This is a genomic window from Nostoc sp., from assembly GCF_036916985.1.
Taxonomy (GTDB): Bacteria; Cyanobacteriota; Cyanobacteriia; order Cyanobacteriales; family Nostocaceae; genus Nostoc.
In genome coordinates, this window is record NZ_JBALFD010000066.1 from 57,672 (window position 1) to 115,342 (window position 57,671).

The following is a 57,671-nucleotide window of genomic DNA, read 5'->3' on the forward strand; positions in this document are numbered from 1 at the left end:
TGCTGACTGTTGCATTGCCAAAAGGGGAACTACTTAAAAATAGCATCCGCTTGCTACAAGGAGTGGGATTAGATTTTAGTGCTTTTTTAGATTCAGGAACTCGCCAACTTCAAATTCCTGACACAAAAGGAATTGCCAAAGCTTTACTGGTTCGCGCGCAGGATGTACCTGTCTATGTGGAATATGGTCAGGCACAACTGGGGATTGTCGGTTACGATGTGCTGCGAGAGAAGCAGCCGCAAGTTGCCCACTTGGTAGATTTGCAGTTTGGTCATTGTCGGATGTCGGTGGCGGTAAAAGCATCCAGTTCTTATACATCGCCTTTAGATTTACCGCCGCATGGTAGAGTTGCTTCAAAATATGTGAATTGCGCTCGTGAATATTTCCATAGTCTCGATTTGCCTGTGGAAATAGTGCCATTGTATGGTTCAGTAGAACTAGGCCCAATTACTGGTATGTCAGAAGCGATCGTGGATTTAGTTTCGACAGGGCGAACTTTGCGCGAAAATGGTTTAATTGAAATCGCTACTCTGTATGAAAGCACAGCGCGATTGATTGCCCATCCTTTGAGTTATCGCCTGAACACGGGTAATCTAAATGATGTGATTGCCAAGCTACGCAAAGAAGTTTTGGTGGAGGTTTAACACCAATTTGTAATGAAGCTTCTACAGACCATTGCGATCGCTAACACTACTAGCGTGGCAAGCTTAAAATAGTGCATTAGACGTAGGTTGGGTGGAGCGGAGCGCAACCCAACATCCTGATATATGTTAGGTTACGCAAAGCCTCCACCCAACCTAAAATTTTTTCTTTAACCCCTCAGCAAATGGAGTCAAAGCATTGGTGAATTACCGCAACTCCTCATCATCCCTTTACACAGCTTTGTGATATCAATATAAACCCTGAAACACTCACCGAAGAATAGTTAGAGCAATTGCGTAAGAATACGCACTCAAAAAATGTCCATTCTTAACAAAATGCTCACAGCAAGGGTCATATATTTTTATCTGTAAAAAGAAATTAAAAAAAGATTACGCCTCTACTTTTGCTAGTAGAGGTTGAATCTGCATTCCCAAGCAAAATCTGGGAATGAGCTTAAACCAAAAAGCATGAGGGTTTATAAAACATGAATAGTTTCTCTAACAAATTATCCATAATACTTAGGGGAAGTATCTGCCTATTTGGGTTAGTGAGTGTAGGAAATTTTTTAGCAGCGCCAGTAAATGCACAACAAGCTACTGCTCGTGGTGCTGTTAGTATTATTAAACCTTCCGGTGCATTTCTCAGTGTCAGTGGCGAGGTAACTTTACCTTCTGGCTCTTACTTTGACGGAGGTGTAAAAATTACACCTACTTATGGAGGGATAATAGGCGGAAATGACGAAACCATAACTACTCTAACTATAACTCCAGGAGTAGTGAAAACTACCACAGTCTCTAGCCCAAACTCGTTTATTGATACGACGGCTAATTTATTAAATAATGGTGCTTCAATTGAAGATATGACAGCTATAATCCGAGCCGGCGCTGGTAATAATGCTTTGGGTGCTTTAGATTAGACAGGACTTACAAATTAAAAGGCTTAGATTACCGACTTATTAAATAAGTCAGTAATATTTTTATTTAATGTTTTAGAGACGTTGGATTGTAACGTCTCTATTTTGGTGAGTTACATTAATACTATTAAAATCGATAACCACCTTGAAGCTTAAGGTCAAAACCATTTTCGCCTGTACCAATTTGAGTTTCTATAAATACACTATTATCTGGGAAATTGTGCCTCAAAATAATTCCATAGTTGAAGCCAGAAACTCGGCTGTTCAAACCAATATTGTTAACACTATAATTTTTTAGATAAACACCAGCAGAAATATTTTTACTAAATCTTTGTAAGCCTTGAAATTCAAAGAAACATTCTTTGCCCATTTCTAGGTTTGTCTTTAGATTTAAACCATGACTAGTACTAAATTCACCATTAAAAAGACCTAAAAATTCACCATTACTATTATTTTCAATAAAAGCTACACCAGGAGCTAAAGAGAAACCGAAATTTCTTTCTTGATGCTGATATAAATAACTTAAATAAGTAGAGAAAGGATTATTTTTATTAGAGGCACTATTCCAATTAAATCTCAAATATGGTACGTGAGTATTAATAGCTACAGGCTTTTTGTCTGAATTTAACAGGACATCAGTTTTAATATAGTTGAGGAGTATATTAGTATAAATACCAAAAGTTGGTTCTTCTATCCCTAAATTATTATTGGAAACGCCTGGTGCTGAGTTGGCATCTACATTAAACCACGTTCCTAAATTGGCACTATAGTTAAAATTTCCAGAAGAACCCGCTGCTAATAACTCAACTGTCGGTAAAGATAGATAACCGTTAAAACTATTAAAACTAACACCTATTTTGTCAACTCTAGTGAGTTCCATATAATCGAATGCTAAATCAGCTGCTCGCACCTGGAGCGGTACTAATGTGGTATCTGCTGAATTAAATTTTTGTACAAATTGTTGCCCTTGGGAGTTTGTCAAAATTACTTCTGCCGCAGAGGATTCATTAATAGGATTGATGGAAGTATCATTTAAAGGAATTGGGATACCAATGTAAGTTAGAGGGCCAAATGTTTTATTAGAAAGCCTGAGATCGGAAAAAAACGTATCACCTTCATTTAAAATAGTGATATTTCTTTCAAGAAACTGAACGGCTCGTTTATAGTTTCCCGTTCTTACTTGCAAGATGCTGGAGTTATTAGGAGTGACTTGACTGGGAAGTGTATAAGTTCCAGATACTTGCTCTAGTCCACTCGATGCATTAGCATAAGATAAAGTACGATTTAGCCTATTATTAATTTGTCTTCTTTGGTCGGCTGTAGCAGGTGTATTTAGAGGAGTAAAACCTTCTCCATTCTTAAATTTCTGTCTAGCTTCTTCTAGACCATGTTGAATATTATCTATTTTAATAGCTTCAAAAACTCCACCTAATAGCAAGCCTAATGTAGAATTGACTGATTGAATAGCATCAATACTAGTATCGCTGAATTTAGCTGTTAGAGATAATCCTGGAGCAGAGAAAACATTTGTATAAGTAGCTTTAATTGCAACTGGGTCATATTGAATTAAGCTACGATTATGAGGATGGCTAACATAAAGTCTGTGCCAATCAGAAGTTTCTTGAGTTTGAGATAGTGTCTGAAATACAGGTTGTCTTCTTCCTAAAGATAGCCATTGTAAAGAGTTGAGATAATGAAAGTCTTTCTCGGATTGAGAGAGAAAAGGATTGACTGCTACATTTAACAAATCAAAGTTATCAAATTTTCCAAGTTGAGCAACCTTAATACCTGGAAAAGAAGAGACAGGAGCAGTAAAACCAAAGCCTTCTCCCGTCAGAATATTTCCCCAGGAGATGCCAGCAGCTTCGAGGGCGCTATTAGGAATAACTTCACCTATTTTAAGTTGGACATTTCCATCATCCAGTAAAGGTTGTATATTCGTTGTTGGAAAGCCTTGCAGAATTTTGGGAGCATTAATAGCATCTAAAGCTTGAAATAAAGCTTGCCCACCACTCACACTTAAAGTAGAGGCAATACCAAGATTTGGAGTAGGATTTTTGAGAACCGTGACATTAGGGTTGTTTGTATCAATCCCACTATTAATAATAACTCTGCCAGCAGGTATACCTTCAGGATTTACCAATTCTCCTGCTATAGAAATTATAGAAAAATTATCAGTACTAACATCTCCAGCTAAATTTTGAAAATCTGTAGGTATGGCGAACAGGGTTTGCAATCCCCAAAATGCCTGCTGGGAGGTCACATTTTGGGTGATATAAGTATTGGTTTGTCTTCCTTGAGAGATAATACCTACTTGGGAACCTTTAGTTTCAACTACTATTCTATTATTATCGAGAACCCAATAAAATTGGTCAGCCTTAGGGAATTTAGCATAAGTAAATTTATTAATAATCTGATTATCTCCAGAAAATCTTACACTTATATCCGTATCTATATAATTTTCATCTTCATTTGGCTTAAATAATTCTGTTGAAAAAGTAAGATTATCTGTTGGGTTAACAATCCAAGGATATTTATTGGCACTAAATGTGAGAGCATCAATAATTATTTGTTTTTGTTTTACTTGTTGTTGTTTTTTGGAACTACGTAGTTTTTCTATTAGTATTTGTTGTGTTGATGTATGTGGTTTAGTTGTATTTGGTTTAGTTTCTTCTTCACCTTCATCAGATGGTTTAGGAGGCTCTACTTTATATTGTTCAATTGGAATAATATCGGCTATAGTAAATTGGGATAACTGTTTAGTTTTATCTACGTTAGAGTTAGGAATCTTTAAAGTTTGTTGTAATGGTGATTGACTTTGTAAACTATCTAATTTATCCGACTTTAGCAAACTATTACTACTATTGGTTGGATTATTGTCTCCAATTAAATCGATTTCAGTAAGTTTGGATAACTCTTTAGTTTTATCTAAGTTAGAATTGGGAGATTTTAAAGTTGGTTTTAATAAGTCTTGAGTTTGCAAACTATCTAATTTATCCGATTTTAGCAAACTCTGATTAATATGAGTTGGATTATTTTCTCCAATTAAATCGATTTCAGTAAGTTTGGATAACTCTTTAGTTTTATCTAAGTTAGAGTTGGAAGCTTTTAAAGTTGGTTTTAATAAGTCTTGACTTTGTAAACTGTCTAATTTGTCGAGGAGAACAGGAGGCAGATAGCGCAGCGTTAGCGAGTCCGCGAGCGTCGGGCAGGAGGTAAGGGAACTCGCTAATTCTGTGTTATTTGTCTCCTGCTGCGACCAGAGAAGGCAAGGGTTTAAGACCCCCACTGGACTCTCTTTCAGGACTGCCAAATCATCCGGGATCGAATCCCCAGATGATTTGCTCCTCATGTCTCCTTCAACCGATTTCAGGAAACTCTTATTAGTAGCAGCTGCATTATTTTCCCTAATTAAATCAATTCTGGTAAATTTGGATAGCTCTTTAGTTTTATATAAATTAGAGTTAGGATTTTTTAAAGTTTGTTTTAATAGAGATTGACTTTGATCCTTATCTAATTTTTCAAATTTTAAAGAATTATCATCAATAGTATTTGGCTTATTTTTTACAGTCAATGCAATCTTATTTTGACCATCAATCTCTAAGGCGATCGCAGAAAATTGTACTAGGATGATTTTGAACAAAATTGTTGAAGACAAAAAGCAAGTTGCAATTAGTCTTAGATTTTTACTCAATCTCTTTACAGAGATTCTTAGAACCCTTGAGGTTGATGTTTTACGAATTATCACCATATCAATATACTGCTTGATAGATCAACAATAAAAATTGGAATGAATTCAAATTAATGAACAGCACCCCATAGTTTTCTTAACTACAAAAATAAGCTTGTAATTATTAGAAACTAGTAATAATTTAATTTTTTAAACTTAGATTGTTGTTGATTTGTTTAAATTTATTCAACAATCATTTCGGCTAATTCGCTATAAATAGCCTAAGAAAACCAATTTTTTATCCTGTCTGTAAAGAATAAAAGAGGATTAAGCAAATTTACTGCAACAAGAGTGTAATTCTTTAACAAAAATTACACCTCAGCAAAATCACCAGAACGATAAAAGTGAGCTATTTTTTAGCCGTATAAACACGTAATGTAGATATTCAGTCAAAAAATTAGGTGAAAAATATGTTTCAGGCTACTCGCCGCCGTCTTGCAATTTGGTACACTGCTGTTACTGCTGTATTACTATTACTGTTTGCTAGCGGTGTTTATTTATACGTTCGCAGTACATTGATTGAGCGGATTGATGATACCCTTAATCATGTAGTAGAAATAGTGGAGCGTTGTCTTACAACTAGCCGTTGTGCGTCTACGTTGATATTTGAGCCAATTGATGCTGATGCAGATAAGTTTCGGATTAATGTAGAAGCCAGTCTTCGTGACAATACTGATACCGTAGAAGATGACCACATCGACCTAGAATGGTTTAGTCCTACTGGTAAATTACTTTGGTCAACGCTATCTGAACCCCTAAATATTCCCATTCGTGCTAACCGTACTGGTGAAACTGTGCGTGTATTCAAGGGAGGGAATGAAAATTCCAAATTGTTAACTTCCCACTCCCCACTCTTATTACGACAAGTCACACAACGGGTGGAAGTGAGACGGCAAGTATTAGGATATCTGCGTGTTAGTCATCCCTGGTTTGAAGTCACTAAACCCAGTCGTCAGTTAATTTTTGATTTGGCGCTAGGTATTGGGTTAATGGTGCTTTCGGTAGGTGCAAGTGGTTGGTTTCTTTCGGGTAAAGCGATGGAACCTGTCGGCGAGTCTTATCAACGCCTCAAACAATTTACTGCTGATGCTTCCCACGAACTTAGAAGTCCTATTACTTTGATTCAAACTAATGTGCAAGTTGCTCTTGCTGACTTGGATTTAGCAGAGATAGAAACGACTACTTCTTTGCTGTATCGGCAACAGTTAAAGGTGGTGGAACGGTTAACGCAGCGTTTGGGTAAGCTAGTCAATGACTTACTCTTCCTAGCACGGCAGGATAGTGGTATTAGCAAAGATACTTTTTCACCTTCTCCGCTGGATGCTTTGCTGATGGAGGTGGTTGAAGAACAACAATTGTTAGTCCCTGAAAAAGAAATCGCCCTTTCTCTAGACTTAGTTGATCCTCCTGCCTCTGAAACTAGTCCAGAATTACTGGAAAATTGGTTTACCCTTGTGGGCAATTGGGATCAATTGGTGCGGCTGTTCACAAATTTAATTGCTAACGCCTTGCATTACACTCCAGCAGGTGGACGGGTGAAAGTGGAATTGGCGCGGATAGAAGGAATAAATCGCGTTTCTGGACTACGTAATACTAGTGCCCAGTTGCAAGTTAAGGTGAGTGATACCGGAGTTGGAATTCCAGCGGAAGCACTACCACGGTTATTTGACCGTTTTTATCGAGTAGATCCGGCACGTACTCATCGGACTGGGAATACAGCTACAGCTAGCGCTACTGGTTCAGGATTGGGATTAGCGATCGCTCAAGCTATTGTCGAACATCACCAGGGTCATATTCAAGTTGAAAGTACCCAAGGTATTGGCACTACCTTTACTATCACTTTACCAATAACTCTTGAGTCTTAATTTGATCAGAAATTTCTGTTTCCTGTGATAGATGTAGAAAAGTAAATAAATTTAATACTGTACATAAAACAGTTGCAAAATTTAGCCATTTATTTAATTGCTACAGTTTGATATTTCTACTCTTCTTTATTTGCTGGCGTAGTTATACATACTGCTACTTTATTTTGGCAAATATGCATCTATGAAGAATACTTTAGGGGTTTAAATGGCAACTTCTTCCAGCGATATAAAAGAAAAAGATATACCATTTTTGGAAAAAGTCAAGGCTGAAAGTGGTTTGCCAGACATTTACGATGCTAGGGACATCACCGAAGTAGTATTTCGGGTGATGCGCGATCTGATGACTACAGAAGCAGCTGATCGAGTTGAAGGTGAACTGCAAAAACCGGCCGAAATAACCGATGATAAATCGCTGCAAATTGATATTTCAGACCTGTGGCACGATACAAATCCAATTGTCGGATTTTTAAGTCGGGTACGTCCACCTTGGCAAGGCCCTGGTATCTTTAAAATTAATAGCGATCGCTTCTTATTTAGAGTGGCAAATGAAGGGGGAATGCCACCCAATGTAGAACGCGAGCAGGTAGTTAAGGCAGTGTTTTCTGCTACTAAAGACGAATTATCGTCAGAACGAATTCAGGAAATTGCTAGCTGGCTGCCTGATAAAGTTCGCCAGATTTGGGAAGAAGCTTAAAGCTATTAAACTATTATAGCTAAAATTCTTGGATATGAGTTATGAATTGTTTTAAATTCATAACTCCTTATTTTTTGGTTACTTGCATAATTTCTCACTAATGATTGAGAATTTTCACTCTTATGAATGAAAAATTATATCGAAGCTTAGATAATTTTCATGTCTACAGTTAGATACAAAAAATAGAATCACTTATTAGAATGATCTTGAACACGAACACAAAGACAGCTTAAATATAATAATTTAAGTATGCTGTTTGGCAAATATTAAAAAAGATAATTTGGATGTTTTTCTAGGAGTCAATGATGAATATGAAGTCTCAAAATTTTCGCAAGTCCGCTGAGTTATTTGGTGCTATTTGTGGAGGATTACTGATGAGTCTGCCAGCAATTCCTCAAGTATTAGCACAAGAATCTATTCCCAAAATTAACCCTTGTCCTCGTATTTTTTACGAAGAACCACACAATAATCAGGTTGTAGTACCACAGGGATGTCCTCCCAACGCGCTAACAGAAAGACTAGCCGCTCAAGGGCTTCTTCGTGTGCCTGCTACCTCATCACAAGAGCAAACAAGATTGGGTGTGGGCACTCCAGAACCAGGTGTCAGGCTACCACGCCCAAACCCTGGCGATCAAACTCAACAGCTTTCACCAGGGGCGATTTCTACCGATCAACAACTACAACCACGACAAACCCCTAGTGCGACGATCGCACTCACTAATGGTATGGTTAATGTCAGGTTGGTAAATGAGACTGCGGCTAATGTAACTTTCCAAGTGATTGGCGATACAGCACCGCGATCGCTACAAGGTAAGTCAGATGTAACGCTGCAAAATCTTAAAGCACCAGTAACAGTGACATTTGAACGAGAAGATGGCGGACAGTTAATAGTGACTCCACAAGGTTCTTCAGAACCAGGAAGCTTGGAAGTGACATTTAAGGAAGCCACCAATGCCACACAGGGTAGAAGTGCGATGAGAATTGAACGAAACGGCTCAGTGTTCTTGAATTAGTAGGAGCAATGCGTAGGTTAAATTACGCAAAAAAGTAGGGGCAATTCATGTAGACGCGGAGCGGCTTCCCGCAACGTGAGTTCGATGAACCTCTCCCTCCCAACCTCCCTCTCCGAAACGGAAAGGGAGGAGCAACGAAAAATTAAGCTTTTTGCTCCCCTCTCCGTGTCGGAGAGGGGCTGGGGGAGAGGTCAAATAAGACTTGTCGAACTCACGTACCGCAGGGTATTGCCCTTACTTCCAACGATGCAAAAGATTTCCGGTGTCGTACCGCTATTTCTGCTGAAGCATTTTAGTTAGCTGATCCTGCAATTGTACTTCTTGCCTGCTGTCTTCCAATGTCCGTGCCAGTGTAATCGCCCTTTCGTAAAAATTACGGGCAGTTAAGTAATTGCCTTGTTGCTTATACAACTGAGCATAAGATTCAAAAGATTTTAATTCTTCTCGCAAATTTTGCAATTCTTTAGCAAGTGCTAAACGTTGCTCTAGTAAGTCAAAGGCGCGTTCGTAACGTCCGACAGCAGTGTGAGCCGTAACTAAACCGTCAATTGCTCGTAATTCATTAGTGCGATCGCGGTTAGTTTTAGCTATCCGCATTGCTTCACCATAAGTAGCAATAGTATCTTGATAATTTCCCGATGCTAAATAGGCATCACCTAAATTATTCAGGGTATTTGCTTCACCGATGGCATCACCAGTTTGACGGCGGAAAGTTAAAGCATTTTCGTAAAGCTTAATCGCCTTGTTGTAATCTCCCAACCTGGCAGTTACCAAACCCAAATTACTCAAAGATAGTCCTTCACCTTCAATATTTTTCACACTATGAGCAATTGCGAGTGCATCTTCAACTGTTTTACCAGCAGTAGCAGATTCGCCTTGTTGCAGCAGAAATGTACCGATATTATTCAGCGCAAAAATTTGAGCCTGGAAGTCTTTAGTATCACGAGCGATCGCTAATCCTCTTCTTAAAGCATCTTCAGCCTCTTTTGAACTACCAAGCTGGATATAAGCCTTGGCAAGCAAATTGTACGTCAGACCTTGTGCTTTCAGATCGCCAATTGAGTGATATAGTTCTAGTGCCCGCAAACAAGAAGCAACTGTTTTGTCGGCATATCCTGAAGTGTATTGTTGTTTACCGATACGTAGCAAACTATCTGCTTCATCTCTTGATTGTCGCCCAACAGAACTATTTAAAGGTCGATGGAGTTGTTGCGTAATATCAACCACACTCGCAGCTACAGGACTCAGCAAAAAAGTAAACAGTAAAAAGCTGTGTAAAAGTACCTGGGGACGAGAAACAGTATCTACACAAATTAAGCCTACCTTTTGCCAGGAAAATACAAGCTGTTGTTTCATAAAAATTGCCCGTAAATTTCGGGTTTAAGTAGAAGGTCTAAGAAGAAGTTTTAAGTTTTTAAATTGAAGACATTCAGTATACGCATTTATACTTAAGCTATGATTAAGCGAAATCTTCCCCAAAGTAGATAGCGCGGATATCTGCGGGTAATTTGTCCTCTAGCATACGATAGCCTTCCTGAAGAAAATTGGCTACAACACTAGGAGCGATCGCTTCTCCTTCGGCTTGGAGATAGGCAGCGATTCTAGTTTCGCTCCAGTGGAAAGTTTGAGACATTAACACGATTAATCGTAAAATAGGTGGTAGTTGGTCTAACGCCTGTTCTACATAGCACCATAGCGGTGGCGAAGTCGCTTGCAGAGAATAATGAATTGCTTCTGTGGGTGGTAATTTAATCTCGTTAATACAGAAAGCTGTCATATTAATTAACCAATTTTGCATGGTTAAGGCTTCCTCGCCAGATTCAGAGTCAGTTAATTTGAGTCCACCGAGTTCGTAATAGATATGTCGCCAGGTGAGGGCAAACAGATAATCTGCTTGCACAGGCGATCGCGCCGAATGCCGAATTAAGGTATAGACTATGGGACTATAGCGACAAAAAATTACCGTAAAGTACTTTCCGGCATCTGGATAGCGCTGAAACAGAGTCAGTAGTTCATGGTCACTGTGATGGAATAGCGACTTCACTAGCGGGTGATTAGCTTCCGTAAAATGAGGAATTTGCATGAGCCTTGCGATTGATAATTGTTAAAATAGTTTTGGGAATTGCACTCCCCTAGTTAATCGCATAATATCTTGGTGTCGTTCAGTTTTTAGATGAGACTCAGACTACTTGAGTATTGATAAACTAGAAACAAGGACTTAATTTTAGTCTTAATTGACAGTCATAAAATCAACTACCTTATAGAATCCTTATTTGTTCATGGTTATAGCAGCTAGTGTGATATCGTTCCTGGTCAGTCCCCTTACTTTAGGCTCCTTTCTGCCTTCCCTGCCCTTGGATAGCCTATTTTCCACCCAAGGCATTATGGTAATGCTGCTAGCAGCTTACGCTGGAGCCATGTGGATGTTTCTCACCAGTGCGCCAAAAGTACATACTGTAATGGTGTCAGATTTGGAAATTGCCCGACAGTTGTATGAAGGGCTGCTAGATTTACCGGCAGCTGAAGTGCCATTGCACTACTACTACAACTACGAACAAACTATAGGCGCAACTGGCATTGATCCGCTATATATGTCTACTGGGCCGAGCTTGTCTGGTAAAATGATGAATAACGCCAACGATGGGCTGTGGTATCAATTGAAGAAAAACACCCAGCTACACGTTATTACTGGCGCAAGCTTAGGTAGCAAAAACCAGCAACGCCACGTTTGTTTTGACCACGACTGCCTGGAAATGATTTTAATGCGAGTCGAAACGCGCGGTTTGAAATTGAAGATTCGTAACCAGAAACCCCTGAACTTTTTAGTCAAGGACTATGAAGGGCGGGTTATAGAGGTGGCTGAGGTAGCGAATTAGTTCTGAGATTTTAGATTATTTGAGGTTGGGTTTGGCGTAGCTTGCCGCCGTAGGCATCGCTCCACCCAATCTTTTTTTATATAACAGGTCACTCAATTTTAGATTTTAGATTGACCTTAAATTCTGAATTCCTACCAAATCTAAATCAGGTTGATGAGCAAAACTAGTAGTACTCTCACCGATCACCTGTAACATTGTTATCACCGTAACCCGTTGCAAATAAAAGCAGCCCAGAAATGAGGATCTGAAAAAGGAAATTGCTGAGTAGAGTTTTCAATTTCTTTAATTCGTCTGTTCAATTTAGTATACATATTATATTCAAGCTTCCATTGTTGATATTCGATAGAATCTGAAGGATATTTTTTTCTATTTACTATCAGTGCTTTTTCCCTTACTTCTACTTCCTGAAATATTTTATTTAGGTCTACTTTTGTAAATTCTCGTAGCTGAATTTGCGCTTTATGTAATGCTTCAGGACGGTTTCTACCTTCTTGTCGCTGCTGATAATAAAAGATGGAAAATAATGCTGTGGCTAAATCATTGACTGACCATAAAGTACTAACAACGCTTCTAGCACCAGCACATAAAAAGCCTGTGGAGAGAGTAAGAATATCGTCAGTTAAGGAAGGAGTACCCAAATTAGTTTCGCAGCAAGACAGAAACACTTCTACAAGTTGAGGTAAACGCCAGCTTGGTGTCATCAACTGCCCCAAGGTGATGCTACCATCAGCTAATTTTAACTGTGATTCTAAAGGATTATCGAGGCGAGATTGGGCATGGTGGCAGGAATGAAGTACTTGCACTTTTTGTGCTAATTGTCGATAGTTTTTGGAGGTAGCTTGACTACTGCCAATTAATCTATTTTCTGGTGGAATGTTATACATTTTGGCGAGTTGTTCGCCTTCAAATCTTGCACAGGGAAGGTTATCTTCCGCATCTTCCACAGTTCCATATTGTAGAGATATTTCATTAAATGTCCCTACAATATCACGTTGTTGACAAAATTCTAAAATTTGGCAGCTTGGGGTATAACGAATGAGAAATTTATCTCCTAAATATTCCTGATATTCTCCTGTAGGCAAAGCAGCAAAGGGAATCTGATGTAGTAACAGGTGAGGGACTAAAATTAATTCTTCTATTCCTTGAAGATGTTTCGATATGAGTTCAGATATTTGCAGGCGTTCAGCTAATTCGCGGAGAATACTATTAATTTGAGTTTCCCATTTTTTGGGTTCATCCCTATAAGGCAATAACCAATTCTGCTCAATCCATCCTTGCAATGTATTTAAGCCTTGTCCTGTGCAGGTGTGGAGAGTAATCTGGTTTTGCTGGACGACAAAAATATAGGTGTCGCTGTTGGTAGTGTAGAAACTGAGGATAGCTGTATTGGGTTGGTCAATTAGCTTTTGAATTTCTGACAAGCTGAGGGGGTTAACTTGAATTTCGTCAGCTAATACGGGATCTTCGCGTCTGAGATTTTCCCAAACTTGTTGTTTTTGGGCTTCTAGAGTGGCGATCGCTTCATTATAAGCTTCCCAAGCAGCGCGTGTTTCACTACGGTTATTTTCAGATTTATGGCTTTGGCGTTCTTGGTCAATTTGCCGTTGCAGTTCTTCATACTGCTGCAATAATTCTTGAACTTTTGGGGGAATTTCTTCGCCTTGAGACAGGTTGTAGCTTGCCATTAAATCTACCAGGCGTTTGGAACGCGATCGCTCTGAATATTCAAAAGCTTTTTCTATTTGTCCAGCGTTGATGCAAGCTTGCACCATTTTTTGATAAACATCAATAGCTTCTTCTAAAATCTCTTGACGGCGTGATTCAGATTTTGCCCAGGTACGACTGATTTCGACTGCTTCAATGGCTAGACTATATCCTTCGATAGCTTCTAACCAACGCTTTGCATTTGTAGCAATTTCACCTAGTTGGTTAGAAGCTGTTAAGCACTGTGAAGGAAAGGCTGTAGCTGTAAAGATTTCTAGGGCAAACCGACAACAAGCGATCGCTTTATCAATCTTTCCTAAATGTGTGTAGGCAATGGCCAGATTACTTTGGTTTTTTGCCCAATATTCGGGAAAACTATCACGGGTAAAAACTTGGAAGGCTGCTTCATAATATTTTATTGCTCTATCCAAATTTTCTGCTTTGTTACCTATTAACCTTTGGCTGTAAACAATACCCAAATTTTTTTGAGCCATTGCCCAATCCATAGGAAACGTCTCTTGACTGTAGATTTGCAAAGCTGATTCAAAAGCTGCGATCGCTCTTTCCTGATTTTCCCGATAGTAGATGTATGGTGGCTTTAAATATGCTATTCCCAAATTGTTTTGGGTCATAGCCCATTCACTAGGAAATGTCTCTTTTGTATAAACCTGCAAAGCATCTGTGTAAGTTTTAATAGTTATTTCCAAATTGAAAATTTGGTTTACTTCAATTTTTTCACGGTAGGCGTTTGCTAGATTCATTGTTGTCTGCGCCCAATCATCAGGTAAAGCCTCACGGGTGCGGACTTCCAAGGCTGCTTGAAAGTAAGCGATCGCCTTTTCTAAATTTTCTGCGCGATCGCCTCGAATTCGTTCAATCAACACAGAACCTAGAGTGTTTAGACTATTAGCCCATGATTGAGGAAAAGCCTCTTTTGTGTTAACTTCCAAAGCTGAACTAAGATACACTAAAGCTATGTCTAAATTTTCTGCTTTATCACCCTTAACTCTTTGAAAATAACTTTCTCCCAAATTATGTTGTAGTTTTGCCCAGTCTTTAGGAAATAATTCGCGTGTGTGAATTTGTAAAGCCGCCTTTAAAAAGCTAATTGCCTGTTCTAAGTTATCAGCTTTCTCTCCATAAATACGCTCAAAGTAAGCTCGCGCCAAATTATTTTTGATTGTTGCCCACATTTCGGGCATATCTTCACGCTTGATTAGTTTTAAAGCTTCATGGCAAGATGATATCGCTTTTTCTATATTTTCGTGTTTATATCCGTGTATCCGGCGACTATAGACTACAGCAAGATTGCATTGTATTTGTGCCCATATATTTTTTGCTAAAGGCACTTTCTGATTAATTATAAAGTCAGCACTAATTTCGTAAATAATAACAGCTATTTCTAAATTTACTGCTTTATTACCAAGTGGAAACTTATAAATAATATCGCTAAAACAGCAAGCTGTTAATGCTATACTTATTGCATTTTTTAAATTTAATTTACACAAATTATGTGGCATCCATTCTTGAAGCCATTTAATAAATTCATAATTTAATTTATCTAAATTTGCTTCTAAAAATGGGTATACCAAATCAGGTCTATGAGCGTTATGAAAGCTTGCTTGAGATACCTCTTTTAGAAAAAAATAAAACTCAGTGCTGCGGTTTTGTCTAGCTTCTTTTATTTTAGAATTCCTAAATCCCTTGTTCATATTTATTTAGATATTTTGGTCAAATATTTCTGATAATTTATCTAGCAATTCTTCAGCTAAATCCAACAACTCAATTTCATCAAATTCATCACTAGTTCCACAATTACTTTCTCCAACTGCCACACTACCCACTAATACATTTTTAACACCAAAAATCCGCTCTTCTTCTTTCGATAGTCTCAAACATCTTTCCAACTCAACAGCAATTCCTTGGAGCGATTTATCTTTTAGCTGCTTTCTTACTCTCACCGCTACTAAGTCATCACTTTGGAGGAAATTAGTCACTAATTCTACAAAACTTTGCTGCCTATTTTCGTCTTCTCCCCATGTTTCTAGCCAATCTCCATCAACATCATCACAATATAAATGGGCAGCTTCAAGCCCATACTTCATGATGTCATCCTGCACTTTTTGAGCCGCTTCTACAGCTTGTAAAAAGTTGTCTAATCTCTGTTGACGGTCAGATTGTTTTTCCTGAACCATAAGGACTCACTTTGTTAAGTAATAACGTAGCTATACAAATCCAGTAAATAAAACTGACCGACAACTATAAATTAAATTTTAAATAACTACCTCTACTGAGATTATCGCTGTTAGATAATAATATGTTGACTATCTGATTCACAAAATCAGTTGCACGGGGATTGTAACTTAAAAATAATCCTCTATCTATTGCCCAAAAAATTAGTGTATTTTCCCAATCATCAAACTTTTCTTGAGAAAATTCTTCTGAGACGCTAGTGAGTTGAATACATAGTGGACTCTCTTGCGTACTGCTAACAATTATATCAGTTGCCATAGACAGGTCTGCAACATAGCGTAGTACAGTTGTCCCACCAGAACTTTTAATATTATTAGCAATAGAGCCAATTAATTTGGCATCGTCCTGATTGAACTCCCCCGCCATCAGTTTTCGTCTCCAGATATAAAATTTAGGGTCGTTTTCACTCAACCATTTAGGAAACAAGTAGCCATACCAATATTTTAAAGTTGGATTCAGTACTCTTAACGCTGATTGCTGCTCTTCTTCAGATGGTAATGATTTAAGTCTCAGCCAAACTTCAGCATCTTGGAGCATTTGTTGCAAAAACAGAATGACAAATCTTTTCGCAGTCAGCGAACCCGGTTTGACATCTTTCACCCAGCGATTGATCTCTTCTAACCTTTTCGCTAAACCAGGATCTATGACAGATGCTTTTTCTATTAGTAATCTTAATTGTGTTTTAATTTCTTTGGCTTGCAAATAATGATAAACCTCAAATCTGAAGTAGGTTGCCAAAATTTTAAAATTATTTTATCAGTCTAAATGATAAATGGAAAACTCTCTATCTTTAGATTAGAGATGTTGCACCAAGGTAGACTGTAGTCTGTATCATCCTAAATATCTGCCAACTTTTCTAGCAATTCTTCAGCTAAATCTAACAACTCAATTTCATCAACTTCATTACTACTTCCACGATTACTTTCTCCACACGCCACATTAGCAGCCAAAACACTTTTCACAGCAAAAATCTTATCTTCTTCAGATAGACTCAAACATTTTTCCAACTCTACAGCAACTTCTTGGATTGTCCTTGAACCTAACCGCGCTCTTACTTTCACAGCTACCAAATCGTCACTTTCAAGTAGTTTTACCAAAGCTGTTTTCAGTCCATCATCCTCGCCAGAAAACTTCTCAACAGCGACACGCACATATTCCCGGACGCTCATGTTTGCCGCCAATGCTTTTTGGAAAACTACATCTGGTACATCTACCAGCAAAACACCTTCGTTATCACTAGCTTGATATAAGTCATCTCCTTGTTTGACGGCTACCAGTAAATCTGCACCCAAGGTATGTAAATAGTGCAACACAGATTCCAACTCATGTTCCTTTAACGCCGACTCCAACTTGGACACAGCCGCTTGCTTTACTCCCAGTTTTTGGGCTAGCTGTGCCTGAGTCAATCCTGCTTTATTACGTATTTCCCGCATAGCATCGGTAAGATATAAGCGCAGATACTCTAACTTTCCCGCCAAAATCACTTCTGGCTCGTCGCTTACCTTCTCCTGCAACCAAGCTTGAAAATTAGGTTTTTTCATCAATTTTCCCTCTGCTGCAATTCACGTAATCTTACTCTTGCAGGCTCTTTGTCTCTCTCTTTGATAGCGTTGTCGTATTTCTTCATAAAGGCGTGCAGCACTACAAACCGTTGAGGAGTCGCAGCCGTTAATATAAACCTTGGATTATGTTCGCTCTTAGTCATGCGTAACTCATACAGGTCATCTTCGAGTTTCTCAAAGATGCCACTGGTGAGTGATGCGAGTCCTTTATTACACAGGTAGCCCAGGTTAACTTGCAAACGCCTGGTTTCGGAAAGACTCAGTAATGGCTTTGGTGGATTTTCTGGTTGCTCCTGTTCAGGAATCATCCTAATGAAAAAAGCAAGCAAATCTTTGGGGATTTCCCCATTGACATCTTGATAAAGTTCCCAAGTCCAATTCACTTCCTACCTCAGAGTATAATATTCCTTATAAGGAATGTCAATCCTATTATTCCTTACAAGGAATATCATATAGATTACGGGAGTGCAACTAAAATGTTCCATTTCCACCCAGGCTAAAATTAGGTAAATCCCCTAACAAAGATGATTTATGAACCAGCCGATATCTGAGAGAGTGCGCTGGACTACCGCCGATTTAGAGTTGTTTCCAGATAACGGGAATCGCTATGAAATTATTGACGGTGAATTGTTTGTGACTAAAGCGCCTCACTGGAATCATCAAAAAACTTGTGTCAGAATTATGACTCCATTGGATATTTGGTCACAAGCTACTTCTTTGGGACAGGTTGTACCTGCTCCAGGAATAATTTTTGGCGACAATGATAATGTTATTCCCGATGTTGTCTGGGCTAGCAATGAGAGATTGCCTTTACTTTTAGACGAGGCAGGACATTTGACAGGTGCGCCAGAATTGGTTGTAGAGGTGCTATCTGCTGGTAGTGAAAACGAAAAGCGGGACAGAGAACTAAAACTTAAGCTCTACTCATCACGAGGTGTCAGAGAATATTGGATTGTAGATTGGCGCAAGCAACAAGTGGAAGTATATCGACGCGAACAAGCGAGTTTAAAGTTAGCTGCTACGTTATTCAATGGTGATGAATTGAGTTCACCCATATTACCTGATTTTACTTGTGCGATCGCACAATTATTTAATTAATAAAAATTACGAATTACGAATTAGTTAACTGTGCTGTAAAAACTCAACTTTGGGCAATAACGGGTCAGTCACAATACCCACACCGCTAAAACCCCAGCGTTTGAGCAAGTTTCCCAACTGTGTACGCGCAATAGATTCTACTGCAAAGCGATTTGCCACTTCTGCTGCATGGGTGTTGAGATAGCTAAGGGCGTCAAAGTTTTCCTGAAACAGCAATAAATAACCCGACGTTTCGGCATCAGGACGAGCTATAAGATAATTACCGTCAGTTTTTGAGCGCACCAAGTAATAGACTTCGGACTGCATGGAGATGAGCTTCGTTTAGGAAGAAAAAAGTCCTTCAAATAAAAAAACATAGAGGAATATCGAACATCTTTAATTTCCGATTATCCCTCATTGCTTTAATATCAACAATGTAAAATAAATATTTATCCAAATTTGCCACTGACGTAATCTCTGGTTTCTTCTTGCTTAGGATTGTTGAAAATTAATTCTGTTGCGTCATACTCTACCATATAGCCGCTACGGGTTCCTTTCTCTGAAGTCCGAACATTAAAAAAGGCTGTCTTATCAGAAACACGCGCTGCTTGCTGCATGTTATGAGTGACGATAACAATAGTATATTGCTCTTTAAGTTCGTGAATCAGTTCTTCAACACGCAAGGTGGAAATGGGGTCAAGAGCCGAGCAAGGCTCATCCATCAGTATAATTTCAGGTTGGACTGCGATCGCACGAGCAATACATAATCGCTGTTGTTGTCCGCCGGATAAAGACGAGCCACTTTGATGTAGTTTATCCTTGACTTCATCCCACAAAGCTGCTTTTCTGAGACTGCTTTCTACTAATTCATCGAAATCACCTTTGTAGCCATTGATTTTAGCTCCAAAAGTAATATTGTCATGAATTGATTTGGGAAATGGGTTTGGTCTTTGAAACACCATCCCAATTCTTCGACGCACTTCTACAGGGTCGATATCGGGTGCATACAAATTTTTATCGTAAAAAAGTATCTTACCTTCTGCCCGAAATGACTCAATCAAGTCATTGAGGCGGTTATAGCATCGCAACAATGTACTTTTACCACAACCAGAAGGGCCGATAAAAGCTGTCACCTGATTTTTTGGTATATCTAGCCAAATATTCTGTAAGGCTAAAAACTTGCCGTAGTAAATATTGAGATTTTCAGCCCGTAAAACGGTTTCAGTGTCATTCACTGTCCTAGTGTTGGTAGCCATAAATTAAATTTAGTGTTGGTTTTAGCGATGGGGATTTGCACTGTGGATGGTTGTTGACTAAGCTTTTTGACGAGTTGCCCAGCGAGCGATGATACTTGTGATTAGAACCATCAATACCAAAATCAAAGATGCTGCCCAAGCTAAAGATTGCCAATTTTTAAACGGAGAAATAGCATATTTGTAAACCAAGACAGCCAGAGAAGCTGTTGGTTGAAATAAACCATCTGGCCAGAAGTTAGAAAATAAAGCAGTAAATAGCAATGGTGCGGTTTCTCCAGATGCTCTGGCGATCGCTAGCGTTGCCCCAGTTACAATAGCTGGTAAGGCTGCTGGTAAAACTACCTGACTTACCGTTTGAAAGTTAGTCGCTCCTAACCCTACAGAAGCTTGTCGCAAATCTTGCGATACTAACTGTAACGCTTCATCAGTTGTTCTTAGAATAATGGGCAACATCAAAATTGCCAGTGCAAACCCTCCACCAAGAGCTGAATACGATCCTAAGTTCAATTTTACCAGTGTTAAAACTACAATCCCATAAGCAAATACCCCAGCAATAATCGAGGGGACTCCACTCAGCACGTTAGCTGCAAAACGTACCCATCTAGCAACTTTCGCTGAACTAAATTCTGTGATGTAAATCGCCCCCAAAACTCCAAAGGGGATGCTAATCAAGGCAGCAATTCCTACCATTAGTAGTGTGCCTAAAATTGCATTACCAAAGCCTCCTCCCTTTTGTAGAGCTTTGGGTGGCAGTTCCACAAACACAGCCAGATTCAGACTGCTAAAGCCTTTAATAATCACGTAAGAGAGTACTGCTAGCAAAGGAACAAGTGCCAATGCTCCGCAGGTAAAAGCGATTACGGTCATCACTGTATTAAACAGTGTTCTTTGAGACGTGGCGGAGCGAGTTAAACTGCGCTCTGGAAAATTAGAAGTCATAATTTAACCAAAAACTAAGCTATATTCGCTTGACTCTCATAACGATCAACTCTGCCAGAATATTGACTACCAGTGTCAAGAAAAATAGAACTAAAGCCGCGTACATTAAAGCCGCAACTTGCAAACCACTAGCTTCTGAAAATTGATTTGCCAGTAGAGAAGAAATCGTATTGGCTGGCGCTAAAAGAGAGAGACTGATGTTGTTGGAGTTGCCAATTAACATCGTGACAGCCATTGTTTCTCCCATTGCCCGGCCGAGTCCCAGCATCACAGCACTAACGATGCCCGAAAAGGCTGCTGGGATGAGAACTTGCAAAATTGTTTCCCAGCGGGTTGCTCCCAGCCCTATAGAGGCTTGGCGCAAACTGGGAGGTACAGAAATCAAGGCATCGCGGGATAAAGCTGTGATAATAGGCAAAGTCATAATCGCTAAGATGACTCCCGCCGGTAACATTCCTGGTCCTGTAGGAGAAGTGCTAAAAAATGGCAGCCAGCCAAAGTAACCATTAAGCCATTTTCCCAAGTTGGTTAAGATTGGCACTAAGACAAAAATCCCCCACACGCCATAGACAACGCTGGGAATAGCTGCGAGTAGTTCTACTGCGAAAACCAGTACCAGCTTCACTTTTGCAGGTAAAAAATCTTCACTCAGGACAATCGCAGTACCAACCCCGATTGGTACTGCAATCAGCAGGCCAATAAAAGAACTCAAGAGAGTTCCGTAGATTTGAGGTAGCACCCCGTAGCTATCATTAACCGGGTTCCAAGTAGTGTTGACTAAAAAGCCAGCACCAAACTTTTGAATAGCAGGCCAAGAGCCAATTGCAACCTGCGACCCGATCCATAATAAAGTACCAGCAACCCCAAAGGCGAAAATTTTAGTTAGCCAAATAAAACCCCGATCTAGGGATTTTTCTGCGCCAGAGCGATTTTTCATCGCTGATGACAGATTTTGAGAATTTGTAGCCATGAATACCGACTTTCACAATTAAATCAGAGAAAAATATGGGAGGCAAGCAAATTTAGTAAAATTGTCGCCTCATCATCTATTTAAACTAAATACAATAGTAACTCCGTATTCAAAGTTACTACTGAATATCTGTGTTAGATTGCTTACTTGCTAGCGCTACTACCACTGGTAACAGAAATTTTATACTCTGGACTAATTTGGTCAGCCGCCGCAGCTACTTTTGTGATGACGTTTGCAGGTAGAGGAACATACCCTAGCGCAGTAGCCTGTTTCTGACCATCAGTTAAAGCGTATTCGATCGCAGCTTCGATCGCCTTAGCTTTTGCGGCATTAGGATATTTCTTGTAAACTAAAAGCCATGTGTAAGTAACGATAGGATAGGAATCAGCCCCTTCGGGATCGGAAATGAAGAGGCGGAGGTTTGCAGGTAGAGCTACTGATTCCAGAGTTTTAGAGGCTGACTCCTCACTAGCTACAACAAATTTACCGGCTTTGTTTTCCAAATCAGCAAACTTGAGACTATTTTGTTTGGCATAGCCGTACTCGACATAACCAATAGAACCTTGAGTTTGTTGAATTTGAGCGGTAACACCCTCATTACCCTTAGCACCGACTCCCGCAGGCCAGTTGACAGTTTTGCCCTCACCGACTTTACTCTTCCACTCTGGGCTAATGGCGCTGAGGTGTTTGGTGAACACACCCGTGGTTCCGCTACCATCGGAACGATAAACAACTGTGATTGGCTGTTTAGGAAGTTTTGCACCTGGATTAGCCTTGGCAATTTGGGCATCATCCCAAGATTTTATTTTGCCTAGTAAAATATCAGCGTAAACGGCTCGTGACAGCTTTAGTTCTGGAACATCAGGCAAGTTGTAAGCCAACACGATGCTACCAGCAGTCACAGGCAGTAAAATAACACCCCTATCTGCTGGTACTTTCTGGATTTCTTCATCCTTCATTGCCACATCGCTAGCACCAAAGTCTACAGTGCCTTTGATAAATTGCTCAACTCCAGAACCGCTACCAACTGATGCATAGTCAACTTGCAGATTTGGATATTTTTTGTTTAAATCTGTAAACCAGGTATCGTACAGTGGTGCCGGAAAAGACGCACCAGCCCCGCTTAACTTTACGGTTCCACCAAGGTCTAATTTAGCTGGGCTAGAGGCAGTAGTATCTGTAGCAGTGCCAGAAGGCGTATCCTTGGTGGCTGTACTATCTGGTGTTTGTTGTCCGCCACCACAACCTGCTAGGCTGATTGTCAGTGCTAACACTGAAGTTAAACCTGTGAGGCGATGAGTTTTTGTTGCACTAAGACGTAAGAGCATCGCTATCAATTTTTTAGTAAGTTTTCAGGTAAGCGTCTCTAAGATACTCCTAAAGCACAACAATAAAGATTAACGATAGGTTAACAGAACAAAAAATACTTGTTTTTTTTTGATGAAGAACAAACGCTTATTTCTAGTTTCTCTTGATAAATTTTATACTCTTGCTTGAGATTTAACTTACACATAGCAACTATATTAAGTTGATTAGACATCTCCGAAAAAGAATGTAGAGATGTAGCACTGCTACGTCTCTACAAGGGTTCTGGATAACGCATATTTAATTTATGGAGATGTCTATTATACGTATTTACAAAACTTTATCATTAGAGTAGGTTCGTTGGTCAAGTCATGAAAAAAGTTTATACAGCAGCTTGCAAGTAAATAAGGTACAAAATGCAGGACTCCAAATCAGATATACTTGCCTCTTGCTCCGATCTCTAGTAGTATTTTTTACCTGTATGCAATTTTCTGTCTGTATTGATCTCAACTGGAATCACTATAAATACTAAGTACTTTGTAGCTAAATTTAGGTAGTAATTGAAAAAATAGTATAAGCACTAGAAAAAATAATATTTATTTTACTATATTCTAAGTAAGATCGCAGATTTAGAACACACATCAGTCATTTAGAACACACCTCAGTCAATAAAATCAGATAATACACACCTCAGTCACAATTCGCATAACTGAAAAATTACATACATACTGAAAAGGCAAAAGAAAATATGCTAGTTCTTAAGATGTCAGCACAGATATCATTTCAATATTAATGAACATACTAGTACAGTTCGGCGGAAATAAACATACCATTTCAAATGGCGCAAGAGCTTGGAATACAATTCTTTTGACTTTTGACTTCCGCCTTGCGGTACTAGTTGCTGCTGGTTTTACTTTTTGCTTTTCCTTAATTTCCTGATAAATGTTTGCTGCTTCCAATCAATTACTGTGGTCTATGATTGGCTTACTCCTGACAATGGGTGGTACTTTCCTAGAAGTTTATGGGATTACCTTACCTTGGACATGGAGTCAGCACGGAATTCAGACTTTTTCTTTAGGTGTCACTTTTCAAATTGGCGCAGTGTTGTTGGTGGGTTGTTTAGGGGGCAAAAATGCCGGTGCGCTCTCACAAATCGCCTATTTAGTCATGGGGTTAACCTTACTACCAGTATTTGCCGATGGCGGCGGTATTGGTTATGTCAAGCTATCTCAGTTTGGCTATCTACTAGGCTTCATTCCGGGAGCTTGGATTTGTGGTTTGTTCGCCTTTAAAGCTAGACCTCGACTAGAAACTCTTGCCTTTAGCTGCATCTGTGGCTTGTTAACTCTCCACATCTGCGGTATTACTTATTTGATTATTAGCTATCTTTTTCAGTGGAAAGGCACAGAAAATCTACCCTTAATGCAAGCAATCCTCAGATACTCCTGGTTTGCGCTACCAGGTCAACTAACTGTGGTCTGTGCAGTTAGTGTAATAGCATATATATTGCGTCACTTAATGTTTTATTAGTTCATGTTATTTGTCCTTTGTCATTTGTCAAAAGCTCATGACCAACGGCCAATGACTAATGACCAATGACCCTTACGGGTTCGCCAGTCACTCATGGGGGAAACCCCCAAGACCGTGCTGGCTCACCAATGACCAATGACTAATTCACCATGCATTTAAAAAATCGTCTTTTCTGGATCGCTGCCTTCATCGTTTTTTTCTTAGACCAAATAACAAAGTACTGGATAGTACAAAGCTTTAGTTTAGGGCAGACACTACCACTCTTACCTGGAATATTTCACTTTACCTATGTCACTAACACTGGTGCTGCGTTTAGTCTGTTAAGTGGGAAAGTAGAGTGGTTGCGCTGGTTATCTTTAGGAGTGAGTTTAGTATTGATAGCATTGGCGCTGGTTGGCCCAACCTTAAATTTGTGGGATCAGTTAGGCTATGGCTTGATTTTAGGTGGAGCGATGGGCAACGGTATTGATCGTTTTGTTTTAGGCTATGTCGTTGATTTTCTTGATTTTCGCCTGATTAACTTTGCTGTATTTAATGTGGCAGATTCATTTATTAGTATTGGTATTGTTTGCCTGTTAATTGCTTCCTTGCAAAAAACACCTACTTCAACTGGCAGATCGCATTAAACTATTAAGCCTGGGATGATTAATCCCAGGCTTTTGATTAGTGAAACCCTTGCTCAGTCTTATATGCGAAGACTTTATTTATAAGGTTTCAGCGATTTTTATTTTTTACCTGACACCAGTTATTCAAACTGGTGCAGAGGTTAAAAAAGACGCACAGGCGATCGCTGATGGCAAACTAGTATTTAGATTATGCACCAGCTTTTAATTTAATTACCTGTGGTAGGAGTTTTTGGCACACTAGAGCCAGGAGTACTGGGAGTTGGTTCGATACTGCTGCCAGGAGTGCCAGGAGTGCCAGGTTGTTCAGGTGGAGTTGAGCTACCTGGTTCGGTAGTGCTGCCAGGAGGGCTAGGTTGTTCAGGTGTTGAGCTACCTGGTGCTGGAGTTAATTTGCTAGGAGCGCCTGGTACTGGAGTGCTTTCGGGAGCGCCAGGTGGAGGTGGGGTAATGCTACCTGGTGCTGGAGTTAACTTGCCAGGAGCGCCTGGTGCTGGAGTGCTTTCGGGAGCGCCAGGTGGAGGTGGGGTAATGCTACCTGGTGCAGTTGTGCTATCAGGTGTTGTAGTTTCTGTTGGTGTTGTGGTTTCGGCTGGTACTGTAGTGCTACTAGGAGCGCTAGGAGTAGCTGCTGTGCCATTGGGACAGCGGGAGTTGAGCGGAAAATACTCGCACAGAATTTTCATGCCTTCTGGCGACATCTTGATTTCCGTTGGTGCGCTAGTAGATTCGGTACTAGTAGATTGAGCTATGGGGGATTTACTGGATTCGGCTACAGCAATATTAGTGGTAAGTGCCAAAGATAAAGCTGCACCAATCAGGCTCAGAGATTTTCCCATCATTCTGAAATTAACCTCAACGGAACACTCGGCCTATTAAAACAGACAATAAGATTTAGAAAATCTTCCTAAATGAAGATGTTTAAGTTTGTTTCAGAGTATGTGGATATATAAAATTGGTAAAAATGAAACCTGTTATTTGCTGGTAACTAGTGTTTAAAAATACAATAATAAAAACTGTGACTGTAGTTATTGAGCTTATAACAGGAGCTTAAATAAGCCTTCGAGAATAGGAAAAAAATTTATGCTGCTATAAATAAGTGATGAAAATCACAAATCAATACTGTTTGTAATATAAATTTAAGTATAAATTAAATCAAAAAGTTCAGTATAGCTAATTTATGCTTTGGCTTATGAGTAAAATGATGAAAGACTAACATCTAAAATTGATTGTAATTCGCCCGATTCTTCACTAAAAACTGTGATGTGAATAGCCGATGAGTTCTCCCCAACCGCCTCACAAGCCACAAACGTTACTAGGTCAACTGACTCAAGCAGTACATACGATTCAAGCTAGAGTCGATTTTTCTAAATTGGCGCTCAAGCCTAATGCCAAAGTACCAGAACTTTGGGTGCAGGATGCGGGGGCGGATAAAGCAGAGGTATATCCACTGTTGGGCGATCGCTATATTCTCGGTCGTAGCTCCAAATCCAGCGATATCGTCATCCGTAACCCTGTTGTCAGCCAAATTCATCTGTCGCTATCGCGGAATTCTACTCATAGCACACCAGTTTTTGTCATCAAAGACGAAAACTCGACTAACGGCATTTATCGTGGCAAGCGTCGTGTTAGCTCCCTAGAACTGCGTCACGGCGATATTTTGACTCTGGGACCCCCAGAACTTGCTGCTTCTGTACGTTTGCAATACGTCGATCCACCAGCATGGTATGTCAAAGCTGCAACTTGGACAGCTTATGGTGTCGGTGGTGTCACTGCCCTATTAACATTAGTGATTGGCGTCGAATGGCTGAAATTTCAAGTTAAACCTCTACCGACAGCGACACGCGCCCCAGTAGTTGTTTACGCCCGTGATGGAGCCACCCCCCTGAGAGAGCCTCGGACAATCTCTCATGTAGACATGAAGCGATTAGAGGAATTTGGCCCTTATTTGCCTGCTGCCGTAGTAGCTTCCGAGGATAGTCGTTATTACTGGCACTTTGGGGTTGACCCTCTGGGTATTTTACGAGCCGTGTTAATCAATAGCCGTAGCGGAGATGTCCAACAAGGAGCCAGTACTGTTACCCAGCAGGTTGCCCGCAGTTTGTTCCGTGAGTATGTAGGCAGACAAGATACTCTTGGACGCAAATTGCGAGAGGCAGTTGTCGCCCTAAAACTCGAAACCTTTTACAGCAAAGATGATATTTTGCTGATGTACTTAAATCGGGTTTTTTTGGGGGGAGATACCTCTGGCTTTGAGGATGCAGCCCGATATTACTTTGATAAATCGGCTAAAGAATTAACTTTAGCAGAAGCAGCAACATTGGTAGGAATTTTACCTGCTCCCAACGCCTTCGATTTTTGTGGGAATGGGCCAAATAAGCTAGAAGCGGCTGAATACCGGAATCGCGTGATTAAGCGGTTGCTGGAGATGGGCAAAATTAAACCAGAGGATGCCAACCGAGCTAGACGCTCTACCGTCCAAATTAGTCCTAAAGTCTGCGAACAACAAGCTAAAACGATCGCACCTTATTTTTACAGTTACGTCTTTTCTGAACTGGAATCAATCTTGGGGGAGGGAGCCGCAAGAGAGGGAAATTATATCATTGAAACCAAGCTCGATCCAGCGATACAGAGACAAGCAGAAGCCGCGTTGAGTAATTCGGTGAATAACTCTGGTAGAAATTTTAATTTTTCTCAAGGAGCGGTAGTAACTCTTGACTCTAGTACAGGCAGCATTCTTGCAATGGTGGGTGGAACTGATTACAAAAAAAGTCAGTTCAATCGTGCTGTTCAAGCCAAAAGACAACCAGGTTCCACCTTCAAGATTTTTGCTTACACCGCCGCTATTCAACAGGGAATTTCACCATCCAAAAGTTATTCCTGCGCTCCTTTAACTTGGCAAGGCTTCACTTATAAACCCTGTCGTTCAAGTGCTGGGAGTTTAGATATTGCCACCGGGCTGGCTCTTTCAGAAAATCCCATTGCTTTGGGAGTTGCTAGAGAAATTGGGCTAGATAAAGTTGTGGCAATGGCTCGGCGTTTGGGGATAAAATCAAACCTCGATCCGGTTCCTGGCTTAGTACTAGGTCAAAGCGTGGTCAATGTTTTGGAAATGACTGGTGCTTTCGGCGCTATAGGCAATCGCGGTGTGTCCAATCCTCCCCATGCCATTAGCCGAATTTTAGACAGTGGTGATTGCAGCGATCGCAATGATATCAAAACCTGTCGGGTAATCTACTCCTTCGACCAAGATCCAGCTGCTAACAAACAAGTGCTAACAAATGGTGTCGCCGATGAGATGACTAGTTTGATGCGCGGTGTCATCGCCAGAGGTACTGGTCGTAGTGCTGCCATTGGACTAGGAGAAGCTGGTAAAACTGGCACGACTGATAAAAACGTTGACTTGTGGTTCATTGGTTTTATCCCCAGTCAGCGACTTGTAACCGGCGTTTGGTTGGGAAACGACAATAATTCCCCAACATCTGGTAGCAGTGCCCAAGCCGCTCAATTGTGGGGGAATTATATGCGGAGAATTACAAGATAAAAAATGGGCATTGGGGATGGTAACTATTGATCAATACAGCGCTTCCGGCAGCTATGAGGTACATCCTCAAAGCTGAAAGCTATGAGAGGAAAGGGCAAGAAGAAAAACTGTACTGTATTGCATAATAGCTGGAAGTGCTGTAAATGATCAATGGACTTTTGTGAAAAGCTAGCTAATGAAATTTGGCGTGTTGTTAAAGGATGGGCAACGGATCGAGTCGGCGCGGGATGTGGTCAAAGATCCTTATGTGTTCGAGTTTTTGGATTTACCAGACCGCAATTATCGTGAGAGTGAGTTAGAAAATCGTTTAATTGCTGAGTTGGAGAAGTTTCTACTTGAGTTGGGCAAGGGGTTTGCATTTATTGGGCAGCAATACCGAATTACGTTAAACAACACGCATTTTTTTGTGGATTTGGTGTTTTATCATCGCATTCTCAAGTGTTTTGTCTTAATCGATCTGAAGACGCGATCGGTGAGTCATCAGGATATTGGACAGATGAATATGTATCTAAATTATTTTCGCGCTGAGGAAAATATGGAGGATGACAACGAGCCGATAGGGATTGTGTTGGCGCGAGATAAGGATGAAATTTTGGTTGAGTATGCGACGGGTGGTATTTCTAATCAGCTTTTTGTATCGAGATATCAACTTTATTTGCCAGATCCAGAGGTTTTAAAGCAGGAGTTAAGGCGGCTTTTGGAGGTAAATGATGGGTGATGTTCCCTGCCCCCTAATTGCCGATGTCGTTTAACTATCAAATCCCGACTTGGAGAGCGAGTCACATTTAATCGCAAACTAACTTGTTAAATAAAGACACAGAAATAATCGTTGTATTAAGCAAAGTTTGCGCCTGATTAAAATCAGAATCCCCCGTAATCAAAAAATCTGCTTCGGCTGCTACAGCACAAGCTAAAAACTTTGCATCTTTTCTATCTCTTGGAAAATCAATTGACACATTGACATCAATTAGCGTCGCAAATGTATCAATAATTTCAAACCATGACGCTCTTACTTCATCTGTCAACTTAAACTTCGGGCGACTTAATACCTCCTTATATTCCGCTACAATTTCCAATGAAACAATCCATTCCCAGTCGGGATTCTCAAAAATAAACTGAATAACTGCTCTTGGTACTCTACCCTTAAGGACAGCAGAAACTAAAATATTCGTGTCAATAACAACTTTCATTCTCCGCGTCGGTAAGCTTCAATCTCTGCTGCTATTTCGGCTTCGGTAATATTTTGTACTCCTGGTATTGACTGTGTTTGATCAAATAAATCTCTCAGCTTTTTACTAATAGATGCTCTGGGGTTCTCCTCAGCTAAGATAATTATTTCTACTCGCTGTCCTGCTTGAAAAGGTAAATCAGATAATATTACTTGCTTTGGATCTGTAATGGTGATGTATTTTTTGTAAGCGTTCATAATTCCTTACTGACTTAAAAAACTAAAGTGGAGATGGCATTTTCTTTTTGCTGCTCAGTCACACCCAAATATTGCTCCAGGGCTGGGGGTATGAGTAGCATTCACGCAGAAAACCGGGTTAAGAGATATTACATAAGCAATACAAGCATTTTTAGAAGCTGAAACCCTTATTTTATCATTGAGTAGTGACTCGACGATCACCAGAGCGTCAATGACCTTAGTTATCAGGAGAATCTTTATCTAATAAGGCTTTTAAGCTTAACTCGGTTTTCTGTTCTGATGATACTCATACCCCTAAACCAGTTGCGATCGCAGCCAAGGCGACAGATGTTAAACCGACTTGTCCCATCTGTGGAATTAATGATTATGTCATCCGCCACAGCGCGGGTCGGTGGATGTGTAAAAATGTTGAAAGTCATCCAAACAAGAAAAGCAAAACTTTTAGTTAAAAGTGCGATCACAATATCGGCTTGCTATAACCTCCAGGACTAATCAGGGTTAAACTTACTTCAAATAGCGGAAGCATAATAGGGATTATTAGGAATTTTAATAAATCCCTAAGAGATAAAAATATAGGTATTTCAAAGGATTAGTTATTATGTTGTGGGAAGAAGTAAGAAGGGAATTAGTAAAACAGACAGGCTGGGGTACAAATTTTGCTCCTATGTTTAATCTTAATGAAGAATCTGAAATAATTTGGGTATTTTGGGGTCAGAACGAATATTATTATATTAGTCTTCAAGTTAATGAAGAAACCAAAAAAATTTACACAATGATAATTAAAAGATATTTCGGTGGATACACCCAGGAAAGTCCTGGATTTAAAATAGAAGAATATGCAACTCGTAAATTTAGAATACAAGAACCAAACGATATTGATATGGTAGTTGCAAAAATAAAAAAAGAAATTCCTTTCACAACTGATGCTATTCCAAGCTTACTGCCTTTCCGTTAAAGTGCTGGTAAATCTTCTCTGGATGAAACCAATCAGGCAAGGTCTTCTCAACATCGTCAAGATTATTTCCTTGCTCATCAACCAGACTGTAACGCACAACGACCCTTTTTAGCGGTGTTTCGCCATTGGCTGAGAATTTCTCAAGCAAGACTGTACCGGACTTCCGAGCGCTTGCTGTACCATCTGGGAAACTTTCATTAGTGGCATTGTGAGTAATTCCAAGTAAATATTCCTTAGCTTTGCGAGTATCAGTTAAGCTCATTTTAAAAAACGCGATCGCACTTTCACCGCACAATGACTTTAAATTGGTGAACTCATCCACAATTACTTGCTGTTTAGTGGTCGGTTTCTGCTTAATTGGGGTATGAGTAGCATTCACGCAGAAAACCGGGTTAAGAGATATTACATAAGCAATATAAGCATTTTTAGAAGCTGAAACCCTTATTTTATCCTTGAGTAGTGACTCGACGATCACCAGAGCGTCAATGACCTGGGTTATCAGGAGAATCTTTATCTAATAAGGCTTTTAAGCTTAACTCGGTTTTATGTTCCGATGATACTCATACCCCGGAATAGGGAATAGAGAATTGGGAATAGCAGCAACTTAATTCTCTTCCCCATTCCCCATGCCCTTCAGGAGTGCTGAGTTAGGAGTTATTTTTCTCCCTCATCCCCCTCATCCCCCTCATCTCCCCATTCCCCACTCCCCATTCCCCATTCCCTGATTACTGATATCCCTCCCAAGGAGTGACTTCCAACGTGCCACTAGGCTTGAATATCACTTGGAAGTGAGCCAGAGGTTCTTTGGCATTGGGAGCAGCTACATTAGAACCATAGATAGCATTAAACATCTTGGGAAGAGGTGTTTCCCGAAAATAGTCAAAGGCTACTTGATTGAGTGGTTCATAGTCAGCAATTACACCATCCTTGTTGACTGCTACCCGATATTTCAAATCTCGCGTAAAGGTGGGAGTACCACTCCAGCTTTGGCGAACTGTATTATAAAGTTTTTGATTTAAACCTTTGGTTATCTTAGAATCAGTAATTTTTGCACCGATTACTTCTGGTGTCCTGGCATATCCCCGCCAAGGGCTAACTTGCAGCACACCACTTGTAGTAAACACTATTCGGAATTGGGCGATCGGTTCATTGGAAATGGGAGCGCGGTTAGCAGGATTGTAAAGTAGGTTAGGTAGAGGAGTTTGTCCAACTCCTTGATTAGCCTCCTTATTCACCGCCTTATAACCAACGATCGCTCCATCGGCAGCTACACCTAAACGATAGATCAAATCCTGTTCCAATCCTGAACGCTTAGTCCAAGCTGGATGAATTTGGTTATACACTTGACGATTCAATGCACGCAGCTGCGATGGATCGGTAATTTCTGGAACCGTATTTAAAAGTGCTTCTAAATCTTTAACTACTGGCTTTGTATTAGCTGCGGGTGTTGGTGTAGGCGTTGCAGCGGCAATAGGAGTTGTATTCGCTGATGCTGGAGGAGTGAGGCTCTTGGTTGTAGAGCTAGTTTGCTCATCTGCCTTAGGCTGTGGTGGACGAATTTGGGGAGGTGGAATCAAGTTAAATGCGATCGCTGCTACTGCTAAACTTGATACTCCCACAGCCGCAGGAACAGCCTGCCTGATCAAAGCTTGACTAGCACCGCCATAGCGTCTAGTAACCGGTTGTAGTTCTAGAGATAATTCTGGTAAAGTCTGGCTATCAGCAAAAAACTGATCTACTGCTTCTACTAAATCAAACAACTGCACTGTATTCAAATCTATTTCAATCGGCGGACGTTTGGAATTTTTAGAGTGAGACTCAAATCCCTCAGGAGCGCCTTCTGAATGTATGATTAACCGATGTCGGTTGCTGTCAATTTTCTGAAACTCTACTAGCTCTGATTCCTGATTATGTGCTTGCGGATTGGGTACACTACTCAAAAATTCTTGGGCGTAGCCACTAACAGCCCTTACCAAACTTTCAAAAAATTCCCGTCCTCCCGTTAAGGGTTGATTGTAGCCAGATAAATAACATTCTGCATTTACCAATATTGACAATTCCGGGCGCATTTCCTGGAACTGTGCAGCCCTAGTAACATCACTTAAGCCTTCTAAAAGAAGTGTACAATTAGGTAGACTATACTTACGTTGAATATTCATTCCACTTCACCGTCAAAAAGACTAATCCAGAACCGCTGCATTCCAGCCGTACCAGTACAAAATAGTAATTGTCCTAACAAATTTATCGCTAGCGCATCTAATTTCTCATCAGAAGTTAATGCTAGTACACCAGAACGCCGAGCATTCATCCGGCTTTTAAAATGCGCTCTAAACCGCTCTAGGTAATTAGATAGACGCAAATTCTGTTCTAATGGAATCTGCTTCTCTTCCATTTGTTGACATATCATTAATAACTGGCGGATGACAACAGTTAAACGCCGCGCTATATAGCAAGCAATTACCACCAGAGCTTTCGCTTCCATAATAGTTAAGGGACGGCGTATATGCGCTCTTCGTAGCGGGTTAGAGCTACGCATCCGCCATAAATTCACCCTATCTTTAACAATTCCTTTAAGATCCAACTCTTGAGCAAAAGCCAGGATTGCTTCCGAACCACCAAGCTCTAAAGCTTCAATTGCCAGTAAAATCAGGTCAATTTGCAGCCTGGTTCTCCGAGGACAGGTTTTGGAAGCGATCGCCGGATCTGGTAAAGTGTCCAGAATCATCGGCGCTGAGTCTTGGGTTGGACTGTTGAACGGCGTTAAACTTGCTGAGACATTCATTCTATAAATACCTTATGCGGTTCCAACAGACTAGATAAAACAAATTTAAGGTCGGTAGTCAAGACTTAAGTATTAGACTTGTAGCAGTATCATAACTACCTGATATATACATTACTTAACTCTTTCTATTGAAAGTTTTCCCTATATTGAAATCAAAATTTTAAAACATCACTAAATTTACCTCATTTATTAATGCAATACCTTTTCTAGCTTGGTTTAGATTCTAATTATCGTCAATAAATGGCGAAACTTCAGCCTCGACCCCCAGCGTATGACATTATAGTGTACGATTTCTCAGGTATCTGAAATTAGGGATTGGAGATTGGAGACTGGAGACTGGGATAGTTATGAATTTAAATTAATAACTCCTCACTCCTCACTCCTAACTTTCCCCATTCCCCATTCCCTACTCCCCATTCCCCATTTTATGGATTTAAAGTCTCTCGTTCGTGACATCCCAGATTTCCCGAAACCCGGAATTTTATTTCGGGATATTACTACGTTACTGCGCGATCCAGAAGGACTGCGCTATACTATTGACTTTTTAACACAAAAATGCAATGAAGCTGAAATAACTGTAGATTATGTCATTGGCATAGAGTCGAGGGGATTCATTTTTGGTTCACCTCTGGCTTATAAATTAGGAGTTGGTTTTATTCCCGTCCGCAAAAGAGGGAAGTTACCGGCAGCCGTTCACTCAATTGAATATGAATTAGAGTATGGTACAGACTGCTTAGAAGTGCATCAAGATGCTTTACACCAAGGTAGCCGAGTTTTGATCGTGGACGATTTGATTGCCACAGGTGGAACTGCGAGTGCTACAGCAAAGTTGGTGCAGAAAATTGGCTGCGAACTAGTAGGTTTTGGGTTTATTATCGAGCTACGGGATTTACAAGGGCGTACACATTTGCCGGACGTGCCGATTATCTCTTTAATTGAATATTAGTCATTGGTCATTGGTCATTGGTCATTGGTCAATAGAAAAACAAGTGACGAAGGACAAAGGACAAAAGATAAATGACATCTACAAAAATTTCCTTAGAGACAGGTCGGGATTGGCTAATCAGGCTAGTCACGAGTGAAACTTTTGTTTATGTGGGAAAGCGGCTATTGCAGGCACTCCTGACTTTGTTGTTGGCGTCGGCGTTGTCGTTTTTTATCATTCAACTCGCTCCTGGTGATTATGTAGATACGCTGCGGCAAAATCCGAAGATATCTCCAGAAAGAATTGCGGAAATCAAACGGCAGTTTGGCCTAGATAAGTCTTGGCCAGAGCAATTTTGGCTATGGCTATGGCGAATTGTGACCAAAGGGGATTTTGGCACAAGTTTTATTTATCAACGTTCAGTGGCATCGCTGTTGTGGGAACGAGTACCAGCAACTTTACTATTAGCGATCGCATCTTTAATTGTCACATGGGCGATCGCCATCCCTCTAGGGATTTTTGCTGCTGTTAAACAAAATAAACCAGCAGACCGGATTCTACAGGTGATCAGTTACGCTGGACAAGGCTTTCCCAGTTTCATCACTGCCTTAGCGCTGCTGGTTTTAGCCCAAATCACCTCGCCGCTATTTCCAGTAGGTAGTATGACTAGCATTAATCACTCAGAACTATCGTGGTTTGGCAGAATCTTAGATATCGGCTGGCACATGATTTTACCCACAATCGCCCTCTCAATTACTAGTTTTGCTGGTTTGCAACGCATCACTCGCGGCGAATTATTGGATGTGCTGCGTCAAGATTACATCCAAACGGCTCGTGCCAAAGGTCTGCCAGAAAACCGTGTCATTTACGTTCATGCACTCCGCAACGCTATAAATCCCTTAATCACCTTATTGGGTTTTGAATTAGCCGGTTTATTAAATGGTGCTTTCATCGCCGAATTTTTCTTCAACTGGCCCGGTTTAGGGAGATTGGCTTTACAGGCTTTACAAGCTCAAGATTTATATTTATTAATGGCAAGCTTATTAATGGGCGCAGTATTGCTGATTGTTGGCAATTTAATCGCCGACTTGATGCTCAAAGCAGCCGATCCACGCATTCGCCTAGAAAATCTCAATTAGCACAGCAGCAATTCTAAATTCAGAAAATTAACAAGCATTGGACCACTCCCACAGTTCTAATTTCTCACCTTGCCTGAAATTTTGCTGTTTTGAGAGGTTAGTGATGTTCAGATCCCCGACTTATTAAAGAAGTCGGGGATCTAGCAGCCCCACAAAATTAATGGGACAGACCACTAGTCTGTCAAGAACTAATTGACGGTTAACAATTCAAAATTCAAAATGACGCTCGTGACGCTCGATGACTCGCTAATGCTGCGCTATCGCTCTTAGCGTCTCCCTTTGGGAGAAGACTCGCTCTAAGCGTTGGCGCAGCCTCTCGTAGAGAAGCCATGCCGCAGGCTTTACGCTGCGCTAACAAAATTCAAAATTAAAGAAATTTCAGACGGGGATCTAAACCCCGACTGAAATGGGTGCTACATGTAGATGTAGGGGTCTTAAACCCTTTAATTTACGATAAATAAATCCCCTTTAGAGACGGCGATTTATCGCATCTCTCTAACCTTACTAATGGTGCTAGTTAGTATATTTGAGGTTTTTTTCTAAGCGGGCGGCGGGAATCGAACCCGCATTAATAGCTTGGAAGGCTATAGTTTTACCACTAAACTACGCCCGCGTATTTCCAACCCTATGAATTTAACACAGCTTATGTAAAAAATCAAGCATTTAGTTTTAATTGGCAGTTTGGATTGTGACTCTGATATACAGATTGCTCAAGTCTGGTTTTTTGCCATCGTTATTGTGGGCAGGAAGAAAGTTTTCTGTTTTGAAAACTTCATTGAGGACTTGCTCGTATTTGCTTTTTTCACTTTGCAGTGCTGCTGGTTGTATTTCTAGAACTACAGCCTGTTTAAAGTTACCATTACTATCAATTATTAAGCTAGCCAAGAGCTGTGCTGGTTTAAGTCCAGAATTCTGGGCAAGAAAACTTGAGTCTAATTGTTTTGTGTTGCTTCCCTTGTATAAAGCGATAACGTCGGGTAAAGCATCTTGTCGAAATCCTCTTGATTGTATCAAGCTAATCACTTCATCTCTAGATAAAGGAGCTACTATTGCTACCGATGCTCCCCCAGTAGAAGCTGGTGGAGTTTCCCTAGTCGGAGCTGCTGGAGTTTCTCTGTTTTCAGGTTCCGAAACTGGCAGATTTGATGGAATAGTTGTTGGTAGGGGCGTTCCATTTCCCAAATTGATGGGTGGACGGGGTTTCCAAGGTAGATTACCGACTGGAACTGTAGATGTTGATGTTGGTCTGGGCGTAGATGTCGGTGTTGGTCTAGGTGTAGATGTCGGTGTTGGTCTGGGCGTAGATGTCGGTGTTGGTCTGGGCGTAGATGTCGGTGTTGGTCTGGGCGTGGATGTCGGTGTTGGTCTGGGCGTGGATGTCGGTGTTGGTCTAGGTGTAGATGTCGGTGTCGGTCTGGGTGTAGGAACTCTCTGTTGTCTAAAGGGTTGGCTATTAGGTTTAGAGGCGACCTTACGCCTTTTATGCTGGGGATTATCCGCAGAATCTATTACGCCAAAATCTTGATTTCTGGGCGTAGTTCGTCCTGTCTCTAGTGGACGTGCTGCTGGTACAGACTTTTGGGGTGAAGATCGTGGCTTTGATGAAACTTTTTTGGCTGTTGATTGTGTTTTGGGAGCAATGTCTATCAATTCAATGGGAACAGCAGATTGACTTTGCTGGGGAAACCACAGACTAAATGCATTAGATGAGCGCATCAGCCAGAACACCAGCAAGTGCAGAGAGACTGAACCTACAACAACAGAAATCCACAAACCTGGGGGATCAGTGTGTCGTCTCCAGACCTTGGCTGGAATTGGAGTTTTGTCTGCAACCGATGGTGTCATATTATACAAACTGGATATGATTAGGCACTCTTACTCATTGATAATGCTTTCAAATACCAGTCTAAATTTTAGCGATTAACCATTACCTCTGGTGTAACAGCGAAAGTCAAAACTGTTTCATCTACTCCTTTAAGTTCTAGCGGACTACCTTTAGTAATTTCTTCTTCCTGCAAATAATCTGCCACGGCAGCAGAAACCAGGATCGTACCGGGAACAGCGGCAGCTTGCAACCTGGCAGCGATATTTACACTTGGGCCAATAGCAGTATAATCGGCACGTTCCGCGCTACCAAACATCCCCACAACAGCAGTACCTTGGTGGATACCACACCGAAACTGGACGCTAGTGAGTCTGTCGCCATCGAATACACCTTGCTCTCGCCAGCGTTCGTTTAACACAGCCAGTGAGCGGTGCATTGCTCTTGCTGTATTGATAGCACGACGCACCTGTTCATTGGGGGTTAGTTCTTCGGGCGCTCCGTATAAAGCTAAGATCGCATCTCCCATAAATTTATCTACAGTGCCGCCATTACCAAATACAACCTTGGTCATAGCTTCTAAATATTCATTTAACAACTCTGCGACTCGTCGGGATCTGAGAGTATTTGATAGCTGTGTAAAACCCACGATGTCACTAAACAAAACTGTAATCAAGCGTGGTTCTGGGCGTAAATCTAACGTTAAATCTCCGGTTGCGGCTTTTTGCACCAATACAGCCGGTAAAAAGCGCTTTAGCACCGATTCTGTGAGATAAGTATTTAACTCCACGATTCGCCGCTCATTTTCTTTTAACGCTAAAAGATTCCGAACTTCCGCCAAAAGTTCCCGATCGTTGAATGGTTTTGCTAAATAAGCATCCGCCCCATGTTCTGTACCTTCGATGCGGGTTTCCTCGTCTACTTTCGCTGTCAGCAGAATGATTGGTGTTCCTTTCAATTTCTCCTCATTGCGGATCAACTGAATCATCTCAAGTCCGCTGACCAAGGGCATCATTAAGTCAGTCACAATTAAGCTGGGTAGAATTTCCTTAGCTTTACTGTGTCCTTCATGACCGTTACGAGCTGTCTGTACGCGATAACCGTTGCGGCGGAAAATTTCAGATACATAGGTTCGCAAATCTGGGTTGTCATCTACAACTAAAATTGAGTGCTGAGTCTTATGTGCTGAGTCTTGAGTATCAATACTGGGGGAGAAGTTTATTGTAATATCTTCAATATTGTCTGTTGTTGACTCTACTAGTTCTAAATCAGCCAATTCTACGCTAGCGCGGCTCGTATTCAGTTCGGTAGGCGTTTCTAGTACTTGCTGTGGGGGTAAATGAGCATTTCCACTCACAAGCCATAAACTAAAGGTAGTACCTTGACCATAAACTGATTCCACAGTGACTTGACCACCATGTAATTCGACCAATTCTTTAACTAAAGCTAAACCCAAACCACTGCCTTCATAGGAGCGGTTTGCTGAACCTTCAGCTTGGCGGAAGCGCTCAAATAGATGGGGAATTTGTTCTTTAACAATGCCGATTCCAGTATCTTGTACTTGCAAGATGCAGCGATCGCGCTCAGATTTTAGTCTGACACTAATCGTGCCACCTTCGGGAGTAAACTTCATGGCATTTGACAGGAGGTTATAAACCACCTTGTCAAATTTTTCCATGTCTAAGTACACCGTAGAACATTCATCTAACTGGGTGACGAGATGCAGTCTCTTTTTCTCGCAGTAGGGACGAAAAGATTCCACAATTTGGCTGACAAACTCAACTAAATCGCAAGGATGGAAACTCGGCTGCATTCTCCCCGCATTCAGGCGTTGTAAATCCAGAAGTTGGTTTACCAGTCGCAGCAGGCGGCGGGAATTACGCAGAGCGATCGCACTTTGGGAGTAAGATAATCCTTCACCAGCCGCCACCGCCGACTCTAAAGGCCCTTGAATCAAGGTGATGGGTGTGCGAAACTCGTGGGAAATATTTTGGAAAAATTCGGTTTTTTGTTTGTCTAATTCTAGTAAGCGTTCAGCTTGTTGGCGAGTTTTTTCATATAAGTGTGACTGTTGGACAGCGATCGCTGCTTGCGCTGCTACTGCTTTCGCCAAATCGATATCAGACGGTAGCCATTGGCGTACTTTTTTACCCTCATGTAACGTAATACTACCGATACATTTCCCGTCAGCCAACAATGGCACAAACATTAGCGATCGCGCTGGCATTTTTAAAGGCAAATCAAAACCCCGCACATCTGAGGGAGAATTACTCACATTACCAATGACCACAGGTTCATGTGTCTGTAGCATTTGTTGGAGGATGGGATTCTCCTGTATAGATGCTTGAGAATAGGGTAATCTCTGAGTTGGTACGTGATTATTGCCATTTGAATAATTATCTAGGGCTGGCAAGCGTGAATTTTCTAGATGTTGAAAACTGTCATACAAGGCTACACACTCGACAAACTCATCTTCCTCCGTCCACAAAGACAGGACACAGCCATCGACTTGTAAAGCTTGTCCCAATTGCTGGGTGATCGCCGCAAAGATATCTTGCGGATCTAGGCTAGAGCGAATCGCGCTTGTAATCGTATTAATTAGGGCTTCTCGCTTGGCAAGGGCACGTACTTGTTCGTAAGCATAAGCTTGAGACAAAGCTAAGGCTGCCTGATCCGCTACCATCAAAACTAACTGCACCTCATCATCCCCCCAGAGGCGAGGCTGAGAACACTGGTGTAGTGCTAATACTGCCATCAGTTCTTGTTGGCAGATCAGTGGCACAATTAAACTAGAACGAATATCAGCAGCAGCAAAAGCTTCCCCACGCTCGTGCAGTTCGGCAGTATTACCGTGAATCCGCTCATCATCGATGGCATCGTGAATTACTTGGACTTCGCGGGTTTCCCACACCGTCTGAGCCAAAAGAGGCTGAGGAGAAACAAGAGGATGGGGAGCAGAAAAAATGGGGGACAGAGGAGAAAGATTTAGTGCTACTTCCCCTCCGATCCCCTGCACCTCTGCTTCTTCAGAAAGAGGCTTCTGATAAATAAATCCTTTATCCGCCAACTGGTCATCTTGGAAGGGACGCAACAGACAGACATCCACCTCCAACATGTGACCCACTGTATCTACAATTGCTTGCAAAATTTGTCTGTAGTCTAAAGCACTGCGAATCGTATTTGTAACGGTATTCAGCAGCGATTCTTGACGGAGTGTGCGGGTAAGTTCGCGGGTTCTGGCTTTGAGAACATTATGGGTATCCAAAGCTTGGCGTACCACTGCTTTAAGTTCTTCCGCTTCCCACGGTTTAGTGACATATTTGAATACCTTACCAGCGTTGATTGCTTCCACCAAGTCTTCGACATCGGTGTAGCCAGTTAAAATAATCCGAATAATATCTGGATATTGAGTTGCTGTGAGGCTTAAAAATTCTGTACCGCTCATCATCGGCATCCGCTGATCGGAGATGATCACCGCGACCTCTCCCTCTTGAGCCAGCAGATCAAGGGCCGCAGGGCCAGAGGTTGCCCTTAGCACCTTATAGTCGCGATAGAAAGTGCGGTAAAGCAAGTCAAGGTTGTCTGGTTCATCATCGACAACCAAAATTTTAGGCTTACTGTTTGCTTGGGATTTCATGCACCGCTTTCCTGCTGCAACGGCAGTCGGATAAAGAATAATCTGATCAGGTAAGGATTTTTCTGAGTCAGGTGAGAGCAGAGCATTTCGACCAATAAGGCTGGTTGGCTACATGACTGCTGAGTGTAGGAGCATTTGCTCACAGTAATTCGTCTCAATGGCTTGTGCCGATTACTGTTTGCTTTGGTGCAGTGTACTTGCTTTCATAGTCTGTTTTAGTGTTACAGAGTCGATGCTTGCTTGCCAAATGTTCCTTCACCTCCTGTGAGCAATGTCTGATACCACACACAGCGCTCATAGCTAGCTTAAAAATCCAGATGAAGCTGCATATTAAGTTTTCCCTCCGCAGCAGTTGTACTAACACTTGCAGGTAAATTTTATTTATGATAGTCATGGTGGAGTCAGCAAAATCAAAAAAATAAGATTGAAAGCCAAAGTATACTATTAGACAAATACCTCTTTCTAATTTAGCAATCAGAACTATGATTCAGACAAGTCATAGTGGTTGGAGAGCTAGAGATTAGGGATTATGGAACCTTAAGATTCTTGTACCAGTATATGTATAGCCTATTCATATAATTTCGTAGCAAAGTAGTGTCAGTGTAACGGCAAGTGCAAAAAAAGTTCAGTACTGCAAGCAAGGGTGATTTGAAACCAGAGTTTGGCAATGGTGTACTTACTTAACAATTTTGTAGGTGCTGCCTACGGGCAAGTTATGCTATTTCTCTACCCACTCAGCCCAGGCTATATCACTTTACAGATTTTTTTGTGGTAATCAGTCTGATATCCTACCTATCTAAAGCAAGGGATGCACAGAACCTACTGAATGTAAGTTTATAGATTTATGAAGCTGTAATTCCTAAGACTCTTTCAAAATGCAGGTTATAAGAGAAAGCAAGAATATGTTTGGCGATCGCTCAGTCGAACCGCAGAGGGCAGTGATTGTTGGAGGAAAGAAGTGAATGAAATGAAAACTCTCCTTCTCTACTAGAGACCGCGCCAACGACAAGCTCAAAAATAAGAATTGTATTGTATCGTAAGCGTTGCGTTAGCGACGTAGGAGCGTCGCAGAAAGTGCAGTAAGATACAAAGCTTCCACAACCTAAGTTTCACACTTTTAAGCGTGCTTTGCTCTTGCCTCCTGAAAAAACCTCAAACTAAAGTATAAAACTTTGTTTGATCCACAAGCAAAAGCTAATTAGCGGTGTTGTGTCACTTCAATCTTCTGAGCAGCAATTAAGTTTTCATTTAGTTAAAATGGTGTTTTCGGATATTTGAGAAATTTTCTTAGAATAAAATCAATACTAAACTAGCCTTGAAATATCGGTTTTTTCACCCATACCACCAACAGCCAATCGATCCAGCTTCCTACCAATTCCAAATTCGGACGGCTACACCTGCTGATTTGATTGGTGTCGCCCAAATTATTACTGAAAGCTTTCACTCCCATAAGGGTATATGGGGATGGGCTTTTCCATTGCTACGTCTGGGTATTTACGAAGATTTAAGGCATCGCATGGCATCACCTCCGCCTCGTCATGTTTGTTTAGTCGCTTTTGAATCTACTACTGGTGAGGCTAATAATTTAGTGGGAAGTGTGGAACTGGGTGTACGGTACAGTGATTCCTGGAGCCAGGTTGGCGTAGGTTTTCCTTACTTATCTAATTTAGCGGTTCACCCAAAATACCGTAGACATGGTGTGGCTTCAGGATTACTTACTAGCTGTGAAAAAGTTTCTCGCGAGTGGGGATTTAAAGACTTATATCTCCATGTTTTAGAAAATAACCATCAAGCAAGACAGCTTTATTTCAAGCTGGGATATCGGGTGCATAAAGTCGAATCTAATTGGAATACATTTTTCTTAAGACGCTCAAATCAGATGCTTTTGCACAAGCACTTGAGTGCTGATTCCAACATCTAAATTTTGTTTTGGTAATTGTCAAGTTTTGTGTTGCAATTAATTTGGATAGAATTTGTAACTCATAACGGTAATTAAAGACAAGATAACTAAGCTAAATATCTAGTACAGCACGCCCGAAACCCAGTCACTATCTCAATAAAACAGATAGCCAGTTACTCAAGCAATTGGTTAATTGTAGACAAATTTCTGCCATATTTTACTAAAGAAAAACTCAGAAGCATGAATTTATAAATCGAATAAATAGCTTTTATAATTCTTTTTAGGAAGAATATTCTAATCAGACTGGTTCCGAAAAATATTATTGATTATTGAAAAAAAAGTCTCTTTGTGGCAAAGATTTTTAACATTATAAAATATTAAGTTTTGCCTTTTGGGATTTATCGTTAACAAATATTTTGAAGTATTCGATATAGATAAATAAATGGATTACAATGGGGATATACGCGAAAATACGCTTAAAAAAATCATCAGTTCATCATAATAACTTTGTAATTAAGATATTCATCTTTATAAAAACTTTAAGAAAACACTCCTAGAGTTTACAGACAAATCTAGTTATATCTCATAAAATATAATCACTCAATTGCTGAAACAACGTCTATATACTGTTGTTTTAGTTAATTGGACTAAAAAACTCTTGATAATAAAAGACATTCAAAAACCTGATTTGACAAAACACTTATTTAAGTTTTGAAGTGCATACTACTACCACATTCGTTGAAACTTTAAAAAACATGGATAGCGAACAGCATCAACGCTATCAGACCTCTATGGTATCAACTTATTACCCTGAAACAAGTTTCCTTGATTCTATTGTCATGTCAGATGGAACTGAGCAGTCACAAGGCTCGGATATCCTTACGCGTTTGCACAGCGGTGAAGTTTTTATCGTCAATAGTCGTAGGAGAAATGGATTACTACTCTTTAAACGCTACCATGCGGAGTTTGCTGGGCCTGGGGCTGCTGTGGGTGGGGATTACGATTGTGATTGCCAAAGGGCATTGCCTATAGGTAATCTGTCTTTATTAACTCCCGAATCTAATGAAGAACGTCAGAAAGCTTACTTGATTAGGCGACAGTGGATTCGATTAATCAAACAAATAACTGAAAATCCACTGCCTGGGCAGCGTGTTCAGAAGATTCTCGATCAATTTGAACAATACTTTCCACCAGAAATAGTGGCTCTTTTACCGGATGTTGCCTTTGCTCTTTTGGTTGGTGTACTGCCACAAACAGTAGGAATAGTACGCCGTTTGGGCAGTGATATGAACAGCAGGTTTAATTACTGAGTGAATTGCTAAGATTCCAAATTTGTCAAAACAGCTTGGACTCGATTTATGGTGCGGGCGTTTTCCTCTGTGGTTCCGACGGTAATTCGCAATCCTCCGCTAATGTGTCTCACAAGAGTACCCAGCGTTCTAAGTTTCTGGTGGAAAGTTTTTAATGCAGTGTCTTGTGAACTAAAGCTATTTGCTTGAAGACGCAGGTAAATAAAGTTAGCAGCACTTGGGGTGATTTGTAGTTCTGGTTGCTGGGATAGAATTTCGATGAGTTTGGCTCGTTCACTCAGGGTTTGGGAAATTGATTCCAGTAAGAGTGTGCGGTTTTGTAAAGCAACTAATGCTGCGGCGATGGAAAAGCTGGGGAGATTGTAAGGTAAGCGAACTTTTTCTAAGATGGCGATCGCTTCTGTATGAGCAACGCAATAACCAACACGGAGAGATGCTAACCGGAAGGCTTTAGAAAAAGTACGTAATATTACCCAATTAGGATGCTGTGCTAATTCACCGACTAAGGTCGTTTGGCTGAATTCAAAATAAGCTTCATCAATTACTACCAAAATATGCTCTGGCAAACTTCTTAACCATGTCAACTCTGCCGCAGTCAAGCTGTTGGCAGTCGGCGAATTGGGATGCACTACGAAAACTACCCGAATGGGGGGATTTTGAGTTTGTTCGATCGCAGACTGTGCGGCGCTGATGTCAATTTCAAAATTTGTTTCATTTCTCCCCACTGCCACAACAGGAATGCCTAAAGTTTGTGCCAAAATCCCGTACATAGAGAACGTGGGATTGGCAACGAGAATTGAACCTTCTCCTCCTAGACAGGTGGCGATTAATAAAGAGCGGATAATTTCATCTGAACCATTACCAACAGAAATATTGGCAGCAGTAAATAAGGATGATGAGAGAGCAGCTGATTCATTGACATACTGTGCGATCGCATCTTTAAGTGTTTCATGTCCACCATCGGGATAACGATTTGTTTCAATTACTTGCTGATACGTCCACGCCAGCTTCTCTTTTAACTCAGGTGGTAAATCGTAGGGGCTTTCATTTGTATCTAACCGATCAAACTGTGTGGCGACAGAATTGGCTGTATCGCTGCTGGGGTGAGGTTTATAGGCGGTTAATTGGGCTAAATCTGACCGGATGAAGGGAAGCATAGTTTTAGTCATTAGTCATTGGTGAGCCAGCACGGTCTTCTCCCTTGGCGCTAGCCTCTCCCTTTGGGAGAAGGGGAGACGCTAAGAGCGATAGCGCAGCGTTAGCGAGTCTGCGAGCGTCTGGGGGTTTCCCCCATGAGTGACTGGCGTTAGCGCAGCGTTAGCGAGGAACGAGCGTCACCCGTAAGGGTCATTAGTCATTGGTCATTAGTAACTAACAAAGGACAAATGACTCAGAATATTAGTTATATGTGAGTCTAATATTTTACAACTTTAAGGTAATTGGCAAAAGAGGTGAATTGCCTGCCAAATTTCTTCCATGACATTACCCAAGGCGTGATCGCTGTCGAGTTCGACTAACTCCACCCAAGGACGAGAACGCGCAAAGTCACGACTAGCTTCGACAGGAATGACTTCATCCTTTTTGCCGTGCAAAATTAGCGTGGAGATAGGACGTTGCAAAAGTTTTTCTTGGTATTGAGCAGCATCTATGACGAAATCGTAACTTAAAGGAATTAATCGCTTTTCCCCGTAGTGGTAGACCATGAGATATTTTTCTTGCTGCCAGCGCTGTACTTCTTCATCTCCTAACTTGGGCAACCAATGGGATAAAAACCCAAAAGCTGGAGCTAGCAAGACTAAGCGTTGCACTTGTAAATTTTGCTGTCCCAAGTGGGCGGCGGTCAAACCACCCAAACTTGAGCCAATCAGCGTTACTGGTGTAGAATCATTGTTGAATTCTGCGGCAACTTGAGCGATCTGACGAGTGATTGTCAACTGAGAAAAATCGCCAGCATTGAGATCGGGAATTTTCAGCTTTGTGTGAATTTGGGTAAAGCGATCGCTTATATCCAGTGCTTTGGCAGAATTAGGGCTAGAAGCAAAGCCATGTAAATATAAATATATATATTGAGTAGGCATTCAAATTTTCACATTAAGATCATCCTTAGTCATTGGTCATTGGTTTTAGACAAAGGACAAATGACAAAGGACAAATGACATACTTACCGCATTGTGACAAATTCCTCTGCGGATGAGGGATGGATACCCACAGTGGCATCAAAGTCTTGTTTAGTTGCGCCCATCTTGACTGCGATCGCTACACCTTGGATAATTTCAGCTGCACTTTCACCTACCATGTGAGCGCCTAGAACTTTATCGGTGTTGCTATCAACCACCAACTTCATCATTGTCTTTTCTTGCTTACCAGTCAAACTATAGTACATAGGGCGAAAACGAGTGCGAAAAACTTTTACAGCATCACCGAGTTTTTCCCGTGCTTCGGCTTCTGTCCAGCCGACTGTCGCGGCTTCTGGGCTAGAAAATATGGCTGTGGGAACAGTTGCGTGACTGAATTCGCGGCGGTTATTCCCGAACTCGCTATCGGCAAAGGCACGACCTTCGCCAATGGCCACGGGAGTTAAATTAATTCGGTCAGTGACATCGCCAACAGCAAAAATATTCGGTTGACTAGTTTGACTATATTCATTAACTGCGATCGCATTTGTGGTGGGATATCCAGGCCCTTCGATAGAACTAGCGACAACATCAACCCCAGCGTTTTCTAAACCTAATCCATCTACATTGGGAGTTCGACCGGTAGCTACTAAAAACACATCGGCAATTACTGGTTCTTGGTCTTCCCCTGATAAAGTCAGTTTGAACCCTTCCGGCACGGGTTCAATTGTTTTTACCACATTATTCTTAATCAAGCGAATTCCGTGGTTTGTCATCCCCTCTTCAATTTCTGTACGGATATCCTCATCAAATCCCTTCAAAATCTTTTCACCTCTGGTAATTTGTGTCACTTCAGAACCCAAACCACGCATGATACAGGCAAATTCCGTGCCAATATAACCAGCGCCAATAATGACGATGTGTTTTGGTTGTTCTTTGAGATGAAAGATTTCGTTAGAGGTAATGCCATGTTCCATCCCTGGTAAATCTGGCTTGATGGGACGCCCACCAACAGCAATTAAAATTTTGTCTGCTGTAATTTTGCGGCCATCAACTTCTACTGTGTGGGGGTCTACTAATGTGGCGCGACCAGAAATTAGTGCCACTCCGGCTTTTTCTAAGAAGCTGATGTGTAGTTGCGACAGTCGTCGAACTTCCTTATCTATAGATGTAATGAAATATTCCCAGTCAAACTCCGCATTACCCACTTTCCAGCCATAGCCTGAAGCTTCACTGAATAGTGCAGGAAAGTGAGAACCGTAGACCATGAGTTTTTTGGGAACGCAACCGCGAATCACACAAGTGCCACCAACTAAATCATATTCGGCGATCGCTACTTTTGCACCGTAGCTAGCCGCTCGTTTGGAAGCCGCCAAACCTCCAGAACCCGCACCAATTACAAATAGGTCGTAATCAAAAGTCATAAATTTATGTTCTCTCTAGCAAAAAGTTAGTTCCTGGGAACTTACACACAGAATCTAATGGAACTATATAAGGATATCTGGTGAATCCTGTGTAAGTCCTGTCCTTGATTTAATCTAGCGTTAGCAGATGCTATCTGGTCGTAGGGAATATCACTTTTTGCTTTAGTGGCTGTAGAGGCAAGAGTTAATACTTGTTATAATTCTGCTCCTAGTGTTGGGTATAAATTTACGTTTATGTGGTTGGTCTTGTCGGTGTAGGTACTGGAGTTGGAGTAGGTATTGGAGTTGGAGTAATTACTGGAGTTGGTTCTATTGGAGTTGGAGTAATTACTGGAGTTGGTTCTACTGGAGTTGGAGTTATTGGAGTAGGAACTACTGGAGTTATTGGAGTCGTTACTAGAGTTGGTTCTACTGGAGTTGGAGTTATTGGTGTATGCACTGGAGTTGGTGTAGAAACTACTGGAGTTGGTGTAGGAACTACGTTATTATTCTGGGTGCTTACATTATTATTGTTATTATTTCTTCCAGATCGCCGCTGCTCAGTATTTGACAGGACTTGTCCTATATCCCCAAAGAAATTTAATGGTGAATCATCTTTAATGGGGTCTACTGAGGAATTGTCTGTAATAATGTCGTCGGTAGAGGAAGTTGAAGTACTAGTAGTTAGCTCTGCAAAAGATGGGTTTTCAACTACTCCCTCACCTGTTATCGGCGTCTGTGCGTTCAAAGCTGCAACAGTTTCAGCTTGAACGCTAGCGATCGCCGGGTCGGCTGTAGGTGTAAGATTTTGCTTAGTTAAATCAAGCCCCCGCACCATCTCGCTGGTTTCATAAAAATTTCTGAGATCAAAATCGTATAAACCCTGAAATTTGCCTTTAACTATAACTATCATCTGTCCTGCTTGCAGCACTTGAGTTTGAGAAGCTTCTTTATTAGAAACTTCAATGCCGCTATTGGTCAGCGCCCCCACAATTGTGGTATCTGTTTCTTGGTTGTAGCGTACAAATAATGCTGAACCACGAATTGCTGCTGCTGCACTTGGCGTTTGTATAAGTGTTTGTCCCCTTCCCGGTGGAATCAGTAGCAATGCAGTTCCGTTTGACAGTCTAAAGCTGCGAGTCTTTGGTAAAAATTGAAATATAGCCTGTTCCCCAACTCGTGCTAAAGAGCCGTCGTTAAAGCGCAAGTCTGCTAAAGAAGCTTGACCGGTTGACAAACCATCACCAGGAGTCATTGCATCTGATTTGCGTGCAGGACGTTTCTTCTCTCTATTTCTAGGTATCAGTTGTACCAAGTTACGGAGGCTCTGAATCTCTGCTCGCGTCAGAGGAGTTATGGCATTTACCTGATTTGGCAAAGGCAATACTACAACTCCCCATAAAGCAATTACTAATAGTGGAAACGATTTATGAAACATAGTTTGAGAATTTGCGAACTTCAACTAGTACCAAAACAGTTAAAGGTTTAAGCTAGTGCTAAATTGTTATGTAGCAATCCGATTTGATTTTTGAACTTATTTGTGTAGATAGGGTGTAAGGAATCAGGCTTTTTGAGTTGCACAAAATTTTTCAAAAATCAAATAGAAGTCTTATAGGAAGTTTTTTTGGGTAAATTTATCTGGATTTGAGTCTACATTTACATACATAAAATAAATCATAAATAAACTATATGTTTAGTTTCGTAAAATTTTTATTCCGAAACTGACATTGTGTATATTAAAGTCTGTGGAAGATTTAAAAGCTAGTATTTGATTAAATTCCATCACAAACTTTCTCGGAATATCTCAGTTTGGTAGAGAAAATCCGGGAAAAAATCTGAAAAGCAGCAATTTTAGTTTGTAAATTAAGTATATACCTACAAAGCTCAGATAGATGCACTCAATTGTATCTTTTGAGTCGGAACTTCCGATGCGGGTTGTGGGACTACATTTGCCAAATGCGATCAAACCAGATGCGACTCAATAACTGGAAGAATTTGTTTTTTTGTATTTTGTTAGCGTCCAGTGGTGGAAGCTGTTGTTGCATTCGAGTAGATGCGGCAGAATCTACAAATACGTTAAATCTGGCACAGCAAAAACTAGAAACTACTCAAACCCCAGGCCAAACGAAAGAACCAGAAGATACTCAAAAGCAAAATGATCCGCCACCGCTAGAATCGCAGCCAAGTAATTTGCCTACTTCCGACTCAAAAGAGCAAATATTAAATACGCCGGAGATAAATCAGTCTCAAAGGCTAGAGAGGCTAATGCAGCTGCTACGATCGCCAAAACGGCCACCTAAGTCCGATCGCGATCGCGAATTAGGGTTACGGGTGCGGTTACTACCTCTAGAACAGCAGCCACCACCACCGAAAGAACAACCCGTAGTTAAATTTAAACCTATCGGCTATCTACAGGCCCATGTAGGCTACTTCCAGACGAGTAACATTTTTTCGTCAAATGATAGTCCCATCGAAGATGGTTTAATTTTTTCTGGACTGACACTAGCCTCAGCGTATTTCCCTTTGGGATCTAAGACTTATTTAAACGGCTCAATTGATGGCAATCTCATTCGTTATATAAATCAGTCACAATATCATTACAACCAGGTAAGATTTAATCTCAGTATTTACCAGCAGTTATCGCGGCGAATGTACGGAGAAATCAGTTGGAGCAATCAACAGTTATTTTATGCCAACAACAGCGATCGCCTCGATAGCTTCAAAGCAGGCGATCGCTTTTTAAATGAAAATTCCCTACAACTGTCTTTAGGACGGCGAGATCCCTTAACTCCAAGATTAACCCTAGATAGCTTCTACGAATTGAGTGTAAATTTTTCTGATCCCCAAAGTCGTAATCGGATCATCAATTCCTTTTGGGTTTCTCTAAACTACTACTTGCAAAAGCCTCTCCAGGTTGGTATCGACTACCAAATGAACTTATCAGACTTTACCGAGCGCGATCGAGAAGACCAATTTTATCGGCTATTTGGGCACTTAAATTACCAAATATCCGATACCGTTAATATGAATATGCAGGCTGGAGTAAGTTTCGGTAGTTCAACCGCCGAAAACATTGATTTTGATGGCTGGTTCTTCAGTATTAATTACAATTTCCAATTAGGTCAGTTTTGAGAAGAGTTAGGAGTTAGGAGTTAGGAGTTTGAAATTAAAAACTGGCTTCAATTCATAACTCTTCACTCATAACTCTTCACTCCTAACTCATAACTATAAATAAGAAATCCAATCACTCCAACTGCCAGCATAAAGTTTACCTTTGCTAATGCCAGCTAATTCTAGAGAAAGTAAATTCACACAAGCAGTGACGCCAGAACCGCAATAAACCAAGATTTCTTCGGCTGTTTCTAGCTTTTCCCAGCGACGACGTTGTTCTTCTTGAGGGAGTAGGTAGCCGGAAGAGTCTGTAACTTCTTGCCAAGGATAATTGACTGCACCGGGAATATGTCCGGCGATTTTATCAATTGGTTCTCGTTCTCCTCGGTAGCGATCGCTCTCTCTTGAATCTACTAATACTACCTCATCGCTGTCTTTGCGGCTTTTCACCGCTGTAATATCTACCACCTTTTCTGTTTGTACTTGAGCTACAAACTCACCCTTTCGACGATGAGGAATAATATCTGTAACAGAATATCCAGCTTTTTGCCATCCAGCAAAGCCGCCATCCAGTACTGCTACTTGCTCATGTCCAAGATAGCGCAACAGCCACCATAAACGAGCCGCAAAAGCAAAGCGCGAATCATCATAAGCTACAACTAAAGTTTTTTGGTAATCTACCCCAATTGCTGCCAATTTGTTAGCTATATCATTGGGGTTAGGTAAAGGATGTCTCCCGCCATGCTTACCCACTGGACTGGAAAGATCCTGATTCAAATCTAAGTAAGATGAACCTTCTATATGACTCGTTTGATACTGCTGTTGTCCTAATTGTGGATCGGCTAAAGAAAAGCGACAATCCACAATAACGACTTGCGGATCTTCTCGATGTTCAAACAGCCAAGTTGGCGAAACAAAAAATTGAGTATTGGGCATGGGGCATTTCTTAACAATTCAAAATTCAAAATTCAAAATTAAAGATATTTCAGTCGGGGTTTCTCAAGACAAACCCCGACTGAAATGGGTGCTACATGTAGATTGCAGGTTCTTAAACCCTTTAATTTACGGGAAAATAGTTCCTCATTTTGCTTTTTTCTAAGTTCTGAGTGAATAAGTTAGATTTACTACTCATGCACGGGCTAAACGCCCTGCTATTGCTAACAGCACTCACTATTCAGCACTCCTGAAGGGCATTGGTAATTATTTAGTTTTTTTGTCAGATGTCAGACTTAGAAAATTTTACACCTAAGCTAACAGCAGATGGTTCTTTCACCTTTGTCTCTCAAGAGTTTGGTGAATCTTTTCACAGCCATCATGGAGCTATGCAGGAGAGTTTTTGCAAGTTTGTGGAACCTACTCAACTAGCTACAGCCGCTCAAAAACCAGTCTTGCGACTATTGGATGTTTGTTATGGTCTAGGATATAACACAGCTGCGGCTTTGCAGACAATTTGGGCAGTGAATCCTAGTTGTTTTGTTGAAGTAATTGGCTTAGAACTGAATCCAGCAGTGCCACAAGCAGCGATCGCTCATCACTTGTTCGACAATTGGAACTGTAACTATATTGAAATTTTAAAAAAGCTAGCTTGTGAGCATCAAGTGCAAACGCCTTACCTGAAAGCAAAGCTACTAATTGGCGATGCTAGAAATACGATTGGGCTAGTACATCAATCGGGTTTCTGGGCAGATGCAATTTTCCTCGATCCCTTTTCACCACCCCAATGTCCTCAATTATGGACTGTTGAATTTATTAAACAAGTGTCATTGTGTTTACATCCAGATGGTTTGTTAGCCACCTATTCTTGTTCTGCTGCTGTACGCACAGCACTTTTGTCTGCTGGCTTGGTGATATATTCTACCCCACCCGTAGGAAGGCGATCGCCTGGTACTATGGCAGCACATTCTCGGATTGCTGAGTCTAAAAACCATTCAGCACTCACCACCCTCTCGCAAGCTGAAAAAGAACACTTACTAACTCGTGCTGCTATTCCCTATCGCGATCCTCAATTGAGCGATCCAACTGAAGTAATAGTGATGCGGCGACAACAAGAGCAACAAGCTTCTTGTATGGAAGCTACCTCCCGTTGGCGAAAAAGGTGGCTGTTGGGAACACAAGGCAGGGATTTTATGGGAAATAGTTTGTAGTTCGGTTGCGATGTTTACGACAGGCTACGCCTACACAATTAATTCCAGAAAATTTAGACATTTTTTTGCCAAAATTTCTGATTTCGTTTCCAGATACTTAGGTAACAAGTTTTTACGAGCCAAATAGCTTGATTTTATGATAGTATTCAAGATTACATCCGGCTCAACAGTACTCGAGTATTGCTATAACTGAGTAAGTAAAAACATATATACCTAATGATTACCATAAAAATTTGAAACTCAAAACCCGATATCTCACATAGAGCAGGCAACTATAAAGCTTTATGACGCACTAGGTTAAAAAATCTCCGTAAAAAACCTGATTTAACATTTGTGCCAATTCATCATACTGGAATTAGAAGCAAAAAATGTGACAACAAGATAGACCTTGTTCTTAACATAAAAAATACATGCTGCAAAAAACTCAGATAAGCAGCTTGACATCATGCATAATCCATATCGAAACTCTGGCTCAGATACAGTCGAATCTTAAGTTTGTTTGTTGTTTAAATCTGACACTGTTAACTTGTGCAAAAACTTGGAGTGCCTTTGTGATTCAATGGAAATCCAACCATACAGGCTTTACAGAACAAATTGTTAGTGGGTCAAACCCCATTAGCATAGTGAAGAGTATCGGTTCAAATCATGCCGTAGGGTCGCAAAATACGGAGACTTCTTTAGGCTTATCTCAAGAAGACCTGATGTTTGAAGATAGTCAACCAGCGTCTTCTTGGATAAAGGCTGATGTTAATTGTGGTGATAATTTATTAGTCTCTAGAACACTACAAACTAAAGGTTCCAAGGTGAATGGGTTTGATTTAGATCCGCCGAAAGTTTTAGTCGTTGACGATCATGCCGCCAGTCGGATGACTGCTGTTGCCCTCTTGGGGATGGAAGGATACGAAGTTATTGAGGCAGACAGTGGTTCTATTGTTGTGGGATTGGTAACTCAAAAACAACCAGATTTGATTTTGCTGGATGTGATGATGCCAGGAATGGATGGATTTGAGGTGTGCCAATTGCTCAAACAGGATGAGCAAACTAGGCTAATTCCGGTAATTTTTATTACAGCATTAAATGACAGGCGATCGCGCATTCGGGGAATTGAAGTTGGGGCAGATGATTTTCTCACCAAACCCTTTGATCGTGTGGAACTGGCGGCGCGTGTAAAGTCATTAGTACGGCAGAAGCGTCTAAACGAAGATTTAGACCATGCCGAACAAGTGCTATTTTCCATTGCCATGTCTATTGAAAGTCGCGATCCAAATACGGGCAACCATTGTGAACGCCTAGTACAACTGGGACAAGTTTTTGGTGAATATCTCAGCCTGTCACGCTACCAAATTCGAGATTTGAGGTGGGGTGGTTATTTGCACGATATCGGTAAAGTTGGTATTCCCGATGCAGTACTGCTGAAAAAAGGCGAACTCACCTCTGAAGATTGGCAGATTATGCAGCAGCACGTTTTGATTGGAGAAAAAATCTGCCAGCCATTACGCAGTATGCGGGGTGTAATTCCCATTATTCGCCATCACCACGAACGTTGGGACGGCTCAGGCTACCCTGATAAACTCCAAGGGAATGATATTCCCTATCTGGCGCAAGTATTTCAGTTAATTGATATTTACGATGCCCTAACCAGCGAACGACCTTATAAAAGAGCTTTTCCTTCAGCAGAAGCACTTTCGGTAATGCAAAAAGAAACTGATTCCGGTTGGCGTAATCCCAAACTAATGCAGCAATTTGTAGAGTTTATTCGCTCCCGTCAAGGAAAAAAGTAGGGAGTAGGGAGTAGGGGATAATAATTTGTCGCTGCTGTAATGACTGCGAAAAAGTATTATAATCTCCAACTTTTACCAAAGCAGTTGTCTTGACTACTTTGATATTTTACTCTTCTATGATTAGCTGGTATGATTTGAACCTATATTTTAAAGTACCAAAAGCATTAATTATAATTTCACTGATAGCTAATAGCTAATTTATGGTAGTTGTAGCAATTCTAGCGGCAGGACGCGGCACACGGATGAAATCACGCTTACCCAAGGTTTTACATTCTTTGGGTGGGCGATCGCTAGTAGAGAGAGTTCTCGAAAGTGTAGAACCACTTGCGCCCTCACGGCGAATCGTGATTGTGGGATATCAGTCCGAGGAAGTGCAAGCCGCCATGCATTTAATTCCCAACTTGGAGTTTGTCGAACAGACTGTGCAATTGGGGACAGGTCATGCTATCCAGCAATTACTTCCTCACTTGGAAGGTTATACCGGGGATTTGCTGATACTTAACGGCGATTTACCGTTAATACGCAGCGAAACCCTCAAGCAGATGTTACAAACTCATGCCCAAAATCAGAATGCTGCTACCATTCTTACCTCGCACCTAGCCGACCCCACAGGCTACGGGCGCGTTTTTTGTAACGATGAAAATATTGTGCAGCAAATGGTCGAACACAAGGATTGTACTGCTGCTCAAAGACAAAATAACCGCATTAATGCTGGAGTTTATTGCTTCCACTGGCCAGATTTGGCAAAGGTGCTTCCCCATTTACAGGCAAACAATGCCCAAAAAGAATACTATCTCACTGATGCCGTGACTCAAGTCGGACAAGTGATGGTAGTAGATGTGGAAGATTACCAAGAAATTCTCGGCATCAACGATCGCTTACAACTAGCAACAGCAGCCGAAATTTTGCAAAGACGAGTCAAGGAAAAATGGATGTTGGCGGGTGTCACCCTCATCGACCCCACAAGTATTACCATTGATGAAACCGTAGAATTACAGCCTGATGTAATTATTGAACCCCAAACTCACCTGCGAGGAAATACGGTAATTAAAACAGGAAGTCATATTGGACCAGGGAGTTTAATTGAAAATAGTCTCTTAGCTGAAAATGTCACAGTTCAATATTCAGTAGTAACAGATAGCACTGTGCAGACAGGAAGTCGAATTGGCCCTTATGCTCATTTGCGCGGTCACGTAGAGGTGGGTGCTGGTTGTCGTGTGGGGAATTTTGTGGAATTGAAAAATACGCAATTAGGCGATCGCACCAATGCAGCACATTTGTCATATATAGGTGATAGCGTTGTCGGCAATCAGGTAAATATTGGTGCAGGTACAATTACTGCCAATTATGACGGCGTGAAAAAACATCGTACCAAAATAGGCGATCGCACAAAAACTGGTGCCAATAGCGTTTTAGTGGCTCCACTCACCTTGGGAGATGATGTCTATATTGCGGCTGGTTCTACAGTCACAGAGGATGTACCTGATGATTCCCTGGTAATTGCCCGTAGTCGTCAAGTGGTGAAACCAGCTTGGAAGAAGAAAAGTTAGAAATGCAATTCTTCTTTCTACTTCAGCTTCGAGAGAATACAACGTTTTTTGACAGGCAACCGTAGTTTGCCTGTCATTTCCCTCTGATCATAATTCAGTTCAGATAAGCCCAAAACACTTGTAGAGACGGCGATTTATCGTGTCTCGAAAACCCAAAATTGTTGCCAGTAGCCCTTAACCCAAGCGTATTGTACTATAAGTGAATATTTAATTTTCTGAAAGTAATATCTAATTGCGGTCTTGGTACATTTCCCTCTAATTCAGTCTTGTCAATGTTTAGATACGTTTGTCCTGTACTTACTACCAGATGGCAAATTATCATCCAATCACAATCGTTCAAAAAATCTATCTAACAGACTTTGCATTGTTATCTCAACATCCTAAAATCCAATATTTATTAGAAGCTCCTTATGATTATGTGTTGTATGAATTTTATGACCCAATTTATGAGATTATTTTTCATGATGATCCAGAAATTAGATATCAGCAACATAGAGATAGAAATCCTGAAATATATCAAAAAGTTCGCCAGGTAGTGAATGAAGAAGAAAGCTTGTTACAACCACTTCACGATCAATCTAAGCGCGACCGTTATGGGTATCTTATTGGTGGTAGTCATATAATTTGGTATCGAGTAGAAAGAAATCACGAATTGAAGCATTACGATCTTAGAAAACCGGCAGCATTAAACCATAAGTGTATAGATTTCTTTTGTGATAATCAATCTCATCAAATTATAATAACAACTCAGCTAAAGGAAAAAACCCTAAAAACTAAAGAAAAGTATGAAAATGTTATAACAGATTGGTTTAATTGGGTTAAAGTATTGGACAAAATTGAATACATTGGAGAAATAAATTATCAAGACAATAATGCAAACTTAAATATTATATTTAAAAATAATTTTGATGATTTCTTAGTAATACTAACTATTATGTTAAATGCAAAACTTGGTACTAGTCTGGCTAAAAAAATTTGGATTCATTAATCATATTAAATTATATATAGGACTCCCATACGGTTCGGTTAAGGCAAGAGACGCGATAAATCGCCGTCTCTATAAAGGCTAGCCAAATTGACGCACATGTTAACCTCATCTGTTGATACACCACTATTGAGGTTACGCGTACCAACGACATCCCGTATGATGTGGCAAAGCACCTGAACATCATTAGC

51 protein-coding genes and 1 tRNA gene (1 of these 52 only partly in view) are annotated in these 57,671 nt (G+C 40.9%); 24 read left to right on the forward strand and 28 right to left on the reverse strand.

All coding sequences use genetic code 11. From position 1 onward, the window contains the following. A protein-coding gene (gene hisG / locus V7L07_RS22160) for an ATP phosphoribosyltransferase (RefSeq protein ID WP_335061042.1) crosses the window boundary here: on the forward strand, positions 1-644 show its 3' portion. Its footprint begins 1 nt before the window's first position; 644 of the gene's 645 nt are visible here — the last part of the coding sequence; only part of the start codon is in view: it crosses the left edge, with 2 bases visible at positions 1-2; it ends in the stop codon at positions 642-644. Between the two features lie 482 nt (positions 645-1,126). Further along, positions 1,127-1,558, forward strand: a complete 432-nt coding sequence (locus tag V7L07_RS22165; protein WP_335061043.1) for a hypothetical protein — start codon at positions 1,127-1,129, stop codon at positions 1,556-1,558. A gap of 124 nt (positions 1,559-1,682) precedes the next feature. Here V7L07_RS22165 and V7L07_RS22170 read toward each other — a convergent pair whose 3' ends face one another. Further along, on the reverse strand, positions 1,683-5,213 hold the full coding sequence (locus tag V7L07_RS22170; RefSeq protein WP_335061044.1) for a hypothetical protein: 3,531 nt from the start codon (positions 5,211-5,213) through the stop codon (positions 1,683-1,685). 482 nt (positions 5,214-5,695) lie between these two features. Here V7L07_RS22170 and V7L07_RS22175 point away from each other — a divergent pair, with 482 nt between their 5' ends. From V7L07_RS22175 to V7L07_RS22185, 3 genes are all read left to right on the forward strand, one after another. Further along, the gene (locus V7L07_RS22175; protein ID WP_335061045.1) at positions 5,696-7,150 is read left to right on the forward strand and encodes a sensor histidine kinase; all 1,455 of its coding nucleotides are present in this window, start codon (positions 5,696-5,698) and stop codon (positions 7,148-7,150) included. A 205-nt stretch (positions 7,151-7,355) separates the two neighbouring features. Further along, positions 7,356-7,844, forward strand: a complete 489-nt coding sequence (locus V7L07_RS22180) for a DUF2267 domain-containing protein (RefSeq protein ID WP_335061046.1) — start codon at positions 7,356-7,358, stop codon at positions 7,842-7,844. A 305-nt stretch (positions 7,845-8,149) separates the two neighbouring features. After that, positions 8,150-8,857, forward strand: a complete 708-nt coding sequence (locus V7L07_RS22185) for a hypothetical protein (protein WP_335061047.1) — start codon at positions 8,150-8,152, stop codon at positions 8,855-8,857. Positions 8,858-9,130: 273 nt separating this feature from the next. Here V7L07_RS22185 and V7L07_RS22190 read toward each other — a convergent pair whose 3' ends face one another. After that, positions 9,131-10,213, reverse strand: coding sequence for a tetratricopeptide repeat protein (locus tag V7L07_RS22190; RefSeq protein WP_335061048.1), 1,083 nt, complete (start codon positions 10,211-10,213; stop codon positions 9,131-9,133). A gap of 103 nt (positions 10,214-10,316) precedes the next feature. Beyond that, entirely contained in the window at positions 10,317-10,940 is a 624-nt protein-coding gene (locus tag V7L07_RS22195) for a sigma-70 family RNA polymerase sigma factor (RefSeq protein WP_179066496.1), read from the reverse strand. A gap of 196 nt (positions 10,941-11,136) precedes the next feature. Between V7L07_RS22195 and V7L07_RS22200 the strand changes: the two genes are divergently transcribed. Continuing rightward, on the forward strand, positions 11,137-11,733 hold the full coding sequence (locus V7L07_RS22200; RefSeq protein ID WP_334765746.1) for a glyoxalase-like domain protein: 597 nt from the start codon (positions 11,137-11,139) through the stop codon (positions 11,731-11,733). Positions 11,734-11,933: 200 nt separating this feature from the next. Here the strand turns inward: V7L07_RS22200 and V7L07_RS22205 are convergent, their stop codons facing one another. From V7L07_RS22205 to V7L07_RS22225, 5 genes are all read right to left on the reverse strand, one after another. Continuing rightward, positions 11,934-15,149, reverse strand: coding sequence for a CHAT domain-containing protein (locus V7L07_RS22205; RefSeq protein ID WP_335061049.1), 3,216 nt, complete (start codon positions 15,147-15,149; stop codon positions 11,934-11,936). Positions 15,150-15,155: 6 nt separating this feature from the next. After that, complete coding sequence (locus V7L07_RS22210; protein WP_335061050.1) at positions 15,156-15,632, reverse strand: hypothetical protein; 477 nt, start codon at positions 15,630-15,632, stop codon at positions 15,156-15,158. A gap of 64 nt (positions 15,633-15,696) precedes the next feature. Next, the gene (locus V7L07_RS22215) at positions 15,697-16,392 is read right to left on the reverse strand and encodes a hypothetical protein (protein WP_335061099.1); all 696 of its coding nucleotides are present in this window, start codon (positions 16,390-16,392) and stop codon (positions 15,697-15,699) included. A 134-nt stretch (positions 16,393-16,526) separates the two neighbouring features. After that, positions 16,527-17,231 (reverse strand): helix-turn-helix domain-containing protein, encoded by a 705-nt coding sequence (locus V7L07_RS22220; RefSeq protein ID WP_335061051.1) that lies wholly within the window; start codon positions 17,229-17,231, stop codon positions 16,527-16,529. Then, positions 17,231-17,635 (reverse strand): type II toxin-antitoxin system RelE/ParE family toxin, encoded by a 405-nt coding sequence (locus tag V7L07_RS22225; RefSeq protein ID WP_335061052.1) that lies wholly within the window; start codon positions 17,633-17,635, stop codon positions 17,231-17,233. The genes V7L07_RS22220 and V7L07_RS22225 overlap by 1 nt, the downstream gene beginning before the upstream one ends. Positions 17,636-17,783: 148 nt before the next feature. Between V7L07_RS22225 and V7L07_RS22230 the strand changes: the two genes are divergently transcribed. After that, the gene (locus V7L07_RS22230; protein ID WP_335061053.1) at positions 17,784-18,350 is read left to right on the forward strand and encodes a Uma2 family endonuclease; all 567 of its coding nucleotides are present in this window, start codon (positions 17,784-17,786) and stop codon (positions 18,348-18,350) included. Between the two features lie 24 nt (positions 18,351-18,374). On the opposite strand, the gene V7L07_RS22235 is transcribed toward V7L07_RS22230, so the two are convergent. The 5 genes from V7L07_RS22235 to pstS all read right to left on the reverse strand — a co-directional run bounded on the left by V7L07_RS22235 (position 18,375) and on the right by pstS (position 22,822). Beyond that, complete coding sequence (locus V7L07_RS22235; RefSeq protein ID WP_292841226.1) at positions 18,375-18,656, reverse strand: hypothetical protein; 282 nt, start codon at positions 18,654-18,656, stop codon at positions 18,375-18,377. Positions 18,657-18,778: 122 nt separating this feature from the next. Further along, positions 18,779-19,585, reverse strand: a complete 807-nt coding sequence (pstB, locus tag V7L07_RS22240) for a phosphate ABC transporter ATP-binding protein PstB (RefSeq protein WP_334698161.1) — start codon at positions 19,583-19,585, stop codon at positions 18,779-18,781. A 57-nt stretch (positions 19,586-19,642) separates the two neighbouring features. Then, a complete protein-coding gene (gene pstA / locus V7L07_RS22245; RefSeq protein WP_335061054.1) occupies positions 19,643-20,524 on the reverse strand; it encodes a phosphate ABC transporter permease PstA in 882 nt (293 codons plus the stop codon). Between the two features lie 19 nt (positions 20,525-20,543). After that, positions 20,544-21,494: a phosphate ABC transporter permease subunit PstC gene (pstC, locus tag V7L07_RS22250; protein WP_335061055.1), complete on the reverse strand. Its 951-nt coding sequence runs from the start codon at positions 21,492-21,494 to the stop codon at positions 20,544-20,546. Between the two features lie 143 nt (positions 21,495-21,637). Then, on the reverse strand, positions 21,638-22,822 hold the full coding sequence (gene pstS, locus V7L07_RS22255) for a phosphate ABC transporter substrate-binding protein PstS (protein WP_335061056.1): 1,185 nt from the start codon (positions 22,820-22,822) through the stop codon (positions 21,638-21,640). A gap of 919 nt (positions 22,823-23,741) precedes the next feature. On the opposite strand from pstS, the gene V7L07_RS22260 reads away from it, so the two are divergent. The 3 genes from V7L07_RS22260 (at position 23,742) to V7L07_RS22270 (ending at position 25,160) form a co-directional block, all read left to right on the forward strand. Continuing rightward, positions 23,742-24,329 (forward strand): biotin transporter BioY, encoded by a 588-nt coding sequence (locus V7L07_RS22260; RefSeq protein ID WP_335061057.1) that lies wholly within the window; start codon positions 23,742-23,744, stop codon positions 24,327-24,329. Positions 24,330-24,478: 149 nt separating this feature from the next. Beyond that, positions 24,479-24,955 (forward strand): signal peptidase II, encoded by a 477-nt coding sequence (gene lspA, locus V7L07_RS22265; protein WP_334780263.1) that lies wholly within the window; start codon positions 24,479-24,481, stop codon positions 24,953-24,955. 49 nt (positions 24,956-25,004) lie between these two features. Beyond that, the gene (locus V7L07_RS22270; RefSeq protein ID WP_335061058.1) at positions 25,005-25,160 is read left to right on the forward strand and encodes a hypothetical protein; all 156 of its coding nucleotides are present in this window, start codon (positions 25,005-25,007) and stop codon (positions 25,158-25,160) included. Position 25,161: 1 nt separating this feature from the next. Here V7L07_RS22270 and V7L07_RS22275 read toward each other — a convergent pair whose 3' ends face one another. Next, on the reverse strand, positions 25,162-25,794 hold the full coding sequence (locus V7L07_RS22275; RefSeq protein WP_335061059.1) for a hypothetical protein: 633 nt from the start codon (positions 25,792-25,794) through the stop codon (positions 25,162-25,164). 434 nt (positions 25,795-26,228) lie between these two features. On the opposite strand from V7L07_RS22275, the gene V7L07_RS22280 reads away from it, so the two are divergent. Both V7L07_RS22280 and V7L07_RS22285 read left to right on the forward strand, forming a co-directional pair. Next, positions 26,229-28,496 (forward strand): transglycosylase domain-containing protein, encoded by a 2,268-nt coding sequence (locus V7L07_RS22280; RefSeq protein ID WP_335061060.1) that lies wholly within the window; start codon positions 26,229-26,231, stop codon positions 28,494-28,496. A 175-nt stretch (positions 28,497-28,671) separates the two neighbouring features. Next, positions 28,672-29,214: a DUF1016 domain-containing protein gene (locus tag V7L07_RS22285; protein ID WP_335061061.1), complete on the forward strand. Its 543-nt coding sequence runs from the start codon at positions 28,672-28,674 to the stop codon at positions 29,212-29,214. Positions 29,215-29,281: 67 nt separating this feature from the next. Here V7L07_RS22285 and V7L07_RS22290 read toward each other — a convergent pair whose 3' ends face one another. Both V7L07_RS22290 and V7L07_RS22295 read right to left on the reverse strand, forming a co-directional pair. Further along, positions 29,282-29,686, reverse strand: coding sequence for a putative toxin-antitoxin system toxin component, PIN family (locus tag V7L07_RS22290; protein ID WP_335061062.1), 405 nt, complete (start codon positions 29,684-29,686; stop codon positions 29,282-29,284). Next, positions 29,683-29,922, reverse strand: coding sequence for a hypothetical protein (locus V7L07_RS22295; RefSeq protein WP_335061063.1), 240 nt, complete (start codon positions 29,920-29,922; stop codon positions 29,683-29,685). Before V7L07_RS22295 ends, V7L07_RS22290 begins: the two co-directional genes overlap by 4 nt. Positions 29,923-30,201: 279 nt before the next feature. Between V7L07_RS22295 and V7L07_RS22300 the strand changes: the two genes are divergently transcribed. Both V7L07_RS22300 and V7L07_RS22305 read left to right on the forward strand, forming a co-directional pair. Continuing rightward, a complete protein-coding gene (locus V7L07_RS22300) occupies positions 30,202-30,414 on the forward strand; it encodes a hypothetical protein (protein WP_335061064.1) in 213 nt (70 codons plus the stop codon). Positions 30,415-30,520: 106 nt separating this feature from the next. Next, positions 30,521-30,877: a hypothetical protein gene (locus V7L07_RS22305; protein ID WP_335061065.1), complete on the forward strand. Its 357-nt coding sequence runs from the start codon at positions 30,521-30,523 to the stop codon at positions 30,875-30,877. Here V7L07_RS22305 and V7L07_RS22310 read toward each other — a convergent pair. The 3 genes from V7L07_RS22310 to V7L07_RS22320 all read right to left on the reverse strand — a co-directional run bounded on the left by V7L07_RS22310 (position 30,849) and on the right by V7L07_RS22320 (position 33,659). After that, positions 30,849-31,256 carry a hypothetical protein gene (locus tag V7L07_RS22310; protein WP_335061066.1) on the reverse strand — a complete coding sequence of 136 codons (408 nt, stop codon included), beginning with the start codon at positions 31,254-31,256 and terminating at the stop codon, positions 30,849-30,851. The genes V7L07_RS22305 and V7L07_RS22310 overlap by 29 nt on opposite strands. Positions 31,257-31,602: 346 nt before the next feature. Then, positions 31,603-33,036, reverse strand: coding sequence for a DUF4335 domain-containing protein (locus V7L07_RS22315; protein WP_335061067.1), 1,434 nt, complete (start codon positions 33,034-33,036; stop codon positions 31,603-31,605). Further along, on the reverse strand, positions 33,033-33,659 hold the full coding sequence (locus V7L07_RS22320) for a DUF3038 domain-containing protein (protein WP_335061068.1): 627 nt from the start codon (positions 33,657-33,659) through the stop codon (positions 33,033-33,035). Before V7L07_RS22320 ends, V7L07_RS22315 begins: the two co-directional genes overlap by 4 nt. Positions 33,660-34,086: 427 nt before the next feature. On the opposite strand from V7L07_RS22320, the gene V7L07_RS22325 reads away from it, so the two are divergent. Then, positions 34,087-34,605, forward strand: coding sequence for an adenine phosphoribosyltransferase (locus V7L07_RS22325; protein ID WP_292841199.1), 519 nt, complete (start codon positions 34,087-34,089; stop codon positions 34,603-34,605). A gap of 71 nt (positions 34,606-34,676) precedes the next feature. Then, positions 34,677-35,723: an ABC transporter permease gene (locus tag V7L07_RS22330; protein ID WP_335061069.1), complete on the forward strand. Its 1,047-nt coding sequence runs from the start codon at positions 34,677-34,679 to the stop codon at positions 35,721-35,723. Between the two features lie 542 nt (positions 35,724-36,265). Here the strand turns inward: V7L07_RS22330 and V7L07_RS22335 are convergent. Beyond that, a tRNA-Gly gene (locus tag V7L07_RS22335) sits at positions 36,266-36,336 on the reverse strand. Between the two features lie 56 nt (positions 36,337-36,392). Then, entirely contained in the window at positions 36,393-36,608 is a 216-nt protein-coding gene (locus V7L07_RS22340) for a hypothetical protein (RefSeq protein ID WP_335061070.1), read from the reverse strand. 70 nt (positions 36,609-36,678) lie between these two features. Here V7L07_RS22340 and V7L07_RS22345 point away from each other — a divergent pair, with 70 nt between their 5' ends. Then, positions 36,679-37,248 (forward strand): hypothetical protein, encoded by a 570-nt coding sequence (locus tag V7L07_RS22345; protein WP_335061071.1) that lies wholly within the window; start codon positions 36,679-36,681, stop codon positions 37,246-37,248. A gap of 388 nt (positions 37,249-37,636) precedes the next feature. On the opposite strand, the gene V7L07_RS22350 is transcribed toward V7L07_RS22345, so the two are convergent. Further along, positions 37,637-41,182, reverse strand: coding sequence for a response regulator (locus V7L07_RS22350; protein WP_335061072.1), 3,546 nt, complete (start codon positions 41,180-41,182; stop codon positions 37,637-37,639). 154 nt (positions 41,183-41,336) lie between these two features. Further along, positions 41,337-41,576: a hypothetical protein gene (locus V7L07_RS22355; protein WP_335061073.1), complete on the reverse strand. Its 240-nt coding sequence runs from the start codon at positions 41,574-41,576 to the stop codon at positions 41,337-41,339. Positions 41,577-42,497: 921 nt separating this feature from the next. Here V7L07_RS22355 and V7L07_RS22360 point away from each other — a divergent pair. Further along, positions 42,498-43,103: a GNAT family N-acetyltransferase gene (locus V7L07_RS22360; RefSeq protein ID WP_335061074.1), complete on the forward strand. Its 606-nt coding sequence runs from the start codon at positions 42,498-42,500 to the stop codon at positions 43,101-43,103. A gap of 734 nt (positions 43,104-43,837) precedes the next feature. Further along, positions 43,838-44,392 (forward strand): hypothetical protein, encoded by a 555-nt coding sequence (locus V7L07_RS22365; protein WP_335061075.1) that lies wholly within the window; start codon positions 43,838-43,840, stop codon positions 44,390-44,392. A gap of 8 nt (positions 44,393-44,400) precedes the next feature. Here the strand turns inward: V7L07_RS22365 and V7L07_RS22370 are convergent, their stop codons facing one another. The 4 genes from V7L07_RS22370 to V7L07_RS22385 all read right to left on the reverse strand — a co-directional run bounded on the left by V7L07_RS22370 (position 44,401) and on the right by V7L07_RS22385 (position 49,347). Next, complete coding sequence (locus V7L07_RS22370) at positions 44,401-45,549, reverse strand: histidinol-phosphate transaminase (RefSeq protein ID WP_335061100.1); 1,149 nt, start codon at positions 45,547-45,549, stop codon at positions 44,401-44,403. 273 nt (positions 45,550-45,822) lie between these two features. Then, positions 45,823-46,470 (reverse strand): YqiA/YcfP family alpha/beta fold hydrolase, encoded by a 648-nt coding sequence (locus tag V7L07_RS22375; RefSeq protein WP_335061076.1) that lies wholly within the window; start codon positions 46,468-46,470, stop codon positions 45,823-45,825. A gap of 83 nt (positions 46,471-46,553) precedes the next feature. Beyond that, entirely contained in the window at positions 46,554-47,930 is a 1,377-nt protein-coding gene (gene gor / locus V7L07_RS22380; RefSeq protein WP_335061077.1) for a glutathione-disulfide reductase, read from the reverse strand. Between the two features lie 232 nt (positions 47,931-48,162). Next, complete coding sequence (locus V7L07_RS22385) at positions 48,163-49,347, reverse strand: FecR domain-containing protein (RefSeq protein WP_335061078.1); 1,185 nt, start codon at positions 49,345-49,347, stop codon at positions 48,163-48,165. 533 nt (positions 49,348-49,880) lie between these two features. Between V7L07_RS22385 and V7L07_RS22390 the strand changes: the two genes are divergently transcribed. Then, positions 49,881-51,041 (forward strand): hypothetical protein, encoded by a 1,161-nt coding sequence (locus V7L07_RS22390; RefSeq protein WP_442936075.1) that lies wholly within the window; start codon positions 49,881-49,883, stop codon positions 51,039-51,041. Between the two features lie 93 nt (positions 51,042-51,134). Here the strand turns inward: V7L07_RS22390 and V7L07_RS22395 are convergent, their stop codons facing one another. Continuing rightward, a complete protein-coding gene (locus V7L07_RS22395) occupies positions 51,135-51,956 on the reverse strand; it encodes a sulfurtransferase (protein WP_335061080.1) in 822 nt (273 codons plus the stop codon). 284 nt (positions 51,957-52,240) lie between these two features. On the opposite strand from V7L07_RS22395, the gene V7L07_RS22400 reads away from it, so the two are divergent. The 4 genes from V7L07_RS22400 (at position 52,241) to V7L07_RS22415 (ending at position 57,483) form a co-directional block, all read left to right on the forward strand. Beyond that, positions 52,241-53,164 (forward strand): tRNA (5-methylaminomethyl-2-thiouridine)(34)-methyltransferase MnmD, encoded by a 924-nt coding sequence (locus tag V7L07_RS22400; RefSeq protein ID WP_335061081.1) that lies wholly within the window; start codon positions 52,241-52,243, stop codon positions 53,162-53,164. A gap of 551 nt (positions 53,165-53,715) precedes the next feature. Further along, positions 53,716-54,945, forward strand: coding sequence for a two-component system response regulator (locus V7L07_RS22405; protein WP_335061082.1), 1,230 nt, complete (start codon positions 53,716-53,718; stop codon positions 54,943-54,945). A 200-nt stretch (positions 54,946-55,145) separates the two neighbouring features. After that, entirely contained in the window at positions 55,146-56,495 is a 1,350-nt protein-coding gene (gene glmU / locus V7L07_RS22410) for a bifunctional UDP-N-acetylglucosamine diphosphorylase/glucosamine-1-phosphate N-acetyltransferase GlmU (RefSeq protein WP_335061083.1), read from the forward strand. 307 nt (positions 56,496-56,802) lie between these two features. Then, positions 56,803-57,483, forward strand: coding sequence for a hypothetical protein (locus tag V7L07_RS22415; protein WP_334767204.1), 681 nt, complete (start codon positions 56,803-56,805; stop codon positions 57,481-57,483). The last annotated feature ends 188 nt before the right edge of the window (positions 57,484-57,671 follow it).

Coding starts and splice junctions, on each gene's coding strand:
- V7L07_RS22370 (WP_335061100.1), bottom strand. CDS start 45,549: ATGCTTCCCTTCATCCGGTCAGATTTAGCCCAATTAACCGCCTATAAA.
- V7L07_RS22175 (WP_335061045.1), top strand. CDS start 5,696: ATGTTTCAGGCTACTCGCCGCCGTCTTGCAATTTGGTACACTGCTGTT.
- V7L07_RS22315 (WP_335061067.1), bottom strand. CDS start 33,036: ATGAATATTCAACGTAAGTATAGTCTACCTAATTGTACACTTCTTTTA.
- V7L07_RS22305 (WP_335061065.1), top strand. CDS start 30,521: ATGTTGTGGGAAGAAGTAAGAAGGGAATTAGTAAAACAGACAGGCTGG.
- V7L07_RS22350 (WP_335061072.1), bottom strand. CDS start 41,182: ATGAAATCCCAAGCAAACAGTAAGCCTAAAATTTTGGTTGTCGATGAT.
- V7L07_RS22190 (WP_335061048.1), bottom strand. CDS start 10,213: ATGAAACAACAGCTTGTATTTTCCTGGCAAAAGGTAGGCTTAATTTGT.
- V7L07_RS22390 (WP_442936075.1), top strand. CDS start 49,881: ATGCGACTCAATAACTGGAAGAATTTGTTTTTTTGTATTTTGTTAGCG.
- V7L07_RS22320 (WP_335061068.1), bottom strand. CDS start 33,659: ATGAATGTCTCAGCAAGTTTAACGCCGTTCAACAGTCCAACCCAAGAC.
- pstA (WP_335061054.1), bottom strand. CDS start 20,524: ATGACTTCTAATTTTCCAGAGCGCAGTTTAACTCGCTCCGCCACGTCT.
- V7L07_RS22385 (WP_335061078.1), bottom strand. CDS start 49,347: ATGTTTCATAAATCGTTTCCACTATTAGTAATTGCTTTATGGGGAGTT.
- gor (WP_335061077.1), bottom strand. CDS start 47,930: ATGACTTTTGATTACGACCTATTTGTAATTGGTGCGGGTTCTGGAGGT.
- glmU (WP_335061083.1), top strand. CDS start 55,146: ATGGTAGTTGTAGCAATTCTAGCGGCAGGACGCGGCACACGGATGAAA.
- V7L07_RS22300 (WP_335061064.1), top strand. CDS start 30,202: ATGATACTCATACCCCTAAACCAGTTGCGATCGCAGCCAAGGCGACAG.
- pstS (WP_335061056.1), bottom strand. CDS start 22,822: ATGCTCTTACGTCTTAGTGCAACAAAAACTCATCGCCTCACAGGTTTA.
- V7L07_RS22195 (WP_179066496.1), bottom strand. CDS start 10,940: ATGCAAATTCCTCATTTTACGGAAGCTAATCACCCGCTAGTGAAGTCG.
- V7L07_RS22290 (WP_335061062.1), bottom strand. CDS start 29,686: ATGAAAGTTGTTATTGACACGAATATTTTAGTTTCTGCTGTCCTTAAG.
- V7L07_RS22355 (WP_335061073.1), bottom strand. CDS start 41,576: ATGACTATCATAAATAAAATTTACCTGCAAGTGTTAGTACAACTGCTG.
- pstB (WP_334698161.1), bottom strand. CDS start 19,585: ATGGCTACCAACACTAGGACAGTGAATGACACTGAAACCGTTTTACGG.
- V7L07_RS22325 (WP_292841199.1), top strand. CDS start 34,087: ATGGATTTAAAGTCTCTCGTTCGTGACATCCCAGATTTCCCGAAACCC.
- V7L07_RS22415 (WP_334767204.1), top strand. CDS start 56,803: ATGGCAAATTATCATCCAATCACAATCGTTCAAAAAATCTATCTAACA.
- V7L07_RS22400 (WP_335061081.1), top strand. CDS start 52,241: ATGTCAGACTTAGAAAATTTTACACCTAAGCTAACAGCAGATGGTTCT.
- V7L07_RS22330 (WP_335061069.1), top strand. CDS start 34,677: ATGACATCTACAAAAATTTCCTTAGAGACAGGTCGGGATTGGCTAATC.
- lspA (WP_334780263.1), top strand. CDS start 24,479: ATGCATTTAAAAAATCGTCTTTTCTGGATCGCTGCCTTCATCGTTTTT.
- V7L07_RS22375 (WP_335061076.1), bottom strand. CDS start 46,470: ATGCCTACTCAATATATATATTTATATTTACATGGCTTTGCTTCTAGC.
- pstC (WP_335061055.1), bottom strand. CDS start 21,494: ATGGCTACAAATTCTCAAAATCTGTCATCAGCGATGAAAAATCGCTCT.
- V7L07_RS22280 (WP_335061060.1), top strand. CDS start 26,229: ATGAGTTCTCCCCAACCGCCTCACAAGCCACAAACGTTACTAGGTCAA.
- V7L07_RS22210 (WP_335061050.1), bottom strand. CDS start 15,632: ATGGTTCAGGAAAAACAATCTGACCGTCAACAGAGATTAGACAACTTT.
- V7L07_RS22260 (WP_335061057.1), top strand. CDS start 23,742: ATGTTTGCTGCTTCCAATCAATTACTGTGGTCTATGATTGGCTTACTC.
- V7L07_RS22185 (WP_335061047.1), top strand. CDS start 8,150: ATGAATATGAAGTCTCAAAATTTTCGCAAGTCCGCTGAGTTATTTGGT.
- V7L07_RS22395 (WP_335061080.1), bottom strand. CDS start 51,956: ATGCCCAATACTCAATTTTTTGTTTCGCCAACTTGGCTGTTTGAACAT.
- V7L07_RS22230 (WP_335061053.1), top strand. CDS start 17,784: ATGAACCAGCCGATATCTGAGAGAGTGCGCTGGACTACCGCCGATTTA.
- V7L07_RS22295 (WP_335061063.1), bottom strand. CDS start 29,922: ATGAACGCTTACAAAAAATACATCACCATTACAGATCCAAAGCAAGTA.
- V7L07_RS22285 (WP_335061061.1), top strand. CDS start 28,672: ATGAAATTTGGCGTGTTGTTAAAGGATGGGCAACGGATCGAGTCGGCG.
- V7L07_RS22200 (WP_334765746.1), top strand. CDS start 11,137: ATGGTTATAGCAGCTAGTGTGATATCGTTCCTGGTCAGTCCCCTTACT.
- V7L07_RS22180 (WP_335061046.1), top strand. CDS start 7,356: ATGGCAACTTCTTCCAGCGATATAAAAGAAAAAGATATACCATTTTTG.
- V7L07_RS22165 (WP_335061043.1), top strand. CDS start 1,127: ATGAATAGTTTCTCTAACAAATTATCCATAATACTTAGGGGAAGTATC.
- V7L07_RS22205 (WP_335061049.1), bottom strand. CDS start 15,149: ATGAACAAGGGATTTAGGAATTCTAAAATAAAAGAAGCTAGACAAAAC.
- V7L07_RS22365 (WP_335061075.1), top strand. CDS start 43,838: ATGGATAGCGAACAGCATCAACGCTATCAGACCTCTATGGTATCAACT.
- V7L07_RS22235 (WP_292841226.1), bottom strand. CDS start 18,656: ATGCAGTCCGAAGTCTATTACTTGGTGCGCTCAAAAACTGACGGTAAT.
- V7L07_RS22220 (WP_335061051.1), bottom strand. CDS start 17,231: ATGAAAAAACCTAATTTTCAAGCTTGGTTGCAGGAGAAGGTAAGCGAC.
- V7L07_RS22275 (WP_335061059.1), bottom strand. CDS start 25,794: ATGATGGGAAAATCTCTGAGCCTGATTGGTGCAGCTTTATCTTTGGCA.